Here is a 57671-nt window from a genome sequence, read left to right on the forward strand (position 1 = left end):
GCGCAGACTGCTGATCGCCCAACACACCAGTAATCGGTACGTTGCCGAGATCTCCGCCCGCGCGCACGTTTCCGAAATCGCCAATGCTCGGGCGAATCTCGGGCAGTATCGACAGCGGAACTCCAACTTCCTCGCACAGCTCTTCATCCCACTGCAAAGTGCGAATGTCCATGAGCAAGGTGCGCGAAGCATTAGTGACATCGGTCAGATGAACCGCCTGCTTGCGCTGGCTCTTGCGTGCCCCACCGGTAAGATTCCACAGCAGCCACGTATCAATCGTGCCAGCGAGCAGCTCCCCGTCTTCTGCACGCTTCCGGGCGCCATCGACATTGTCTAAAATCCACGCGATCTTCGGACCTGCGGGATAGGAATTGGCCAATAGGCCGGTGCGGTCTAACCACTTATCATCGGGATTAATAGCGTGTGAGGTGCGGGTATCTTGCCACACGATAGCGTTGTAGATGGGCTTACCGGTATTTTTATCCCAGACCACGGCAGTTTCGCGCTGGTTAGTAATTCCAAACGCCACGAAATCATCCGGGGTGCCGTCCACTTCCACCATTGCGGCAGAAACCGCGCGGCGAGCGTTATACCAAATCTCAGTGGCATCATGCTCCACCCAGCCCTGACGCGGCATGATCTGCTTGTGCTCGAACTGAGCAGAGGCGCAGATCTCACCATCGTGATTCACAATGACGCAACGGGTCGATGTCGTGCCCTGGTCAAGAGCTGCGACTAAGCGTTGTCCTCCCATTAGAACCACCGTTCAAGTACGTGGGCTACACCTGCTTCATCATTAGAAACCGTGACGATATCGGCGGCATCTTTCACCGCTTGAACCGCATTATCCATCGCAACACCAATGCCTGCCCATTCCAGCATCTCAATGTCATTGGGCATATCGCCAAAGGCAATGACATCCTTTTGCGCGATGCCATAATGGCTAGCTAAAAACTCCACGCCCACTTCTTTGGAAATCCCCGGGGCGGCTACTTCCAACATCCCATCTGGAATGGAGAAGGTTACGTGCGCTAACTCTGGATCCACGTGGGGGTTAATCAAATCGAAGAGCTCTTGAGACTGCAGATCCGGATTGCGGATAATTAGCTTGACTGCCGGCTGGGCGACAACGCCTTCCACCGGTGCCACACCGAAGCCTTCATATGGGCCTTGTTCGGCATAGATTTCATCAACGACGTACAACTCATCTAATGGATCTTGGGCAGAAAGACCAGCGCGTTCGACCGCAAACGACGCCCCACCGTGGCGGACCATGATTTCTTGCACGGTGGAGACAATCTCGTCCATAGCTTCCGATTCCATTTCGATAGCTCGCAGGATTCGGTCCTGGTCGGAGTCATAGACCACTGCGCCATTGGACGTCACGCACAAAGGACGCAACGGAATCTGATCCAAAATGGGCTGAATCCAGCGGTGCGGACGGCCCGTAGCCAGCGCGAATTGTGCGCCGGATTGCACGGCACGCGTGACCACATCCCGATTGCGGGAGACAACGCGGTGTTCCGGGTTTAAGAAGGTGCCATCAATATCCGAGGCAATGAACTTCGGAGCATCCATGGCTATTTCTGGTCCTTTCGGGCCCTACTGGCCATCTTCTTCAATTGCTTTTGTGCACGCTTGGCAAGCTTATCTTCTGCCTTGCGCTCATCAATTGCTGCTTGACGCTCGGCTTCTTTGGCTTTTCGCGCAGCGCGTGCGGCACGATCGGCGGCATCCATCCGGTTGGCTTCTTCTAATGAAGGAGCAGTGCCATTCATGGAGGCCGGACGCCAGGCAAGGCCATCTTCGAAGGGGCCAAAGCGGTCATCGTAAAGCTCTCGTGCCTGCTCCATCATGGATTTCATGGCGAAGTACACGGCGTCGATGTCTTTCTCGGCATCCCCGGTGGTAGGAATTGGTTCTCCGACCACCATGATGATGGGGGTCTTGGAACGCCCCAGGTTTTTCTGACCGCCCTTCGGGAAAATCCGCTGCGAACCCCAGCACACCATCGGAATTAGCGGAACATCGGCGGCATTGGCAATGCGTGCCGCACCATTTTTCATGTCCTTGATTTCAAAAGAACGGGAAATAGTAGCCTCTGGGAAAATCCCCACGAGGTTACCGTCGTGCAAAGCTTCCACCGCGATATTGATCGATGACCCACCCGCGGAACGGTCCACGGGGATATGCTTCATCTTCTTGCCCAGCCATGCAATGAAGGCATTGCCGAAGATCTCCTTCTTCGCCATAAACCGCACCATGCGCTTGCCGCGTAAATACGCAGGCACGCCGCCTAAAATGAAGTCATAATAGCCAGTATGGTTCATCGCTAACACCGCGCCACCGTCCGCAGGGATATTTTCTGCGCCCAAAACGGTAATGCGCAGACCCTGCGCCTGCATGATGGTGCGGGCTAGCGAAATAATCCCCGCATAGAGACGTTCTTTCCATTCCCTATGCGTGGGCAGTCGTTCTAAATCCGTGGGCACCCAGAAAATGCGCTCGCGCAGTTCCAGCGCGGTATTCGAATTAACCATGACGTTTCCTGTTTAACTTTCTGTGTGCCCGGAGAAAAAGGTACCTATTTACTTGATTGGCTCAAGAATGTCTTTGCCCATCATTGGACGCAGTGCCTCTGGGATAACGACGGAGCCATCAGCCTGCTGGTTATTTTCCAAAATTGCAACCAACCAACGTGTCGTAGCCAAGGTGCCATTGAGCGTCGCAGCGATTTGGGTCTTGCCGTTTTCATCGCGGTAGCGAGTTTGCAGACGACGCGCCTGGAAAGTGGTGCAATTCGAGGTCGAAGTGAGCTCGCGGTAAGTACCTTGCGTTGGAACCCAGGCCTCCGTGTCGTATTTGCGGGCCGCGGAAGCACCCAAGTCACCACCGGCGACATCGATGACGCGGTAGTGCAGATTCATCGCATCCAGCATCTCACGTTCCATGCTCAACAGCTGCAGGTGCTGCTTTTCCGCGTCTTCCGGCTTGCAGTAGGTAAACATTTCTACCTTGTCGAACTGGTGAACGCGCAGGATACCGCGGGTGTCCTTACCGTGTGAACCAGCTTCACGGCGGAAACAGGATGACCAACCGGCGTATTGGATAGGGCCTTCGGACAAGTCGATGATTTCATCCTTGTGGTAACCCGCAAGCGCTACCTCAGACGTGCCCACGAGGTAGAGGTCATCACGTTCGAGGTAGTAGATTTCATCCGAGTGATCACCTAAGAAACCAGTGCCGGCCATAATCTCTGGACGTACCAGCACCGGTGGAATCATCAAGCTAAAGCCAGCAGCGCGTGCCTTTTGTGCGGCCAAGACCATCATGCTCAGCTGCAGGAAAGCACCGTCACCAGTGAGGTAGTAAAAGCGTGCGCCGCCAATCTTGGCGCCACGCTTGGTATCAATCAGACCTAAAGACTCGCCCAGTTCCAGGTGGTCTTTCGGCTCAAAATCAAACTCTGGCTTTTCGCCGTAGTGCTCTAAGACGATGAAGTCGTCTTCGCCACCGGCTGGTGCGCCTTCTACTACGTTGGAAAGCTTGTATTGCAGGGTTTCTACCTGCTGCTCAGCTTCGCGCTGAGCTTCTTCTGCTTCTTTGACCTTTGTCTTTAACTCATTTGAGCCTTCCAGCAGGGCTGGGCGCTCCTCCGGAGATGCTTGACCAATCTTTTTACCGAAGGCCTTTTGCTCGGCGCGCAGCTCATCAGCAGCCAAGATCGCAGATCGACGCGCGGCGTCAGCTTCCAGCAGCTGGTCCACCAACTGCGGATCCTCACCACGGGTGACCTGGGAGGCACGAACGACATCAGGGGATTCACGGAGGAATTTAAGATCAATCACGGCGCTAATCCTACCGCACCTAGATCCAAGCCACCGTTACAACCACCAGCCCGAAGCCCGATTGTTTCCTTCAGGCACCAAGTGCTTGCAGTGGTCATAACCAGAGGCTTAGGATGGTTCCATGTCCACAGCGCCGATTCTGCCTCAAAGGGAAATAGTTGATGGGCCAACTCCCAAACATGCCCAGCTTCGCGAAATCCTGGCTGAAGTATGTCGCAGCACGCTAAGACCTGGCGATCCCCTGCCTGGTGAACGGCTTTTAGAAGAGTTTTACGGGGTATCCCGAATTACGGTTCGCCGCGCGATTGGTGATCTCGTTGCTGCGGGCAGGCTTCGCCGAGTACGCGGCAAGGGCACGTTCGTTGCGCCCAATCCACTGGTATCTCGGCTTCACTTGGCGTCTTTTTCCGATGAGATGGGCGCGCAGGATGTCTCTGCTAGTTCGCGAATCTTGCTCTCGGGACGCGCCACAGCTCCCGCGGATGTGAATAAGTTTTTTGACACCGATGAGACGGTTCCGCACATTCATCTGCGCCGTTTGCGCTTAGGTGATGGCGAGCCGTATTCCATTGATGACGGTTGGTATAACTCCGAGTTGGCCCCGACGCTGTTAGAAAATGACGTCTATAACTCCGTCTACTCCATTTTGGAAAACGACTTTGACCTGCCAATTTCCGGGGCAGATCAAACCGTGACCGCGGTTTCCGCAGATGAAGAAGTTGCATCGCTTCTCGATGTTGTCGTCGGCGCACCACTTTTGCACATCATTAGGTATTCCAGCTCTGGTGATAAGCCCGTAGAGTGGTGTTCATCTGTATATCGCACTGACCGTTACCGATTGTCCACCCGAATTGGTCGCGCGCTGGAATTCTAGACTGTACCGGATGGTCGGCTAAACTGAGGTTTCTTATGACTAATGCAAGCAAATCGAAGGCCTGGAGATCCGCGGCCGCATCACGCATTGCACTTGTCGCTGCTGCTTGTGCCGCGGCTTTTATGGGCACTTACGATTATGTCAGCGGCAATGCCGCGCAGATTGCTGCCGACTCCGACGTCATCAACACCACCACGTCCACTCCCTCCCCGGGTGACAGCGCCACGCCGTTTACTGAAGCAAGCGCGGGCGATTGCGTCACCTGGGATGTTGGCAGTGATGGCAGCTTCTCCAACTTCAATGTCACTGACTGTAGCGATCAACACCGCTTTGAAGTTGCCACGGTAGAAAATTTGGCTATCTACCCCACCAGTGAGTTCGGCCCCGAAGCCGAGATGCCGAATATGGAACGGCAGGCTCAACTGCGCGAGGAACTTTGCCAGGGTTCGACGTTGAACTACCTCGAGGGCCAATTCGACCCAGCGGGCAAGTACTCGATTGCACCCATCTTGCCGCCTTCCGATGCTTGGGCAAACGGCGACCGCACCATGTTGTGTGGCCTGCAAACCACCAATGAAGACGGTATCCCGCAACGCACCGAGGGACGCGTTTCCGAAGTAGATCAAGCCAACCTTGCCGCACCAGGTGAGTGCCGCGAGATCGGTGAGGACCAGGTACTGCGCACTGTCGACTGTGCAAAGCCCCACCAGATGGAAACCATCTCTGTGGTCAATCTCGGGGAAGAGATGCCACAGGAGACTCCTTCTGTCGAAGAGCAAAATGATTTCTTGGCTTCGCGCTGCGCCGATGATGCCATTGCTTACGTCGGCGATGAAGAAAAGCTCTACCAGTCCACGCTGCAGCCTTATTGGGGCACAATTTCAGAGACTTCCTGGAATGGCGGCACGCGTTCGGTAAACTGCTCGCTGATTCACGCAGGTAAAGATGGCAACTCCTTCTCTGACATCGTGGGCACTGCTACCGACGGTCGCGATGGCCTGACCATCAACGGCAATCCTCCGGAAAAGCAGCCGGAGCGCAATCCCCTGCGTGGTTCGGAAGACGGTGACTCCAATAATCAGCCCGCACCGAACGAACCGGCACCAGCGCCCGCGCAATAAAGCTAGGGAATCCAACAAAGAAAGCATTGGCCGATTCTAAATGGTGCATGTTTCTGAAGAACGCTTCGATGAAATGGTCAATGACGCGCTGGATAAAATCCCCGACCAATTTGTCGCCAAGATGCGCAATCTGGTCATCTTGGTGCGCGACTTTAATGAGGAAAATCCGGGAATCTTAGGTCTTTATGAGGGAGTTTCACTCACAGAACGCACCCATGACCACACGGGATTTTTACCCGATGCCATTTTTATCTACCGCGGCGCTCTGCAAAATATGTGCGCCACGGAAGAGCGATTGGCGCACGAAGTAGAGGTCACCGTCTTTCACGAGCTCGGACACTACTTCGGCATCGAAGAAGAAGACTTGCACCGGCTCGGATGGGGCTAGTTGCACCACAACTTTAAAGTAACTGGCTTCACAAATTGCCGTGATTAGCGCTACACTGATCTCATTAATTGTTCAACAACATTAGGGATGGTGCAGTATGACTTCGGTGCACATTGATCTCAACGCAGATTTAGGTGAAACCACCGCGGGCAACCCAGTTGCCGATGACCAAGCGATGTTGGAAATGGTCTCGTCCGCCAACGTAGCCACCGGTTTCCACGCCGGCGACCCGCACTCGATTGCAGCCACGCTCAAGGCAGCAGCAGCGGCCGGCGTGACCGTGGGCGCGCACCCTGGGTACAACGATCCAGTAGCCTTCGGCCGCCGCTTTATTGACTACGACCCCGCAGAGCTTGTCGATGAAGTCACCTACCAAATTGGTGCTCTCGACGCCCTCGCGCGGGCGAACGGAACCAAGATTTCCTACGTCAAGCCTCACGGCGCAATGTACAACACCATTGTCCACCACGAAGCCCAAGCAGAAGCTGTCATCGCTGGTATCAAGGCTTTCGGAGATCTGCCCGTGATGCTTCTGCCAGGCGGCGTGGCCGTCGATGTCGCGGAAAAGGCTGGGTTGACGGTTATCCGCGAGGCCTTCGCCGACCGCAATTACAATCCGGATGGCACCTTGGTTAGCCGTCGAGAGGCGAATGCGGTTCTCCACGCGCCGGAAGATGTGGTTGCTCGCGTACTGGAAGTAGCCGAGCGCGGCTCTGTTACCGCCGTTGATGGCAGCGTTTTAAGCGTCGATGCGCAATCCGTGTGTACCCATGGTGATTCCCCCGGTTCGGTGAACCTACTGCGCGAAGTCGTCGCGGAATTAGGTCGCCGCGAGATTGCGATCCGGAGCTTTGTCTAATGCAGATTTATCCCGTGGGCACTCGCGCTTTGCTCTTAGAGCTCGAGGATCTCAACCAGGTCATGGATTACCATGCGGCACTGTCGTCGCGGCCGTTAAAAAATCAGGTCGACTGCATCGCTGCAGCCACCACCGTGTTGCTGACCTTCGCCACGCCTGACTCCACCCGAGCAGCTTCGGAGTACTTGCAAGGTTTCACCCCGCCGTCCGCGACGAAGTCGGAAGCACGCACGGTAGATATCGATGTGCTTTATGACGGCGAAGATCTCGACGACGTCGCGCAGTCCCAAGGCATGTCCCGCGAAGCTTTGATTGAGTGGCATACCTCGACGGAATGGACCGCAGCTTTTGGTGGCTTCGCCCCTGGGTTTAGCTACTGTGCCCCCTCTGATCCCGCGCAGGCCTTAGAAATTCCACGCCGCCCTACCCCGCGCACTGCAGTGCCCGCTGGTGCGGTCGCCATCGCTGGTAACTTCTCCGCCGTCTATCCGCGGAAATCACCCGGCGGATGGCAGCTTTTAGGCACCACGAACACCCCGATGTGGGATTCCCTGGCAGAGCCACCGGCGCTGGTACAACCAGGAGATCGCGTTCGCTACCGGGCAGTACAATCTCTGCCCGAGGTATACGACGCCGACTCCACGCCACGGCGCTCCCCGGCGCGTCTGCCACGCATGGAAGTGCTCGACGCCGGGCTTTTGACGTTATTTCAAGACCTAGGACGCCCCGGGTTTGGCGATCTGGGTGTCACCCCGTCGGGCGCTGCTGATCAAGCATCGGCAGCAACTGCCAATATTGCCGTGGGCAATCCCCGCCAATCCACCGTGCTGGAAAATATCGGCGGCATGGAACTTAAAGCACTCAGCGACACCGTCGTTTGCGTCACCGGCGCGGCATCACGGGTCTACCTCGGCCAAATGCGGGTGCAACTCGCCCGGCCCGTACTGGTAACAGCAGGTCAAACCGTCCGCATCGAACCCGCTTCCTATGGCATGCGCAATTACATTGCCGTACGCGGCGGCTTGATCGCCGACTCTGAGCTCGGCTCTTCCGCCACCGATGTCCTCTCCGGTCTCGGCCCCGCCCCAGTGCAAGCCGGAGACATCCTCGGAGTCCTGCCGCGCTCCAGCGGCATGACTGACGGCCGGCTCATCAACCCGTTGCGAGTAAGCCACGATGAATCCGGCACAACCACTGCCACCTTGCGGTGTGTGCTCGGACCCCGCGATGACTGGTTTGGCGAGCACGTACAGCAGTTCTTAGATACGGAATGGACGGTCAGTTCCTCCTCGAACCGCGTCGGTCTGCGCCTGAATTCGGACCTCACCATCGAGCGCGTAGTCACCGGTGAATTGCCGTCTGAAGGCATGGTCGCAGGCTCAGTCCAGATTCCACCCAATGGCGAACCCGTGCTTTTCCTTCGTGATCACGCAGTCACCGGCGGTTACCCCGTCATCGCCACCGTTTTAGAAGAAGATATTGATATTGCCGCTCAGCTGCCACCAGGATCCAGCGTGCGCTTCAAAGTAGAGGGAAAATAGATATGAAGATTAAAACTATTCTCATTGCCAATCGCGGTGAAATCGCCGTCCGCATCGCGCGGGTAGCTCGTGACCTGGGCATTAAGTCCGTTGCCATCTACTCCGAAACGGACGCAGGTGCCCTGCACACCCAAGTCGCCGATGAAGCTTTTGCGCTTCCCGGTAACTCCGCAACCGATACCTACATGAATATCCCCGCGCTCTTAGATATCGCAGTCCGCGCCGGAGCTGATGCTATTCACCCCGGTTACGGCTTCCTGTCGGAAAACGCCGATTTCGCACGCGCGGTCATCGACGCCGGCATGATTTGGGTAGGTCCTCAACCCGAGGCCATCGAGCTCTTGGGAGATAAGATTGCCGCCCGCCGGGTGGCAGAAGAGGTCGGAGCACCGCTGGCACCAGGTACTTCAGATCCTATCGACGATTGGCAGCAAGCCCGCGAGTTCGCCGAAGAACACGGCCTTCCCATCGCGATTAAAGCAGCTTATGGCGGCGGCGGCCGCGGGCTAAAGGTCGTGCACAATATCGATGACATCGAAAGTGCCTTCAATTCCGCCGGCCGTGAAGCCATGGAGGCTTTCGGCCGCGCAGAATGCTACGTCGAAAAATTCCTCACGCACCCACGCCACGTCGAGGCTCAGGTGCTCGCAGATACCCACGGCACAGTAGCCGTGCTTGGCACCCGCGACTGCTCCACGCAGCGCCGTTTCCAAAAGCTGATTGAGGAGGCCCCGGCGCCATCGCTTAGCGATGCCCAACGCGACGGCATCATCGAAGGCGCCCGGTCGATTTGCTCCAAGGTAGGCTACACCGGTGCGGGCACCGTAGAGTTCATCGTTTCCGAAGACGGCACCATCTCCTTCCTGGAGGTCAACACCCGCGTGCAGGTCGAGCACCCAGTCACTGAGGCTGTCACCGGAGTGGATGTTATTGCGGAACAGATTCGCATCGCCGCTGGTGAACCGCTGTCCTTTACCGAAGACCCGGCATCGAATGGCCATGCCTTCGAGTTCCGCATCAACGCCGAAGATATCCTCAATGGTTTTGCCCCGTGCCCAGGCACCATCGTCAGCTTTGAGCCTCCGACAGGCCCTGGCATCCGCGTGGATTCTGCCGTGCGTTCCGGCTCCATTATTCCGCCGTACTACGATTCCTTGATTGCCAAGCTCGTAGTATGGGGGCCTACCCGCGAGGTAGCCATCTCGCGTGCACGTCACGCGCTGCGGGAATTTGAGATCTCCGGTGTGCGTACCGTGCTGCCGTTTCACCGCGACATGCTGGAAGAGCCTGCCCTTATCGGTGATGAGCTGGGCGTGTACACCGACTGGGTCGACCAAAACTACCGCCCAGCTGCGGCCACCCAGGTCGAGAAAGTCGAAGAGGTCTATGCACCCCGTCGCACCATCGCCGTAGAAATCGATGGCAAGTTATTAAATGTTGGCGTGCCGATGGACTTCCTGCGCTCCATTGCACCGTCTGAAGGCTCTGACAACGCCTCCGCGAGAGCTTCCGACAGCGCCAACGATGGGGATGTGTTCTCGAATTTCGAAGCCAACCTCGTGGACTGGAACGTCGCGGATGGCGATGAAGTCAACGAAGGCGACGAGATCGCCACCGTTGAGGCCATGAAGATGGAATCCGCGGTCAAAGCTCCTCGCAGCGGTACCATCAAGCTGGTGGCGCAGGTCGGCGATCGCCTGAGCACGTCCACCGTGATGGCTACTATCTCCTAGCTTTTCGACCGCTGTTGCATTAGTCATTTCCCGGTTGGTTACACTTCTCCTATGCTTTCTCAGTCCGTCGCAGCAGCGCTCCGTGATGCGATCTCCGCCGGAGAGTTCCAACCTGGCCAACAGCTCAGCGAAGTCAAAGCTGCGGAACGCTTCGAGTGCTCCCGAAATACCTTGCGGGAGGCGTTTACGGAACTGGCGTCGGAAAGACTCGTCGAGCGTATTCCGCACCGCGGAGTCTTTATCGCCGTTCCTGATACGGAGTATGTCAAAGACCTCTACCTCGCGCGCATGGCGCTGGAGCACGCCGGTGTGCTGTGGGGAGAATTCCCTGCGGCAGAACGCCTTGTAGAGTTGACCTCATCTGCGCGCCGCTATGCGGATAGTGGTGACCCGCAAGCGGTATCAAATATCAATCAGCGCTTTCACCGCGCGCTCGTTGCCTCGCTGGGTTCTGCAACCCTAGACGAGCAAATGCAAAACCTCCTGGCCCGCATGCGCCTGACCTTCTTGTTGGTTCTGCCCCGCCTGCCGGAGATCCACTATGACTACATTGATAGCAATGTCCGTCTGGCGACGTTAATCGCAGCCGGAGAGCGCGAAGAGGCTGCCACGGTCTCCCGCGACAGCCTCTTGAAAGCGTATAACGCCATTCGGTTCGTGCTCTAGGCGTTAAGGCACCTGATACTGGTTATCCCGTGCATCCGTGACCAGCATTTTCCCGGGCTCATGAGTAATAGCCACACGAGGGCGTGAATCCATCACTGCTGCTTGCGGGGTGACACCGCAGGCCCAAAAGACAGGGATATAGCCTTCGGGAATCTCTACTGCCTCGCCGAAATCCGGCGCGGACAGGTCAGTAATGCCGATCTCCTCTGGGTTACCCACGTGCACCGGCGCGCCATGCACCGAGGGGTAGCGAGAGGTAATGCGCACGGCATCCGCGACTTGGTTCGCGGGCAGCGGACGCATGGAGACCACCATCGGCCCGGAAAATACTCCGGCGGGTGCGCATGGGATAGAAGTCTTATACATCGCCACATTGCGTCCTTGCTCGATGTGCTCGAGCCGGATGCCGTTATCCACCAAGGCGGTTTCAAAGGTAAAGGAACAGCCGATCAAAAACCCGACCATGTCATCGTCCCAATATTCGGTGGCGTCCTCCACCGAGTCCACTAGCTCGCCGTCTTTGAAAATCCGGTAGCTGGGAATATCGGTGCGGATATCGCCTCCTGGTAGAAGCTCTGAGCTGTACTCGCCCGCTTCCAACACGCCCACAATCGGGCAGGACTTCGGATTGCGCTGGGCAAAAAGCAGGAAGTCAAAGGCGTATTCTTGCGAAACCGCCAAGAGGTTAGCCTGCATGTATCCGGCCGCGTAGCCCGAGGTGGTGGTCATATGCTGAGTGCGCGCAAGCTCGCGCACTTCAGCGGCTGTCATCTGTGCTGGTTGCATGTTTATACCCACATATCCACGATCGAAGAGAAAGACTTTACGCCAATATAGATTTCTAGAACCAATGCTAGTGAACCTGCAACAAGCAGCCAGATGGGGTGCTTAACACCCTGCATGAGGTCGCGCCATTTAAACGCCACCCACATCACCATCGCGAAGGCGATAGGCAAGATGATGCCGTTGAAGGCGCCAGCGAAAATCAGCAGCTTTTGAGGTGCCGAGTTCAAGATGACAAAGAGCACCGCACAGATCAAGATGAAGCCCACGGTGAGCATGTTGCGCGTGCGCGGCGCGACCTTCTGCGTGGTCACAAAGGAAATCGAGGTATAGGACGCGCCGATGACCGAGGACAAACCAGCGGCAAAAAGCACGACGCCAAATGCACGTAGACCAAATTCGCCAGCGGCGTGGAAGAAGGCATCGGCAGCGGTGTTATCTTCGGACAGCGTCACACCCGTTGCCACGACACCGAGAACGGCTAAGAAGAGCAAGACGCGCATGACGCCGGTAATGACCACACCGAGCACAGAGGTGGTCGTGATGTCTTTAACGTGCTCAGGCCCAGACAGGCCGGAGTCAATCAGGCGGTGTGCACCAGCGAAGGTGATATAGCCACCCACGGTGCCGCCAATGAGCGTGGTGATGACGAAGAAGTCGATCTGTTCTGGCATCACGGTGTTCTTCAAGGCCTCGCCCAGCGGTGGCTGGGAAACAATGGCCACGTACAGCATGAGCAAGATCATGATGGCACCAAGTACCGCCACAATGCGGTCAAGGGCGACACCAGCGCGCTTGGATAAGAAAATGAAAATCGCGATGGCCGCGGCAATAACGCCACCGATGCGGGCATCAATGCCCAGCATCGCGTTTAGGCCCAGGCCGGTACCTGCAATATTGCCGATGTTAAAGACCATGCCGCCCACGAATACTAAGACGGCGAGGAACCAGCCCAACCCGGGCAGAACGGTATTGCCGAGTTCGTTGGCGCGCATGCCGGAGACACACAGCACGCGCCACACGTTGAGCTGGATAGCGATGTCGACGAGGATGCTCAGCAGGATGGCGAAAGCAAAGGACGCGCCCATCTGGACGGTAAAGACGGAGGTTTGGGTCAAAAAGCCCGGGCCGATGGCGGAGGTAGCCATGAGGAACATGGCGCCCGCCATGGCACCTAAGCCGCGCGGTGGCTTCTTGGCCAATGATTCTGTTTCGGTACTCACGGAATCTCTCTTTCGTGATGGAGGCCGCAGTTAAATGTGATGCGCAACATCCTAATCGTTTGTTGAACAATTCCGAAAGCATGGCGGAAATTCCGCGCAATCTCTACTGGTCACCGCGATAACGCGGGGGTATTGACCCCACCCCCAGACACGAAAAAGCCCCACCGTAGAAACGATGAGGCACCAAGAAAACCGTGGAGAAACTGCTAGTGGTCTACTTCAGTATCTGCCCAACGGGTAATCGTCCACTGGCCAAATTCCTGGCCACGTGGCTCGAGCACCACAAAGCGGCAATTTTGCAGGTAGCCGGTAAAGGCAAAGTCGGCGTCGATACCCGAGGCGTGGGTGGCGACCACGCGAATCGCCGCGCCGTGGGAGACCACCACGACATCTTCATCATCGCCTAGGCCGGCGGCAATATCTTCTACCACCGGCTGGTAGCGGTCTAGGACCTCGACGTAGGATTCGCCGCCTGGGCAGCGCGCTTCCTTATCACCATCAAGCCAGCCGCGCAGTGCGGTGGAATATTCACGGTGCGCGTCTTCGGAATTAGACATCTCATAATCACCGGTAAAGATTTCATGTATTCCGGTGCGCACCTCTACATCGACGGCGCCAGAGGGCAGATCCGCAGATTCTTCCAACGAACGCGCTGCCAACATGGCGGTTTGTTGCGCGCGCAGGGCAATCGAGCTGACAAACCCACGCAGGCTACCCTGCTGGCCATTGGCCGCGCCGGTTAAAAGCGCCAGTTCACGGCCAACATCGGCCGCCTGCTCGCGGCCGCGCTCAGTGAGCTCGGCGCCGGGTGGACGAGTATCCAAAAAGCCTTCCACATTGGAAAAAGTTTGGCCGTGGCGCAATAAGATAATTCGTCCAGTCATAGCCTCCAACCTAGCGACCCTCACGCACCCGCGCTACCCAGGCGGTGGCGTTATCAAATTCGGTGGTATCAAGCTGCGGACCAGTCTGGCCCGCCGCCGGCCAGGAACCAATAAAACGCAGGTCATCAGTGCGCAACCACAGCGCGCGCAGCGCTTCGGCCACCGGGTCATCTTCAATATGGCCAGCCAAGTCCACGAAGAAACGATAGGTTCCAAATTTCTTACGCGTCGGCCGGGATTCAATACGCAACATATCTAGGTTGCGGTAGGCGAATTCTTGCAAGATGCTCGCCAAAGAGCCAGGTTCATGCGGGACGGTAAAGACCACGGAGGTGCGATCCGTGCCCGTGCGCGGAGTGGGCTTGCCCGGCGCGCCAACGAGTACAAACCTTGTCGTCGCACCTTGCACATCCGCTACGGACGACGCCACCACATCCAGGTCAAAAATCTCCGCCGCGCGTTCTGGCGCAGCCGCAGCATCTACTTCCCCGCGCGCTACTAATTCCGCCGCTGCACCATTAGAAGACGCAGGTTGGAACTTTACATCCGGAATATTCTCCGCCAACCAGCCACGGACTTGCTGGTAGGCAACGGGGTGGGTGGCGATCGTGGAGACATCGTCAAGCGAAATGCCCTTTTTGACCATGATGGCAAAAGCTACCTCCAAGTCCACTTCCTGGTAGACCTGCAGCGCCTCGCCCTCGGTAAACGCATCAAAAGTAGTGGTCACCGCGCCATCTACGGAATTTTCAATGGCCACGCACGCAAAATCCGCGCGGCCTTCGCGAACAGCCTGAAAAGCCTCGGACGGGGAATTGACGGGCAGCTGGGTGACATCACTGACAGCGCCCATGTTTTCAAAAGCAACCAACGCTGCCTCGGTAAAAGTTCCTGCTGGCCCTAAGAAAGCTACGGTTGAAGTCATGCCCTCTAATCTAAACCACTAACGTAGTTGGGTATGGATTCAAGGTTTAGCATCGAGCAACTAGCGCGTGATTTAGCAGGGCTCACGCCGCAGGAACATGGCTTTACCTACGTGGATCTCGCACGCACCCCGACTGCCCACGGCCGGTTATCGGGGTGGATATTATCCGCCAAAGATCTCAATGACGTCGCCGGCATGCCCACCTCCAAAGGTGCCAAGCACCGCGCGTATAACGCGGAGACGACAGATGGTTTCCTTCAGGATTTACAAGATGAGGGTGCGCTGATTATCGGCAAGTCCTCCACGCCCGAGCTGGGTTTGCGCGTGGATACAGAGCCGGTTGATATGCCGCACCCGGTCAACCCGCTGCACCCCGGCGCGACTCCAGGTGGCTCTTCCGGTGGGGCCGCGGTGCAGGTGGCGCGTGGTTTGCTGCGTGCTGCCCAAGGTTCCGATGGCGGTGGTTCGCTGCGCGTGCCGGCGGCTGCGTGCGGCGTGGTGGGTTTCAAGCCTTCCGGTACGGACCTAGGCGTTTCGGGGTTTATCACGCGCAGCGTTGCTGATGCCGCCTTTTTGCATGACATCACCCCGCGCTCGACGCCGGCGCGCATTGGTGTGCTCAAGCAGCCACTTTTTGCCAATACCCGCGTGGATCCCCGGCATCTTCGCGCCGTCGATGAGGCAGCGGCGCACTTGTCTGCGGCGGGTTACCCGGTCGAAGCTATTGAGCCTTATCCCATCGCCGATGTGACGTTTGAATCCTTCCGGCATATTTTTACTTCCCGTCTGGCGGGTATGGCAGCCGGTGAGGGGTATTTCGAATGGGTACGCCAGCAGGGTTTAAAGGTCTCGGAGCACATGCTTATCGATGCCCATCGCCACGCCCATGGCCTTCCCCGCCTCCTCGCGGATTGCTGGGGTGTTGATGCCATCGTCACTCCAATGCTGGCTTATACCCCGCCACCGGTTGGTACCTTTTTGGCCTTGGACCACGACGACAACTTTATGGAACAAACCCGCTGGTCGCCGTGGGGTTCGCTGTTTAATGTCGCGCAGTTGCCTGCTATCTCTGTTCCGTGGACGGTCGACTCGCAGGCTCCCGTTGGAGTTCAAGTAGGCTCAATCACGTTAAAGGATGCTGAGCTTCTTCACCTCGCGTCAATACTTCACGTCTAAGGTTTCATGTCCTCATGAGCGTTTTGAATTCCTCGCAGCGCATCCGCGCAGAGATTCTCATTGTCTTGGCCATTACCTTTGGTATTTCCGGCGTGCGCGCTATTTTGCGCTTGGTGGATTCCCTGTTGGATCCTGCACCGTTGAATGAGCAATCCGTCACGCTCAACGCGCCGCAATCGGATTTGGCGTGGCTCGATATTGCCTTACAGCTGTGTTCTGCCGGAGTGCTCTTTGCCTATGGCGCGCTCGCTTTGTTTTTGCTCGCTGGTTCCGGCATTCACCTGCAACGGCCTCGGCTCAAAGACTTGGGTGCGGGTGCGGGCCTCGCGGCGCTGATCGGCATTCCCGGCCTTGTCCTATATCTCTTTGCCGTCCACTTTGGGTTGTCCAAGGAAGTCATTCCCACAGCTTTTGATAATGCCTGGGTCGAAGCCCCTGCCCTGCTGTTATGGTCCGGCGCGAATGCCTTTGGTGAGGAAATCGTAGTGGTGATGTGGCTGATGACCCGCCTCAAGCACCTTCGGTGGTCGCTACCTGCCACCATCGCTGCTTCTTCACTGCTGCGCGGTTCTTATCACCTGTACCAAGGAGTATCCGCCGGGTTTGGCAATATCGTGATGGGAATCGTCTTTTGCTACTTCTATCACCGCACGGGCCGGGTATGGCCGCTGGTAATTGCGCATTTTCTCATTGATGCCGTAGCTTTTGTCGGTTATTCCTTACTTGGAGATCTCTCCATCTTTGGCCTGTAATCTGCCACCTGGACCCAACGTGGTTCAAAATTGCGGCGCGAGCCTTGTAGTCTTAAACCATGAATTCTTCCGACCGCGACCCACACCGCGAATCGCGCCGTGCCGGCGAACGATCGGCAAGCAATAGTTCTTCGGGTGGTGATTCCTCCCGTTATGTCCTCGGATCCGACGGACATCCCCTGCGGGATCGCTATGGTCGCCCGGTCATGCGCCGCGATGCGGGCAACCGGTCACAGCGCCCCTCATCGCAAGGCCGCGCCTCGCAAGGCCCCGCATCACAAGCACCGTCTCCTGGGTCTTTTCGCGCGGTCAACCCCCGTAAGCCGGAACCCACGCGTTTCGATATCGGCCCGCATGTTCAGGCCTCCCGCAACAATCGCGCTGCGGGTACAGCCGGCGCGGCAGGCGCAGCGGGAGCAGCGGGTGCTGCTGGCGCTGGGGCGGCACAGTCACGTCCGCGCCAGCAGATGCCACCTGCTCAAGGTGCTCCTGTGCAACGTCAGTTCCAAGGCGCTGGTCAAGTCGGTGCTCCCGGTCGTCGTGGCACGGGCAGTGCTAACGGCCCTGGTACCCGGCCGCGTCGCGGTGGTGCACGGCGCAAACGTGGCAATCCCGTCAAGCGCTTTTTCGGCTGCGCCGGCTGGATTGTTATTGCCTTAATCATTTCTCTGGTGCTTTTTGTGTTTTGGACAGATTCACGACTTTCGCGCACAGATGCACTTCCCCCGGGCAACGCCTCCAGCGGCTCAGGCACGAACTGGCTCTTGGTCGGCTCTGATTCCCGCCAAGGTTTGAGTGAAGAAGACCAAAATGAGCTAGGCGTCGGCGGCGATGTCGGCGTGGGCCGTACCGACACCATCATGCTGTTGCACATTCCTCGGTCCGGCGATGCCCAGTTGGTCTCTATCCCACGTGATAGCTACGTCAATGTCCCCGGCTTTGGCGAAGATAAAATCAACGCGGCCTTTACCTACGGTGGCCCTCAGTTGCTGGCACAAACCGTGGAACAGGCAACCGGGTTGGGCATTGATCACTATGCGGAAATCGGCATGGGTGGTCTTGCTAATGTCGTCGATTCCGTCGGTGGCGTAGAAATCTGTGTGGAAGAACCCATCACTGACCCACTCGCTGGGATTGATCTTGCTGCCGGTTGCCAGGACTTAGAAGGCCCCGATGCCCTAGGTTATGTCCGCACGCGCGCTACCGCCCAAGGTGATTTGGATCGTGTGCAGCGCCAGCGTGAATTCTTCGCTGCCCTGTTGGATAAGATCACCTCGCCGGCGACCCTGATCAATCCTTTCCGCGCCATTTCCCTGATCAACCACACGTCCCAGTCCTTCATGGTCAACGAAGATGATCACGTGTGGCACCTGGCGCGCGTGGCTTTGGCCATGTCGTCAGGTGTGGAAACCCAAACCATTCCCATTGGTGGGTTCATGGATACCGCGGTGGGCAACGTCGTCTTGTGGGATGAAGCCGGCGCGCAGGAGCTATTTAGCTCCTTGCAGTAAAAGTTCGTGGCTCATCCCAAGAGATCCAGAAGATCTGCGGTTAGTTGAGCAGGTTCATAGCTCCCATGGTGCTGAGTTGGTGTGTGTTGCCCAGTAGTTTTCCGCCTGGGGTAATAAGGCGGACTTTCCCGCGGTGTCGGTGTATTCGTCCGCGTCTTCGTTTTGTCGGGTCGTCGTCGTTGACGCCGTTGTGATAGCGGCACAACATCGTCAGATTCGACGGTGAGGTGTGCCCGCCGTTTTTGTGGGCGTCGATGTGGTGTACCTGGCACCTATCAGCAGGCACGTTGCAGTCTGGCCAGGGGCAGACAAGGTTTTCCGCGGTCGCCATAATCCGCTGTTTCAACGATGCAAACCGGGTCTCGTAGAGGTTGACGGGGCCAGCCGTTGGGTGAAACAGCCCGGCATACAGGTTCTCACCCAGTGCACCGGCAAGCGCAGCATTGATAAGTTCTGCTCCGGTCATGGTGGTGCCATCCGATAAGCCTACGATGACTTCGTCGCCGTTGCCGCACGATACTTTCGCGAAATCATCCAGGCCGATGGCAATCACGGTGCGGTATTCGGGGCGTAGTACTCCGCCGCTGCCGTCGACTCGTTTCCAGAACGCTTCCAGCAGTGCTGTGGAGCGGGGTTGGTCAGAGGTGTCGGTGGCGTCGAGGGTCTTTTCAAAATCGGTGATGCGCCGCTGGGTATCGGTCACCGTGAGGGTGCGCATGCCGTTGACCGCGCGGCCAATGCGAACCCCGGGTTCTTTTGGCGTCTCGCCGGCTTCCTCTTTGACGCGTTGTGCGCCATAGGCATCGACTTCTTCGAAGCTGCCTTGATGCGCGATGAGTTCTGCGCGGAGTTTCCACGCGGCACCGCGCTTTTTGAGTTTCTTAGCGTGTTTGTTGACCATCAACAAATGCTCCACGCTGAGCCCGCGCTGTTCGGCGAGGGCGACGGAGTCGCGCTGGAGGCGTGGGGAGTCGGCGGGGCCGAAAAGGACATCGGCAAGCGTGGCGTATTGCTTGGCCGTCGACAGCGCGATGCCGGAGCTGGCCACATCGTACGGCGAGCGCTCAGCGATAGCTCGCAGGAGACTCACCCCGTGGCTGTTTAAAAGCACGAATGCTTGGAATATGTCCATGCCTTCGACGTTAAACGGCACGGCACAACGGGCGCGAGGGAAGCATCGACAAGCTGTGGATAACCGTGCTGACACGTCAACGACTGCAGCAAGTTATCCACAACTCCTTCGGGGATTAACGCAAGGTGACCTGGCGTGATTTCAGGTTTTCGAGCTGCTTGCGCTCATCAGGGCTCAGCTGAGCGTCGTTTTCAATTTCAGCCTTCAGAGCCTTTTCCACGCGGGCGAGCTCCGCCTCGTAAGAGTCGTAAGCAACGTCGGGCTGCAGGTCAAAGACCGGCGCGATCAAACCGTGGGTGCGGAAAACACCAGCGAACTTGGTGCCTTCGCCGAGGTTCATCTCACCACGGGCGGCAACGCGCGCAATCGCGTTTAGCACGCCAGTTTCATTGTCGATGGGAAATACCCAGCGGATATGTGCCTTGTCTCCGCCGGAGTTAGCCCAAAACAACGTGCCATCGATATCTGCACCAACCTGGTGGGACTCAATAACAGTCTCATTCGCGGCGTTGAGGGTCTGCGCGATCTCCGGAGTCATCTGGGTGCCTTCGGGAATCCACCACGCAAAGTCGGCGTGATCTTCGATGTCCAAAACCGCAGACTCATCGACCAGATCCTTCAAATCTGGTTGCGCGCCATCAGCAGCAGTTGATTCCAAGGTCTCCCCTGGTTGAGCATTCTTTGCCCAGTTCAACGCATACGCCAAATCGCGGCCCGGGTTGTGAGTGTGGGTGCGGACCTGCAAGGCGACAAAAGCTGCGCCGCCAGCTTCCGTATCGCGCACCATAGCTGCCGAAGCACCCGGCAAAATCGTGCACACGTAAACGTCACGGTCAAAGCCTTTAACCGTGAGCTTCGCGGTGGCGGAAGGAACGAATTCCTGCATCGCAATCAGCTGGGTTTCCGCAGCTAGCCCACCATATGGTCGTGGATCCTTTTCCAAAGCCGCACGCTCTGCCGCACGCGCAGCAAGTTTTGCTTGGCGACGAGACATACCCTCAGGTAGATCTTCTTTATTCTTTTTCTTCTTGGCCATGCCCTACACGATACAGTGACGTTTTTAGCCCCTGCATTAAAGACTCCTTTTGAGCCTGCGTTAATTGCCAATTGTCAGATGCGGACGCACCCATCAGAACGAATCTTCCACCGATTTGGCTCACCCTCAATTCGGAATAGCGGCTTTTAACCCGTTCTATAGATCATTCCAATCATTCAGATCGTCATAAATATGTTAAGTACGCACTTAAGGCTACATTCTCGCAAGAGAAGCTTGGCCGATTGACTGATTGGTACTCTCGCAGTCGACTCTAATTAAACATATTGTTCGAAGTTTTTAGTTCCCAGTCCAAATCCCCTTGTCGAGGGCACCTGAATCAGGGGATCTAACGTGCCTACATCGTTTTCAGACGATTGACTCGCTACTATTTCCCCAGCTGAGAACCAACACCAACCTGATGAAATCAGTTGGCGATACTATTTTTGTAAAAGTCAATGGAAAAGCGAAATTCAGCACTTTTGACCAGAATTTCGAAATCCCATGACTTATCGTTCCGGAAATGAAAGTATTCAAACATCCGGGCACATCGCATGTGATGTTATCCAGTGCGATGAGTGATACACGGATTCCAATTTCCAAACTCTATCGAAAGTAAAGATATGCTCCGCAAGTCTCTCATAGCTGCTTTATCTATCGTCTTGGCTACAGGGTTCACCCCTTCAGCCAGCGCAAATGAACATGAAGCCACGCAAGGTATTTACACGCAGAATTCAAACGCAAACACATCCACGGATCTACCCTATTTTGAGTTCAGCAACGAAACAGAGAACTCGGTTGATGCTGAAGTAAAGAATGGCACTCTCGCAATGACCGAAGATGGCTCAGTCAATGTTTTGGACAATGATGGGAGTGTCTCTTATACCCTTAATGTTGATGGGGTAACGCCTAACGGTACCCCAGCGCAATATGAATACCAGATTGATGGAAATCAAGTATCAGTAAACTGGACTGAATCAGCTTCTCAGCAAATTATGTCAGTCCAAGCAAATAGTGCGACAGATCAGTATGGTCTACCAGCAGATCCGGCAGATAAAGCCGCTTGTCTCGCAAGTATTTTGGGCATGGGAATCGCGACTGCGTCATTTATAATTGCTACAGGTGGCACCGGTTTGGCTCTTGCTGGTGCGGGCATCAGCTATCTAACCTCAGCAGCAGGTACGGTACTTGGATGCCAAGTCTAGCTAATACGTAGTATCGAAGGGATCAAATGTCGTTTCAGCAGAAGTTCGGTGTTTTTACCGCTATTGCAGGCGTAATTCTACTGATACTGCAGTTAGTCTTACAAAATTTCACTATTTTCGGCTTACTTGCACCTCTAACCCTTGCCTTGGCTGGTGGTCTAATGTATTACTCTGAGTTGAACCGTGGAAAGCCCAAAAAAAATGGTACGGGGAGAGAAAACTGAGCAGGTTATACCACCAATCCCACTGAGCTATACCCTTAGTAGTTAGTAATTGCGATCCCTACCATTTACTTCCATAGACTACTCACGAGCTCAGAGGAAAGGTCAGATAACATACCAGAGTAGGCTGAAACTGTATTCCCTTATTCTTGAGTTCATTACAGAAATGCCTTCGAGGCTTCAAGAAGTCTTCCGGTCAAGCCCGTTTAAAGTTTTAGCTACGCGATTCTCGAACAGATTCTAGCTTAGCTTTCCGAACCTTAAGGTGAAGCCCTGGAGCCACTGACGCCTTCTAAGAGGAACGAGTAGTCGGGTAGCCCTAGGGAACCGAAACATCCATGCCGATCGATCCGAGTATATCAATTCACATTTGAATGGCGTGGAGCGCGACTTCGGGTTGGTTGGTGGCCAGGATGTCAACACCGTTGGCCCAGGCCCATTTCATGTCTTCGGTTTTGTCGATGGTCCACATGTACGTCGGCAAGCCATGCGCGCCAATCGCATCAGGTTGCAATTTCCCCCGCAACAATGACATCCCTAGCCCTGTCGGTTCGGACAACAATAATTCCGCCTTTTTGAGATGCCGCTGCCAATCACGGCGCAGATAAATCCGATCTAGGTCCGGTGCCAGTGATTTCATGCGGCGGATGGCCCGGTGGGCAAAAGAGATGATGTGAATCCGGGGGTCATCGGCAAGCCCTGCATAACGCAGGCGAAGAACCACCTGCTCCTCAAGGATGTCACCGCCTGCGCCCGGGTGCTTGGTTTCAATATAGATGTGCTGCCCGCTGGGCTCCCACATTTCCAACAGTTCATCCAACAACATTGGGTACTGCTTGGGGTGCTTATCGCTGCCGATGTCGGCGAGCTTAATCTCCGCCCAATCCAACGCTGAAACCTTGCCGTTGCGGTTGGATGTGCGGTCCAATGTGGCGTCATGATTGACCACGACTTTGCCATCGCGCGTCATACGCACATCGCACTCGATGCCATGAATGGGCAGCTCCAGAGCCTTTTCAAAAGCCAAAGGACTAAGCTCCGGATACTTTCCCGAATAGCCCCTGTGCGCAACAATCTTCAACGTCGGACGTCCCTCACGGTCTGCTTTTACCTGCGCGTCCAACTGTAGTTCAACTGACACAGCGTCGCTGGGCTGCTTTTCAAGAAACCGAATCGTTGAACTTTTAGTTCCGAGTTTCCCGAAGCTTTTGTAAAGCCTGGTTTTTCTCGGTACGTGTTCTCAACCAACGAGATACGCCTCAATGCAGGGCTACCTCCGGTTCAACTGCCCGGCATGAATCTTCCTGGTCACGTGGATATTAATACGCTTGGCCACTCCTCGCAGTGAAGTATTAGAGCTCTAAGTCAGGCGAGATCGAAGCCCAGATCGAGTACTCGATTGGAGTGGGTCAACGCGCCAACGGCGATGTAATCAACACCGGTATCGCGATACGCTGCAACGCTGTCGAGCGTGATGCCGCCGCTGGCTTCGGTGCGTATGCCAGCTGGTCGAGTGATTGCGACAGCTTCCCGGACAACGTCGGGTGCCATATTGTCCAGAAGGATCAACTCAGCGCCGACGTTTACGGCTTCGGCGACCTGCTCCAGAGTGTCGCACTCGACTTCCACGGGAAGTTCTGGGAATTTGCTCCGCACAGCGGTAAAGGCTGCGGCTAGAGATCCTGTCGCTGCAATGTGATTGTCCTTAATAAGGGCGCTATCCCCAAGTCCCATGCGGTGGTTTATTCCGCCGCCGCAGCGTACTGCGTATTTTTGCAAAATACGCAGGCCTGGAACGGTCTTGCGGGTATCACGCACAGCAATGCCGGTGCCCTGAAGAGCTTGGGTCCAGGCATGGGTTGCCGTGGCTACGCCCGATAGTTGGGATACATAGTTCAAAGCGGTGCGCTCCGCGGTCAGCAAAGTGCGAACTGCGCCAGTCGCGCGCAGAGTCGGCTGACCAGCATCAACAGTGTCTCCGTCGTTTTTGAGCACTTCGATGTCCAAGTCCACGCCATCCCGCTCCGCAGTGATTTGCAGAGCCAGCGCAGCGATAGGCACGCCCGCCAAACAGCCAGGTTCACGGGAGACAATTTTCGCGGTACCGATGATATCTGCACCAATGGTGGCGTTGGTCGTCGCGTCTGGTCCCCAAGCAAGATCCTCATCGAGGGCAGCTTCGATGTGCGCACGTGTTGTTACGGCATCAAGCCCGGTCGAATCCAGTAATGAGATTGTCATATTATGCTCCTGCGTAGTGGTAGATCTTGGTGTCTGCGGCGATGTCATCGCTTCGGCGGTGACAGCCGAGCGAATGCGTGCGCTCACGTGCGGCGCGGGCGATGGCAAGACCGGCCCAGGCCATATTGGTTGAATCTAAGCTCGCGTCGTTCAGCTCCGTAGCCGTAGAAAGCGAGGAAAGGATGTCTATCGCGGCGTGCAGGCCCGCATCATTGCGGCTGACTCCCACAAATTCATCCATGACATGACGGATGGTTGCAGCACCGTCAACAGGCGCGATGTGTCGGCGAGCGATAGGGGTTTGCCGTGTCATGACGCGCTTAGCAGTTGCCAGGCGTATCCCGCAGCGGTGGCCCGTCACGAGTGCCTCGGTCAAGGAATTCGAAGCGAGCCGGTTCGCACCCTGCACCCCGGTACCAGCAACTTCGCCGATGGCGCTAAGGCCAGCAAGGCTGGTCTGTCCGTCAAGATCCGCCGCGATGCCACCACAGTGGTAGTGCGCGCCAGGACGAACTGGAATGGGTTCGACGGTGGCGTCGATGCCGCGCTTGAGCAGTTCGGCGTGGATCGTTGGAAAGCGCGTTGGGAAATCTTGAATAGATCGAGCATCGAGAAAGACGTGTTCGGTATTGGTGTCCACCAGGTGACTGAAGATTTCAGCAGAAACAACGTCGCGTGGAGCAAGCTCAGCTTGGGGGTGGCGGTGGAGCATGAAGCGGGTGCCGTGGGCATCGGTAAGCACTGCTCCTTCACCGCGAACTGCTTCGGAGATGAGCACATCGCGCCCACCGGTGCGCGGGACAGCCAGCACGGTTGGGTGAAACTGCATGAATTCAGTATCGCGGGTTGCAGCACCCGCTCGCAGCGCCATGGCCAGTCCATCGGCCGTGGCCACAGCCGGGTTAGATGTCAGCGTCCACAGGGCGCCGGATCCGCCGGCGGCGAGCACGACTTCATCGGCAAGCAAACTGCCTACCTGTCCTTTATGCAACACGCGCGCGCCGCAGACGGCGCCGTCAGCGCTGGTCAAAAGGTCAACCGCGCGGGTATGTGACACGATGTGAATGCCGCGATCATAAGCTGCACGCAGGAGAGTTTTCTCTACTTCCCAACCGGATTGGTCCCCGGCGTGCACGATGCGGCGCAGGCTGTGCCCACCCTCAAGGTGCAGGTCATCGGCGAACTGGACGCCGTGGGATATCAGGCGGTCGATGGAGTCTTTGGCCGCGTGCACTAACTCGGTGACGCGGTCGCGGTCGCCGTGGAAGGCACCCGCGGCCAACGTGTCCTCGATGTGCAGGTCAAAAGAATCTTCCGGGGCAATAACTGCCGCGAGGCCGCCTTGTGCCCACGCGGTGGAGCTGTCCGCCGGTTCGCCGCGGGTGATGATGGTGACGGAGCGAGTAGGGTCGGCCTCGGCAATGGTCAGCGCGGCAGTGAGCCCGGCCGCCCCGGAGCCAATGATGAGCACGTCGGTACGCTCGGCAAAGCTCTCAGCAGGAGTGATTAGTTCCGTGGTCATGCTTCTCCTATTCGCCGGAGCCAGGGTTGCCGATGGCAATCATGCGCTCAACTGCAGTGCGCGCGGCATCCGCAGTTCGCTTATCGACGAATACCTCATCCGTTCCCTCACGCAGACACTTAAGTAACTTTTCTGGGGTAATCATCTGCATAAACGGGCACGCCGCCTGGGGATTGACGGGCAGAAACTCAGTTGTCGGGTTGGCTTTGCGCAGCTGGTGCAACATGCCGATCTCCGTGGCAACTAAGACGCGCTCACTGGTGGACTTCTTGGCCTCTTCCAGCATGCCGCCGGTGGAGAGGATGTGCGTATTGTTTCCGGGAATTTCACCGGATTCCGCCATCCACAGTGCACTGGTGGTGCAGCCACATTCTGGGTGGATGTACAGCTCGGCGTCCGTGTTCGCACGAACAGTGTCCACCAAGTCGCTTGGGGAAATATCCGCGTGCACGTGGCACTCACCCGCCCAGACGTGGATGTTGTTGCGTCCGGTTACGCGCCGTACATGCGCGCCGAGGAACTGGTCGGGCAGAAATAAGATCTCCTGCTCGGGGTCGATGGAGCGCACGACATCGGCGGCATTCGAGGAGGTGCAGCAAACATCGGTAAGTGCTTTGACCTCGGCGGTGGTGTTGACGTAGCTGACCACGATCGCCCCGGGGTGTTGTGCTTTCCACTCGCGCAGCTGATCCGCGTTGATGGTGTCTGCCAGGGAACACCCCGCATTTGCATCCGGGATAAACACTCGCTTTTCAGGCGAGAGAATCTTGGCGGTTTCCGCCATAAAATGCACGCCGCAAAAGATCACTTCATCTGCATCGGTTTCTGCCGCGATGCGCGAAAGCCCCAGGGAATCACCAACGTGGTCTGCAATGTCTTGAATCTCTGGCAGCTGGTAATTGTGCGCGAGAATCACCGCATTGCGCTCACGCGCAAGTACGCGGACTTCCTCCGACCAAGTACTACGTGGCGAGGTTCCACTCGCGGCATTAGTGCCATTGACGTTAAGCGTGGTTGCCATAATCACTTCAACTTTCAGGCTTCGAGGAGTTTTTGCCTTGCAGGCCATAACCCCGGCAACGCTATCAAAGCGACTTGGAAACTCAAAAGTGACCCAACACACGGCCGGAAGGCGTGCGTTACGAAGAATGCTCTCCACGCTGGGATAATCGAGATTTAGACCCTAGGGCCAGAACTGAATTTATATCCATTCTGCAAGCGGCGCGTGCGCGTAGTTCTCGCCTAAAATTTGTTGATTAAAAGCTTGCCGGCACCTGCTAATGTTCCGCGCGGGCTCCATCCATCACTGCTGGTAAAAGGTTTTCCAAGGCGCAGCATCACGGCGAATGGCCAGTTTGGACGCGGAGAGTCCTTGACGCAGCTATTTAGCGCCCCCTAGTTTGAGCGTGGCCAATCCGACAATGAAAGGCACGCGATAATGATTGCGAACATCATCTTTTCCGTACTCAATTTAGTGATTATGATTGCTATCCCACTGCTCCTGCTGTGGATAGCATTGACGCTGCGGGGAATTAGCAAAAAGCTTGAGGGACAGGCGACAGTCAAGGCAGCAGAAGCTAGGCCACAGGCAATCGCTTCTCAGACCCACCCAGTCCCTGAGAACGAAACTACGACAACTATTAAGACAGTCAGTCCAAAGGCGCAAGAATCTAGCTGAAAATCTGGTTCTTAATCTCCAGCAAGGTGTTGACCGAAGCGTCAAGGCGCTCTTTCTCGTGGTCATCGAGGTCTAGTTCCAGCACTCGCGCCACGCCGTTGCGGTTGATAATGGCCGGGGTGCCGAAATAGATGTCGTTGTAGCCATAGTGGCCATCGATATAGGCCGAAACGGGCAAGGCAACATCTTGGTTTTGGATGATGGCGCGGGTAATGCGTGCCAGCGCCATGCCGATGCCATAACTCGTGGAGCCTTTGGCATCAATGATGTGATAGGCCGCGTCACGGGTTTGTTCAAAGATTTCTTCGATGCGTTCATTAAATCCCGGTTCCTTCTCCGCTTGGCGCGCGAGTGGAACACCGCCAATATTCGCCGAGGACACAACGGGAAGTTCCGAATCGCCGTGCTCACCGATGATGTAGGCGTGCACGGAGGTTGGGGCGATATTGGCCATCTCGCCGAGCATGTAGCGGTAGCGCGCGGAATCTAGCACCGTGCCCGAGCCCATAACCCGCGAGGTGGGCAAACCAGAGGCTTTCCACACGGCATACGTAAGCAAGTCCACCGGGTTAGTCGCGACGACGAAAAGCCCATCAAAGCCGGCTTCCATCGCTGAGCCAACGATGGAATTCATGATGGCAACATTTTTATCTACCAAATCCAGGCGCGTCTCCCCTGGCTTTTGCGCGGCGCCAGCGCAGATAACAACAATCGCTGCGTCCTTGCAATCCTCATAACTGCCCTGGGTAACGCGTGTGCGCGACGGCGCCCACACCACGCCATGGTTTAAGTCCATGACGTTGCCTTCCAGTTTCTTTTCATCAATATCGATGATGGCCAGATGATCCACGGTTCCTTGGTTTACCAGTGCATATGCGTAGGCAACACCAACATCACCCGCGCCGACGAGGACAACTTTATTTCCCGCGTAAGTGCTCATACCTCTCATTATGCGTCGGCTAGACCGACTTTGCTTCCCAATGTTGCAAGAAAGTTTTGGTATGCAGAATATTTCGCATTCTGGGACAATGGTGCGCATGACTAACAGCGCGCGCAGACCCCGGATCGGTGGGCTTGCGCGCTTCGTTCGGGCAAAATTTTCCCCTACTGCGCCACCCGCGCCACAAACGGACAACCAGCCGCTGGAGGTGGCCAAGTCGCTGCCGCGCCCGCTGCGTCGATTAGCGTTTAGCGCCGCTTCGTCTTCACTGAAGGTGGCATCGAAAGCCCTGCATATTTCCATCATCGGGTTGGAAGTGCTCAGTGATATCACGCCCGCGGTGCGCATGGCGCGCCGGAACCGTTTACCGCGCAACATGGCGGCCGGAATTTTAGGTGCGGAAGTTGCCACGTGGGCTGCGATCTGGCCGTCTTTGCTGCCACGGCCCTGGTGGGTGACCGCGCTTAATGTCGCAATCGGCCAGGCCATCGGGCACTTTTCTGCATCCTCTGCTGCCTTCGGCCTAAAAAATGCCCTGCGTGCTGCCGGCAAACGTCCCCAAGATCACCTCACCCCACGTCTTAAGCGCAATGCGCACTGGGTGCTGGGTTCTATCACGGTGGTTGCCATGGCCAAATCCGTACGGAACCAGGGTATTCAGGCTGATTTGGTGAGAAAATCTTATGACCGCGGTCCGCTACAAGCCGCGATTGGCGTTTCCCTGGGCACGCTTGGATATGGCGCGCTGTTGATACTGGGTGAGATTGTGCAATTTACGGTCTCGCGCCTATCGCGGCAGCTGGGACGTGCCGTCCCCATGCTGGTGGCATGGCCATTGGCGGTGGCAACCTTTATTTTTGTCATCGTTGCGCTATCGGACCGCGTGGTCTTGCGGCGTTTTATCCGTTCGGCGTCGGTGCGCGCGCAAAAAATCAATCGCTCGGTCTTTCCTGGCTCGGTCATGCCCTGGGAACCGGAACGCTCCGGCAGCCCCTGGTCTTATGAGCGCTGGACTGCCGTCGGGGCTCATGGTCGCCGCTTTTTATCCGGTGGCCCGCGGGCACAAGATATCGCCGAAGTCATGGAATTTTCTCGGGCCCGCGAACCCATCCGCATTTATGCTGGCTTGATGTCTGGGCGAACCGTCCGCGGGCAGGTTCGTCGCGTCATGTTAGAGATGGAAAGAACCGGGGCATTTCACCGCGATACCATCGTGATTCAAATGCCTGCCGGTTCCGGCTGGGTCAGTGAATGGACCGCTGCTGCCCCAGAGTTTCTGACCAAAGGCAATTGCGCCTCAGTCACGTTGCAGTATTCGATCCTGCCATCGGCGATATCTTATGTCGTCGATAAGCAAGCGCCCATTGAAGCGGCGCATTTGCTCACTAGTGCTATTAGAAATCGTCTCGACTCCATGCCGGAAGATAACCGCCCCAAGCTGTATCTCTCCGGTGAATCTTTAGGCGCTTATGCACACCTCGATGGCTACGAGGACCTAGACGATCTGCTTGCTTCCTGCGACGGTGCGGTGTTTACCGGCCCGCCCAGCATGACCAAGCTTATTTCTGACTTAGACCCTGATGCCGGGTCCTTGGAACGCGTTCCGATCATCGACGGTGGACGTCACGTGCGTTTTGCGGCTGCACCCGCGCACACCCGCCATGATCCCTTCGGGCGCAGTTATAGCCAGCGGTGGCAACGCCCGCGCATAGTAATAGCGCAGCATGCCTCCGACCCCATTGTGTGGTGGTCGGGCAGGCTCATCTATAGCCGCCCAAATTGGATGCATGAGCCAACGCCATCAACCCTGTACGCAGATACTTTTCATGCTTTGGGGTGGGCGCCACTAATTAGCTTTTGGCAAATTGGGCTCGACCAAATTAACTCATTGAATGTTCCCGGCGGCCACGGACACAACTACCACCAAGAAACCTTCTGGTACTGGGACTCAGTTCTCGGTTCCCAGTCCCGGGTGCCACTTACTCCGCGGCTAGCACAGCGCGCAGAGAAGTGGGTTCGAGAGCACCCAAGCTAGTCGATGCCTTCCTAATCGCACTTCACGCCAGTGGAGTGGTGTGGGCAGTAACCATTTGGAACCTTGTACAGGTACTGCTGGTGCTCGTCTTCCGCGAGGTAGTACTCACCGGAATCAGTATCGCTGAGTAGCTTGACCTCAGTAGTCATAGCGCCAAAACCATTCTCGGCGAGCTTTTTGTCGTAGCTATCCACCAGCTCCTGAATGAGCTCCAGCTCTTCTTGGGTGCGTGGATAAAACGCGGAGCGATACTGCGTGCCCACGTCATTGCCCTGCCTAAAGCCCTGGGTAGGATCGTGTGCTTCCAGTGCCATAACCACCAATTCGCGCAAGCTAATCTTTTCTGGGTCGTAGGTAATTTCAACGACCTCAGCGTGGTTGGTTTGACCACGGCAGACTTCAAAATAGGTGGGATTTGGGGTTGTGCCACCGGCATAACCGACCGAGGTGGATTCCACACCGTCGGTTTCCCAGTACATTTTCTCATGTCCCCAGAAACAGCCCAGCCCGACAATGAGCGAGCGCTGGCCTTCCTTCCAGGGCCCAGTAATTGGGGTGCCCAAAACTGCGTGCGGCTGAGGATCCAAAATAGGTTCTGAGCGGCCGGGCAGAGCATCTTCTTTAGCAACTAGTTGTGGTGCGGGAGCAAATAAGAACGACATAGAAATCGTCTCCTTTCTGTTTTTACTCAACTTACACCACGGGCAAAATATTCCACGACCAGCAAGTTCACAGTATTCGGTCACAATATCGTTGCCAAAATAATCTTTCGACATATCATGGGGAACGTACCCCTAACGAAAGGAATGACTATGGCTGTTTATGAACTACCAGAACTCGACTACGCATATGATGCACTCGAGCCACACATCTCCGCAGAGATCATGGAGCTGCACCACTCCAAGCACCACGCAACTTACGTGGCTGGCGCAAACGCAGCACTTGAGGCTCTCGAAGCAGAGCGCAACGGTGACGCAAACGCTGATAAGATTCGCGCACTGTCCAAGAACCTTGCTTTCAACTTAGGTGGACACACCAACCACTCCGTATTCTGGAAGAACCTTTCTCCAAACGGTGGCGGCGAGCCAACCGGTGAGCTAGCAGAAGCTATCAACCGCGACTTCGGTTCCTTTGACAAGTTCAAGGCTCACTTCTCCGCAGCAGCAACCGGCCTGCAGGGCTCCGGCTGGGCAGTGCTGGGCTACGACTCCGTTGCTGGCCGTCTAGTTATCGAGCAGCTGACCGACCAGCAGGGTAACACCTCCATTGGTCTGACCCCGCTGCTGATGCTGGATATGTGGGAGCATGCTTTCTACCTGCAGTACAAGAACGTTAAGGCTGACTACGTTAAGGCAGTCTGGAACGTCTTCAACTGGGATGACGTAGCAGAGCGCTTCGCAGCTGCAACCAAGTAAATAAGCTTTTGTCGCGCAGCCTTTAGTGCGCACAAGTTCCTAGGCTCTCGCCAAGCTTTTCGATGAATCGGGAAGCCCGCGAGAGCCTTTGGCATTTCAGCCCCTGCTTTTGCGTTAGCTTCTATGATGGGCACCATGACGGAATCTATGTCGGACCTTAAAAATGCGCTCGAGAATCTTTCCCCAGCCCAACATGGGTTTTCTTACCTCGATCTGGAACGAGCACCGGTCGCGGAAGGAGATTTGTCAGGATGGATTATCCCGGCGAAAGATCTCTACGATGTCGCAGGAATGCCCACTACCTTCGGTTCCAAAGCCCGCACCCGCATGGCCACCGAAACAGATCCTTTCATCGCGGCCTATGAAGCACGCGGGGCACTGATTCCCGGCAAGTCGGTTTCTTCCGAGCTAGGTTTAACTGTCGATGCCGAACCGCGCGACCTGCCCGCGGTGGATAACCCGATCTGGCCAGGACGAACCCCCGGTGGCTCTTCAGGTGGTGCCGCCGCGATGGTCGCGCGCGGATTGGTGCGCGCCGCCCACGGTTCCGATGGCGGTGGATCCATCCGAATTCCCGCCGCCGCATGTGGCATCGTCGGCTTTAAACCGTCGGCCACCACGCTCGCTGTCCACGGTTACCTCACCACCTCTGTTGAGGATCAGGCATTCCTGCACCAACTTGAGCCGGCCCTTGATCGCCCCTTGCGCATCGGCGTGCTCACCACCCCGATTATCGCCGACACGGAAGTCCAATCCGAATACCTCACCGCAGTGGCCGAAGCCGCAGAAAAGCTCGCCGCAGCCGGCCACGAGGTCATCGAGGTCGGAGGATGGCCAGAGGCAGAAACCACGTTCGATCACTTCACCAACCTTTTCTCGTACCGCCTGGCCGAGTTAGAACACTATGACTACATCGCCGAATGGCTCAGAGAAAAAGGCTTGCATGTCACCGCCGAGCAGGTGCGCGAATCCGAAACTTACGCCCGCACGCTGCAAGCTCGCCTCGCGGAGCACTGGGGAGTCGACGTGATTCTCAATCCCACTATTGCCTCCGATCCGCCGGCAACTGGCGCGTTTACTTCCCTGCCGCCGGCAGAAAATTTTGCCGCCCAAGCTCGCTGGGTGCCGTGGACATCGTTGTTTAATATCGCTGGTAGCTGCGCTATTTCCCTACCTTGGCCGGTGCCCGGTCGCCCGCAGCCAGCGGCGGTGCATTTGGGTTCGCTCACGCTAGACGATGCCGAGCTGCTCGCCCTAGCACGCCAACTACACGTCTAGACCCGCTGTAAAGCCCCCTTGACATGTAAAGGTCACTTTACTTAAGGTGAAGGTAGTTCACACCCGTCGTCAACCCAGGGATATTTTCATGAACACCAACGCCACCGCTCGCACAACCAACCGCGCACAGAAATCCCGTTTCGGGCGCAGCAAATATGGCGGAACGTCTGCCACGTTGATGGCAGGCTCCGTCATCATTGGGCTCCTCGTATCCTTTGCTATCAGCGCAATAATTTGGGCGCTCAAACGCCCCGCAGGATCAACCGCGCTATTTCTGGGCGTCTTTACGCTGTGCCTATTTCCCGTGGCGTTTGTTGCCGCGTGGGCATTTTTGGTCGACCGCGACACCATCCGGGGTGCTACCCCAAACCCGGATGATTCCATCGAATCCACCTGGTATGACAATGCCGCGCAATCAACATTTCACATCCTGTTATTTGCCCTCGGCGCACTAGGCGTCGCCAGTGTGTTCACGGATGCCCGCGTTTCTTTAGGCACGGTCGCCATTAGCGCTTACCTTTTTATCATCGTGGTCTTTGCCGCCTGCTACCTACTAAATAAGCGCCGCGACGCCTAGGCCATGGACAATAATCTCAAGGCTTTTCGGGACAAAGCTGGACTATCGCAACAAAAGCTTGCCGATGCCCTCGGCGTATCCCGCCAGACCATCATCAGCATTGAAAAAGGCCGCTACGACCCCTCGCTGCCGCTGGCCTTTCAACTAGCTGCGAAATTTGAGTGCTTAATCGAAGACCTTTTCATTCCTGAGCTTCCTACGGCTGACGAGGACGGCGAATAAAATCCCGAAATTGCAGAACCGGCGGAGCATCATCCCCCACGCGCCACACCACCCCGAGCTCACGGTAGCGAACAGGTTCTAGCGGGATGAGATTCGTGGCATTTAAATACGGATCATCCAGGGGCAACAGTGCACAGCCCAGCCCTGCGGCCACCAGGCCAGAGACCGTGGTCAGCTCCATGGATTCAAAGACAAAGCGCGGGCTAAAACCCGCGTCTTGCGCCAAAGAATCCAGCAACATGCGGGTGCCATAGCCGGGCAGCATCCCGATAAAGGGTTCATCGACAAGCTCATGCATAGCGATGCTGTCGCGTGACGATGCCCAATGCCCCTCCGGCACCGCTATCGCCAGCCGCTGTAACTCCAATTGATGCCACGCCAATTCCACCTGCCCGGGCGCTACAAGATCCCCGGGCTTGGGTCCGACCAAAGCAATATCACTGAGCCCGGCGCGCACGCGGTCGACTAGATGTTGGGCTGCGCCCTGATGCAGCACAAAATCCACCTGAGGATGGTTGTGCCGATACGAGCGCAGCAAATCCGGAACCATCCAGGTGCCCAAAGAATGCATGAAATCTAAGCGCACCTGCCCGCGTTCGGGATCCATCAACCGCGCCACCTGCTGGATTCCTTGACTACGCGCCTCCAACATAGTGTGGGCATGCGGCACAAATGCCCGCCCGCGGGTGTTGAGCACAAGCTTGCGGCCGTGGCGTTCAAATAAGGTGGTGCCTAATTCCTCTTCCAACCGCTGCACCCGTCGCGTCAGCGCGGACTGGGATAAGTGCAGGTCATCAGCAGCATCGGACAGGTTCTCCCCGGCCTCCCCGGCGCGAACAACGGCGAGAAAGCCTTCAATATCAGGAAAATTCACGCTTCCACCCTTTTCTTCCGCGCATACATGCACGCTACGCATTGAATACCGCTGTTTCCTGCATTTTACTCATATGCAGCGATGAGAGACCATAGCTACATGCAAAGAAATACGCGCGCGATGGTGGCCATGCTCTTTTTGGGCCTGGCTATTTTCTCCGGTCTCTACTCCACGCAGGCAATCTTGCCGACGTTCGTCAAAGAGCTGGGATTTACCCCGACCGAAGCCGCGCTGACCGTTTCTGCCGCCACCGGCGCTTTAGCGCTGTGCATCGTGCCGCTGTCTATTTTGTCGGAGCGCTTTGGCCGCGGGCGTCTGTTGCTGATCTCCGCAGCACTGGCCACAGTCTTATCGTTTCTCGTGCCGATTGTGGGCTCTAATGTCATCGCCATCATCGCCATCCGTGCTCTGCAAGGCGCAGTCCTTGCCGGCGCGCCTGCGGTGGCCATGGCGTGGTTATCGGAGGAACTCGATGAAAACGTGCTTCCCCGCGCGATGGGTCTGTACATCGCCGGCAATACCCTCGGTGGGTTAACCGGCCGGCTCGTCCCCACCGGGCTATTGGAATTTACCGGCTGGCGTGGCGCTTTGATTGGTGCGGCGGTTGTCTCCGCCTTCTTTGCCGTGCTGTTTATGGTCTTGTTGCCCAAACAGCGCAACTTCCAACCCAAGCAGCTGCATTTCAAATCTGAAATCCGCGCGATGGTCAATCACTGGCGCACCTTAGAAATCGGCCTGCTCTTCGTCTTCGCGTTCTTAGGCATGGGCGCTTTTGTTTCCATGTATAACTTCATCACTTTCCGGCTTATTGATCGCTTTGGCTTGCCCATCTCGCTCGCCGGGCTGGTGTTTTTGATGTATCTGGCCGGCACATGGTCTTCGGCACGCGTCGGTGATGCAATCAATAAATTCGGCCACGGCAAAACCTTCATCGTCTCCGGCCTGCTCTTTGCCATCGGCGTGGTTCTCACCCTCGGCCCCTTGCCCGTGCTGTTGGTGGGCATGTTTATTTTCACCGCAGGCTTTTTCGCCGCGCACTCCACGGCATCGGGCTGGGTCGGCCAAGTCGCCGCGACCAACCGCGCTGAAGCCTCCAGCATGTACCTGTTTTGCTACTACGCCGGCTCTTCTGCCATCGGCGCACTGTCCGGGCTGGTCTTCGAATTTACCTCGTGGGCTGGGTTTATCGTCTATATCTCGTGCTTTACCGTCGCGGTCATTCTCATCGGCCTCTGGCTATTCAAAGCCACCGCCAAAAAGAAAGAAACCGTCGCCGCCTAATAACTACAGCCGCAGACGGCTATAGCCGTGGCACATTCGGCGCATTATTGCTCATCCACTCACGCACCGCCGCAGTAGCTTGCACATCATCCGCGTTATAGGTCAGCAGCATCTCACGCGCGCGCAGCGCTTCATCGTCATGGCCGATGGCCACCCGGCGCGCATTAACGGATTCCTCGCCGTCAAAATCGCCTTGCTCCCAATGAAAGCCAGCCTGCGGGGCCACGGTCTTCAGGCTTAGACCATAGGGACCTACAAAATTCGCCTTCACGTGGGCAAAAAGATCCACCCACTCGGCAGAATTGATAAACGCATCTACTTCCTCCACCGACGGCACGCCCGGGGTGTGCCCGGCAAACCGCTGTGCGGACATACGCATCCAGTGATTTTCACCGTGTGCGGAATAGCAGTAGGCCGCAAAAGTCTTGCCCGCCGCATGCGCCTGGTCCCGCTGCTGCATCAACCACGTCCACATCCGAGCAAAGTTGTGGGCTTCCGCTTTTGGCCCCAGCGCTTCCCAAGTCACAAAATCATAGTAGGTGCCATCCAACCACGCACCCCACAGGTAGGCTCCTTGGTCGAGGTAGGCTTCCATATCCAGGTCAATTTCCACATCCGCCCGGGGCACAGTCACATCCCCGCGCGCTAATAGCACCGTGCCATCGCGCCACGCCGCGGCAAGCTGGGAGGGAAGGCCTAAGGAGGCATCGATAAGCCCTTGCACCGTGTCAATGCCGCGCTCGCGGTACGGTCGTGCCCTATCACCGGGCAAAAAGAGGCTAATATCATCCATCGCTTCCAGCTCCGGCTGGCACAACGGCCAAAAGCGGCAACTCGCGCACTCTTTGACTCGGCGCGGCTGGGTGGGCAGGTTGTGCAGCTCCACCGCTTCCAAAGCCTTGTCCAAGGTGTCTTGGTAGCTGGCGGTATCGGAGAAAAAGGTGAGGTTTCTATCTTGGCCCACCAGCCCACCTCGGCCGGAGTTGAGCCCCAGATCGTCCAAAGCGCGCGCTGCCATTGCTAAGTGGTAGCCGTCTAAGACGTGATGTCGGGCTTTATACCCCAGCTCCAAAGGCTTACTTAGCCCCAGCCGGTGCGTGGGCACACCCGGTGTTGTGGCCTTGTCATGTTTGCGCGCCACCCGGTGGCTGGAGACCATCACGGGGGTATACGCCGCATCGCTTGTCGATGCCCCCGCGCGCACCAACATATCCACGCCCACGATCCACTGCTCATTCGCAAACACAGCGCCAGTGATGTGCGTTGCGCCGGTGGCGAGGGCTTCTAAGGTCTCTAACGAGCGCAGCCAGGGATCTGGTGCTGGCAATGGGCCGAGATCGATACGCCGAAAAGGGGTGCGGCGGGAATCAGATTTGCGGGGGAATTTCTCCCACACGGCTTCGCGTGCGGCGTCATAGCGCTCGGCGCGGGCTTGGGCGGCGTCTGTGCGCGGGGCTTCGGGGTGGTTGCGGCGCTGGACGAGCCGATACCGGCAGCCCACGAGATCTGACGCACGTACCTGTTTTTCCACTCTCATGAGCTTAACCCACCCATCAAGGTAATGTTGAATACAGTAAATACTGCACTTGATGAACAAAAGAAATGAACGGAACTAGTCCATGAGCATTCTGAAGAAATTCCGCAAGTCACGCCGTGCCGCCAAAGCAGAGTTCAAGGCTGCGAAAACCAAGGCGAAAGCTGAGGTCAAGTCCGCAGACAAGGCGCGCAAGCGCCAACAGAAGCTTTTGGCGAACCAGGAAAAGCAATTGGTCAAGGCGGAAGAAAAAGGCTTGAAGCAACGCCGCAAGCAAGAACTGAAGCTGGCGAAGACCGAGCTGGAAAAAATGCGCGCAGGCCGCTTGAACACCGCCAATGTCAAGCGCTACGCTGGCGCAGCGCGCACGGCGGCTCCACTGCTGCTGCCCTTGCTCTACCGCGCGATTGTCACCGGCCGCCAGCAGGTTGAGCAGCGCCGCGCGAAAAAGGCCGGTGTCACCACTGACCAGCTCGCATCTTTCGCCGGCCACGGCGCCTCCATCAAAGCGCGCACCCAGGGCATTCGTAACACCATGGATGACAACCAGTCCCTGCCAGCGGGCTTCAAGCGCGATATTAAAGAACGCCTCGATGACTTAGATGCCGCCATCGATAATGCGGAGATGATGACCCCGCAGCAGCGTCGCCGCGCGCACTCGTCCATCAACCGCGAAATCGATATGGTCACCCAGGAAATCCAAGACCGCATCACCCGCGGCTAAACGCGCACACAACTAGAAATGACCTTGGGAAGTATTTCCCAAGGTCATCTTTTGCTACAAAACACCCTGCTCGCGGGCTGCGGCGACAGCCGAAGTACGCGAGCGCACCCCGAGCTTGTCGTAGATGTGCACCAGGTGCGATTTCACCGTGGCCTCAGACAACATGAGTTCTTGCCCGATTTCACGGTTGGACGAACCTCCCGCGACCAACTGCAGCACTTCGAGCTCACGCGGAGTCAGCGAGGAGCGCGGGGTGCGCACGCGCGTCATCAACCTATCAGCGACCATCGACGATAATGCCGAGTCACCCTCAGCAGCCGAGCGCACCGCGCTGGTCAACTCCACGGGCGGGGCGTCTTTGAGCAAGTAGCCCACGGCGCCGGCTTCAATCGCGCCTAAGATATCAGCATCAGTGTCATAGTTGGTGACCACGAGAACCTTCGGCGGATTATCCATCGCGTCGCGAATGCGCTTGGTTGCTTCCGCGCCACCCATCACGCGTGTTCCTTCAATCCCCGCGCCAAAGCGCAGGTCCATCAAGATGACGTCGATTCCGCCTGCTTGGGCCGCTGAGATAGCAGCTTCTGCCGTGGCTACCTCGCCGACCACTTCAATGTCTTGGGCTTCTTCCAAAATTGCGCGAAGGCCAAGACGAACGATTTCGTGGTCATCAGCTAGCAAGACACGAATCACTTCATCACTCCTTTTTGCTATACCCTGTCCACCAAAAGTTTAATGGGAACTAGATATTAAGGGTACACTAACGCTGACTGCAGTTCCGTGTCCTGGCGTGGATTCAATAATGACCTCACCAGAAACTTCCTCCGCGCGGCGTTTCATCGCGGCGAGGCCAATATGCCCCAGCCCAGCAGGCCGCGATTGCACGGCGTCGACATCAAAGCCCTCGCCATTATCGACGATATCCACGCGCACGCCCTCATCGTTATATGTCACTGTAATCCGCGCGCGGGTGGCGTGGGCGTGTTTGACCACATTGCCAACTGCTCCTTGAGCGATGCGCAGCAATACTGCCTCGAGTTTCATCGGCAGCTGATGCACCGCCCCATCGGATTCCACCGCGATATCTAGCTCGCCGGTTGCCGCAAAACCATCCGCCATGCGCTCTAATGCTCCCACCAGGGAGGTCTGCGACAGCGCGACCGGTTGCAGCGCGGCAATCATCGCGCGAGCCTCCTGGAGGTTATCGGCAGCGGTATGCCGCGCCAAGTCGATGCGCTCGCGCGCCTTGTCCACATTCACCTCGCCCTCGAGATCCCGGTTCGCGGCGTGCAAAAGCATTTGAATAGACGACAGCCCCTGGGCGAGCGTGTCATGGATTTCATGCGCGATGCGCTGGCGCTCGCCCGCGACACCTGCCGCGCGCTCAGTTTCTGCCAGCTGTTGCCGGGTGTCGACTAATTCGCGAATCAACGCCGTGCGCTCGGTGTTGATTTCATGCAAGCTCTTAAAAGCATAAAAGATAGCGACGGTCACCAGCGCGGAGACGACCGGTCCCATCACCCCGCCAAAGCTCAAGCCCTGTGGAAATTGAATGCCCACGGAGACCGCGGTACCGAAAATCACCGCGATGCTTCCCCACACCATGCCAAGTATGCGCAGGTAGAGGAAAAAGAGGACAAAGAGCAAGTAGATTCCGGCGGACGCTATTAAAATATCGGCTATCCACACCACGGTCAGCGCGACCAGCCACGCGAGTTTCCACGCAACGTTCATGCGCTCCAGGTAAAAACTGCCCACGAAATACAGCGCCGCAAACACCGACAGCAATAATAAGTTGAGCACGGCTAAAGGTAGGCTCATCTGCACCGACATTAAAATTGCGACCACCAAGATGGTGGCGGTGAGAATATGTACTCCGTTGCGCATGATCTCTGCGCCCTCGGAAGATTCAAAGGTTTCTAGCTCGCCCTGCTCTAGACTATTGCTCATGTCTTTGAGCCTACTTCCCCGCGCAATCGCGCTGGTAGTTGCAGCTGGAGTCCTCACCGCATGCACTACATCGCCCGAGCCCGTGGCAGATGACACCACGGCCACTGGCAGCCCTGCCGCTGGCAACTCTGCCGCTGGCAACTCTGCCGCTCCTTCTGACGGCCTTGCTGTCGACGCCGTGTCCGCAGTCGAGCGCGGGCAGCAGGAGCCTTGTCCTTATCTGGACGCGGGGTTTGTCGCTGACACCAACGGCCAGCGCATCACCGATTCCGGGGTCGATGCCAGCTTTGCCACCCCAGCGTGCGTGTTTTATTCCTACCCGGAACAACCACAGCTAGTGGTCATGGTTAGGCAGCAGGAAAGTTTCGACAAAGCCATGGAGGTCGTCGATTTCGCAGCGCCTATCGATGCCACCTCGCCCGCCCAACTCCCCACCCAAGACCCCGCTGGCGCGCAAACGTGGGAAGGTGGACGCGGCCCTATTGCTGATGGCCCCACTGGCCCAGGCAGTGTCTATGCGGTTGCCAAAGACACCACGGCAGTCGTGGTGTGGAGCAACCAGGAACAATCGGTCAAGGCAGAGGCTATCGCCGAGCGCGCCATCGCCAATCTCGGGCTGTAACTAGTCTGGCAACTCCCGTTCCTCCCGCTACACCGAGACGTCGTTATAGGGCATCATCGGCGAGATATACGGGAAAACAACTTCCATGAGTAGGAAAAATACGCCGACTACTACCGCGATGGCCACTACGACCTTCAGCGGGGTCGGGCCGGGCAGAAGATTCCACAAAAAGCGATGCATATCTACTTCTCACCTATTTCATCTAAGGCTGCGGGACGCCCCTGGTCTGCGCGAGCGTCAACGGCGCTCCCGGTTTTCGGAAGGGTTTCAACTTCCATAGCGTGGACAATCATGCGCTCAGCATTAGAAAATTGCGGATGGCACGTCGTCAGGGTCAAGATGGCTTCGGTCGCGGGGGCATCGCTAAGCGATGGCACCGGCTCCAACACTCCGATGTCTCCTGGCACCGTAATGTGCCTGCCATAAGCCTGTGCGTACTCACCCTGCAACTTATCCTGCTGCTCAGCGCTGAAACAGTCCAGCTCCTGGGGCTGCTGGCCTGCCATGGGCAAGACGCGGTAGGTCACCCACTGCGACGCAGTTTCCACGACGATGGCATCGCAAGCCTGAAGCGCTCCCAAATCATTAAAGGGTGCACCTTTGCCCACCCGATGTCCTGCCACCGCAAAATTTCCCACCTCACCGGGCATTTGCGTCTCGGTATAGTGGCCCGGCCCGCGCAGCAAAGCCTCATCCTCAGTGCCTTCGACGATGGCGAACTCAAAATCCGCGCCGAAGGACGGGATGTACATCCGGGCAAAAGCTTCCCCGAGCTCTGGGTTAAGCTGCTGACGGGGATTGCGCCAGGTGTCATCGAGCTCTGCCCGTGCCTGGCCTTGTAATTTCCCAGACTCCACGTTTGTCCAATACGCTTCATAAAACGCAAAGAGCAATAACAAGACACCAGCTGTTAACAGCAGCTCGCCGACAATCTGGCGTATGCTAAAGCGGGATTTTTTCATACTTGAAATTATAGTGAGCGTTAACGCCCACGTAGAAAGGCATAAGTGCTCGATATATTTGTCTACCCGGTCTCGGGAATTATGAAGCTGTGGCATCTGCTCACGCATAATTTCTTCGAAGAACAAACTGCGTGGCTTGTATCCATTGTGCTGCTGGTTCTCACTGTGCGCAGCCTCATTGCACCGCTAACGTGGATGTCGGTCAAAAACGGGCGCATCTCGGCGTTGTTGCGTCCGACCAAGGCTGCCATGCCCGCCGTGACTACCCCCGAAGAGTTTGAAGCCAATAAAGAAGCCGTCGATGCTTTGCACAAAGAGCACAACTTTAACCCGGCGGTTGGCTGTCTGCCCCTGCTGATTATGCTGCCGGTCTTTCTGGGCCTCTACCAAGTAGTTTTGCGCATGGCGCGGCCGTCTTTTGAAGGCAGCATCGGTTTTATCACGGCAGACGAAGTCGAATCCTTCCGCCAAACCACCCTTAATGGCATTCGCATCCCGGCGTTTATGTCCATGCCCGAATCCTGGGCCGTTGACCTGGCGGTCGATCCGGCAATGGTCCGCGAAAAAGCCATGCCGTGGTTGATTCTGGCCATCTCTTTTACCGTCATCAACATGTGCATCTCCACCACGCGCACATTCTGGACCACGAATTTCAACACCAAGCTCTCGCGCCGCGTATTCATTTTCTCGCTCGCGCTGATCGTGTTTATACCGTTGCTGCTGTGGAATATTGCCACCAATGGCCCGATTCCACTGGCGGTTATTTTCTATTGGTTCTGCACCAATCTTTATACCTTGACGCTGACGATCATTTGCCAGATCGTCTTGGCAGTGAAGTACCCGCTGTCTCCAGAACTCCATGAGATGCGCCGCGAGTCGATTACCGAGTACAAGGCCTACCGCAAATTAAGCTCTGCCGAAAAGCGGGATTTAAAGGCTGCGGCCAAAGATGAAAAGAAGAAAGCCGCGGAGATTCGCCGGGAAGTTAATAAGCGCCGCGCTGAAAAGCGCAGGGCGGAAACTCAAGCCAAAAAGGATGCGAAGAATGCCGCATCTACGTCCGAAGCATCCGATGAAGCGAACGAATCAGCTGAGACGCCCGAGACTGCTAAACCTCAGAACGACAAGCCGACTACCGACTAAATGGAGTAATCCGCTGGCGGTTCAGACAGCATCTGTACCGCCAGATCGCGTGCGGTGTGCAGTGGGTTAATCGCACGCATCAACCGCGCGCCGGACATCCCGCCATCGAGGAAAATCAGCAGCTGGTCGGCCTGGCTTTCGGATGGGTAGCCGTTAATCTCATTGAGCAGCTCCGTCATCGTCGTGTGCATCCAGCGGCGGTGCTCCAAGCAGGCATCGACGATGCCGCGCTCCGCATCCGTATCCGGACGCGGATATTCTCCAGCGGCATTTAAAAAGTGCGAGCCGCGAAATTCCTTACCAGGTTCTTCGTCAATGGCCATGTCGAAAAAAGCCAAAATCTTGCCCTGCGGGTCAGCGGTATCCGCAGTGCGCTCGGCCCACGCTTCCCGATATTGCTCATCTAAAGATTCCACATAAGCAATCACGAGCGCGTCTTTGGACCCAAACAAGGAATACAGGGAGGCTTTGGCGACATCAGCTTCACGCAAGATGCGGTCAATACCGATAACGCGAATACCCTCGGTGGTAAAAAGGTTCGTTGCTGATGCCAACAGCCGGTGACGTGGACTCGGGCGATTACGGCGCGACTTCTTTTGGGTCACTGCGACATCCTTTCCTGGGGGCAGACACAACTAAACCGGTTCATCTATACAATATAGACAAACCGGTTTGTTTGCTACCTATTGGGTGGGTTTCTATTCACCCAGAAAGGCTTCTATCTGCACTTTGTTCTACTAGTTCGCGGACTTCGAGCGAATTGCTCCGACAATCCACAGCAGCAGACAAGCACCAATTACTGCAGTGACCAGCGTCCAGATCCAGCCGCCGCCACCTAGGCCGACGAGCGAAAGTAGCCAGCCACCAAGTACACCGCCGATGATACCGACGATGATGTTAGTCAAAAGTCCGTGGTCGCGCTTCATAATCTTTTCTGCCAAGAAGCCGGCAATTGCGCCAATGATAATCCAGCCGATAATACCCATGAGTTTTTCCTCCTCGCGGGCTGAAACAGCCACATCAGGCTTATGTGAGACTACAGTTTCAGCTCTAATTAATTGTGTAAATCTCTTTCTAGCTTGGGTTCGGCCTCAGAGCTTCAAATATCGAAGTCAAAGAGGCTCTACTAACAATGGTGCCACTACTTTGTACTGCCGTAAACGTTTTATACTGCATTGTTTGCGAAATGTAATAAAAAGGATAGGCTCCATATTCCGCAAATGGGAACCTGGAGCCTATTTCTAACAGGGGTTTAGTGCAGTTTACTTGTCTTCATTCTCGTGCTCACCGATGTAGGATTCTGGACGAACCACCATCACTGGGCATGGCGACGACTGCAGCAGAGCGCGGGAAGTAGAGCCCAGCAGCATGCCGCGGAAGCCTCCCCGGCCGTGCGAACCAACGACCACGAGCTGCGCGCCCGCCGCGGCATCGGAAAGCGCGCGCACTGGACGGTCACGCGCGATGATGCGGGTTACCTTCACATCTGGGTAGTCATTTTCAAACGGCTCGAGGCGCTCGGACAATAGCTCGCCCTGCTCACGCTCGATCTCGCCCCATTCCGCCTGGGCTGCAGCCAGACCTGCCAACGAGGTCTGGGCCTGCATGTCCATCCACGTGTGGATAGCCACCAGCTCAGCGCCACGTGCCTGCGCTTCACGGAATGCGTAGGAGGTAGCCTTCTCAGAAATCTCCGAACCATCCACGCCGACCACGACTGGGCCGTACTTGTTATCTGGGGTGACGGCATTATCATCACGAACCACCACAACTGGGCAGTGCGCGTGGGATACGACGTTAGCCGATACCGAACCCATGACCATGCCAGATAGCCCGCCCATGCCGCGGGAGCCCATGACAATCATGGTGACGTCATGCGACATCTCCAGCAACATATCAATTGGGGAGCCTTCAGCAATGGTGTGGCCGATTTTCAGGTCCGGGAAGGCTTCATGTGCAATGACGCGAGCTTCCTCAATGCGGGTTGCGGTTTCGTTCTGGAGATCCTCATAGAGCTCCTTGGGCGGAACCATTCCCTCCGCGTAGAGGAATTGCGGCATCGTATAACTTGATGCGATTCGCAGTGGGATTCCACGCTTGGTTGCGGTATTCGCGGCCCACAGGACGGCGTTCTTGGAGGCCTCAGACCCGTCTACTGCTACTACAACGATGTCTTCTTGTGCCATGATGTTCCCTTCCTCATTTTCAGCCAGTTAACGGCAATCCCGCACTGGTCGGGTGAAATTCTACGGGGATGAAATGATTTCATTTCCTACACTTAAGTATAGCTGTTTATTACCACTTGGATAGGTTGTTATACCCTAATCAGTGGGCAGCCCGAGAAAACTTTCGGAATTATAGGTTCTCCACCGCTGTTTGAATCGCAGCAGATGGGTCGACCTGAGGAAGTATTGTCGCGGGGTCCGCATTTGATGGGTACAAGATGGTGTAGAAGAATTCAGCGACTTTGAGCATGACAGCGCCGATACCATCAGATGAGAATTCAACAGCAGATTCGAGGAGTGCTTGATAGTCCATGGCAAGTAGATTACCGCATCAGCGCAAGGGCTATAGCCCACTTGCTATTAAAGATGGGCTCAATCCCACCCGAGTGCGCGTTCCTGCGGATGTCGCCCCCATTCGGGCGTTTGATTTTCTGACCGAGGTCATCCAGACCCAACGCCACCGGCATCCTGATGATAATGAGGCGGCATTGAAAGAACGTTTCGCACAACGCGAGGTAGTGCTTTTCGATGCCACCCCCATTTCTGCCGACACTGTCCTATCGGCGGACCAGGATGTTTTCTTCTATCGCACCCCGGCACCAGAACAGCCGGTTCCCTATGACATACCGATTGTCTATGAAGACGCAGACATCCTCGTTGCGGATAAACCGCCCTTTATGGCGACCATGCCGCGCGCACGACACATCGTGGAAACCGCAACGGTAAAACTTCGACGCTCTACTGGTATTGACGATCTCGCGCCAGCGCATCGTTTAGACCGTCTGACGTCCGGGTTGTTGTTGTTTACCAAACACCGTGAGGTACGCGGTGCCTATCAAACGCTGTTTGCTCGTCGGGAAGTACACAAGACTTATAGCGCTATCGCCGACTACGCCGACTTTTCCACACCCTTGACATGGCAGTCACGGATGGAAAAGACTCCCGGTGAGATTCAAGGAAGAATCGAAGAAGGCGAGATTAATGCCATCACCACACTGGTGGGCGTAGTTCCCTTAACCGGCGAAGAGCAGAAGGCGTTGGAAAAGATTCACGGAGAACAATCTGCCCTGGCTCGATACACCCTGGCTCCGGAGACCGGGAAGACCCACCAATTGCGTTTGCACATGTGGGCTGCAGGAGTACCTATTCTCGGAGACCCTGTCTATCCCATCATTTACCCAGTAGATGCCGAAGATATGAATATTCCGATGCACCTTACTGCCGCTGGTTTGGAGTTTATCGACCCGCTCAGTGGGAAACCACGAGAGTTTCACACCACCTTAAGTTTCTAAGAATTCAGCGGGGCCTTCCTTCGGGAGGACCCCGCAACTTTGAGGTAAAACGTGGAAAAGACCCGAGATGAGCACTGTGGCCTATCTCGGGTCTTCTCCATCATTAATATGTAGTTGTTGTTTGTTTTAATGTCGGCGGTAACTTACTCTCCCACACCCTCCCGGGTGCAGTACCATCAGCGCGGGCAGGCTTAGCTTCCGGGTTCGGAATGGGTAACCGGGCGTTTCCCTGCCGCTATTTCCACCGACAAACATGCGGAACACCAAGTCACTGGTGCTACGGGTGTTATGTCAGATACTGCATAGTGGACGCGTTACACACACATACGTGGGTGTCTTATTTTGTTACTGTGCGGAACAAGTATTTTCTCGTTACATGGCGTTAACCAAACCAAATAGTGTTTGGTGTGTTAGTTTGTCGGTGCATTAGTACCAGTAGCCTTAACATCTCACAATGCTTACAGGTCTGGCCTATCAACCCTATAGTCTGTAGGGAACCTCAACAGAAACCTCATCTCAAAACAGGCTTCCCGCTTAGATGCTTTCAGCGGTTATCCCTTCCGTACGTAGCCAACCAGCCCTGCTCCTGGCGGAACAACTGGCACACCAGAGGTACGTCCGTCCCGGTCCTCTCGTACTAGGGACAGCCTTCTTCAAGTTTCAACGCGCGCGGCGGATAGAGACCGAACTGTCTCACGACGTTCTGAACCCAGCTCGCGTGCCGCTTTAATGGGCGAACAGCCCAACCCTTGGGACCTACTCCAGCCCCAGGATGCGACGAGCCGACATCGAGGTGCCAAACCATCCCGTCGATATGGACTCTTGGGGAAGATCAGCCTGTTATCCCCGGGGTACCTTTTATCCGTTGAGCGACACCACATCCACAAGTAGGTGCCGGATCACTAGTCCCGACTTTCGTCCCTGCTCGACTAGTCAGTCTCACAGTCAAGCTCCCTTGTGCACTTACACTCACCACCTGATTGCCAACCAGGCTGAGGGAACCTTTGGGCGCCTCCGTTACATTTTAGGAGGCAACCGCCCCAGTTAAACTACCCACCAGGCACTGTCCCCAACCCAGATCATGGGCCAAGGTTCAGGTATCCAATCCGATCAGAGTGGTATTTCAACAACGACTCCACCACAACTAGCGTTGCAGCTTCACAGTCTCCCACCTATCCTACACAAACCGAACCGAACACCAATACCAAGCTATAGTGAAGGTCCCGGGGTCTTTTCGTCCTGCCGCGCGTAACGAGCATCTTTACTCGTAGTGCAATTTCACCGGGCCTGTGGTTGAGACAGCAGAGAAGTCGTTACGCCATTCGTGCAGGTCGGAACTTACCCGACAAGGAATTTCGCTACCTTAGGATGGTTATAGTTACCACCGCCGTTTACTGGGGCTTAAATTCTCAGCTTCGAACACCAAAAGTGTCCTAACCGGTCCTCTTAACCTTCCAGCACCGGGCAGGCGTCAGTCCATATACCTCAACTTCACGTCTTCGCATGGACCTGTGTTTTTGATAAACAGTCGCTTCCCTCTATTCTCTGCGACCCACCACAGCTCACATAGTAAATATGATCACCATAGTGGGTCCCCCTTCTTCCGAAGTTACGGGGGCAATTTGCCGAATTCCTTAACCACAGTTATCCCGAACGCCTTAGTATTTTCAACCTGACTACCTGTGTCGGTTTAGGGTACGGGCCATATACACACATCGCTAGAGGCTTTTCTCGACAGTACAGGATCACCAACTTCACCAAAAAGGCTCCGCATCACGCCTTAACCATATGAGCAACGGATTTACCTATCACTCGGCTTACACGCTTACACCAACAATCCAATAAGTGGCATGGCTACCTCCCTGTGTCACCCCATCGCTTGGACCACATTTCAGGCCCCACGCACGCACACAACACTCTTGCCCGAAGGCGCAAGTACCATGCTTGTGGGTGGTTAGTATCAATGCTTTACCACGGGCGCGCATATACGGGTACCAGAATATCAACTGGTTATCCATCGACTACGCCTGTCGGCCTCGCCTTAGGTCCCGACTCACCCTGGGAAGACGAACTTGACCCAGGAACCCTTAGTCATCCGGCGGGACAGATTCTCACTGTCCAATTCGTTACTCATGCCTGCATTCTCACTCGCACACAGTCCACGACTCCTTACAGTACCGCTTCATACCATGCACGACGCTCCCCTACCCAATACATACAAAATGCATTGCCGCGGCTTCGGCGGTGTGCTTGAGCCCCACTACATTGTCGGCGCAAAACCACTCGACCAGTGAGCTATTACGCACTCTTTCAAGGATGGCTGCTTCTAAGCCAACCTCCTGGCTGTCTTCGCGATCTTACATCCTTTTCCACTTAGCACACCCTTAGGGGCCTTAACCGGCGATCTGGGCTGTTTCCCTCTCGACTATGAAGCTTATCCCCCACAGTCTCACTGCCGTAGAACACAATTGATGGCATTCGGAGTTTGGCTGATGTTGCTAAGATGATAGTCCCGCTCAACCAACCAGTAGCTCTACCTCCACCAAGCTACTACGACGCTGCACCTAAATGCATTTCGGGGAGAACCAGCTATCACGGAGTTTGATTGGCCTTTCACCCCTACCCACAACTCATCCCCGCAGTTTTCAACCTACGTGGGTTCGCGCCTCCACGACGTCTTACCATCGCTTCACACTGGCCATGGGTAGATCACCCCGCTTCGGGTCCAGGACATGCCACTACCACCCTCGTTAGGATTCGGTTTCCCTACGGCTACCCCACACGGGTTAACCTCGCGACATGCCGCTGACTCGCAGGCTCATTCTTCAAAAGGCACGCCATCACCCACACAACAAGGGGCTCTGACGGATTGTAGACACATGGTTTCAGGAACTATTTCACTCCCCTCCCGGGGTACTTTTCACCATTCCCTCACGGTACTCATACACTATCGGTCACACTGAGTATTTAGGCTTACCGGGTGGTCCCGGCAGATTCACAGCAGATTCCACGAGCCCGCTGCTACTCGGGCACCACAACACACACACCATGCTATCTTCACCTACAGGGCTCTCACCTTCTACGGCCGGGCATTCCAACCCACTTCACCTAACAACACAATGCGCGCTCTGTCCTGGTAGAAACAGAAAATCATGGCCCCACAACACCGCATGCACAACCTCTACCAAGTATCACATACACACGGTTTAGCCTCATCCACGTTCGCTCGCCGCTACTAGCAGAATCATTATTTATTTTCTCCTCCTGCAGGTACTAAGATGTTTCACTTCCCCACGTATAACCCCCACACTGACTATGAATTCATCAGCAGGTACCTACCCATAACGGCAGGCGGGTTTCCCCATTCGGACATCCTCGGATCAACGCTCAATTGACAACTCCCCGAGGCTTAACGCAGCCTTACACGTCCTTCATCGGCCCAGCATACCAAGGCATCCACCATGCGCCCTTAAATAACAAACACACACCCCACAACCAACACACAATCAGCTGTGGGGGTGAACAACCATAACTAAAAAACACTAAACCACACACCAACCAACAAAGACTGGCATGTGACGTTCTCACAGAAAAAATAAGAAAAATTACACACACCACACAAACACACACAAAGCATATTCATGTGGTGGATGCTCGCGTCCACTATACAGTTCTCACACAACACCCCACACCACCAACCACACACCCACTCAACAAAGAGTCTTTAGTATGTGTTTCGTGATGCAAGCACCAGGACCAACCCACATAACGTGAATTGCTGTCCCAGACACCCAACAGTGCACCAATGCAATATCTAGATTTAAATATTGTCCATGACTATGTGTTTCAAGAATTTGTGTTAGCAGCCCATCATGGCTGCCGGTGTGTTTCCACTCCGATTCAAACTCGGTGGCATGACCACACTCGGGTCATCAACCACCAACACCCGCGCCACACAACCGTGTGACAGCAAAGATGTTTAATTTAAAAGCTCCTTAGAAAGGAGGTGATCCAGCCGCACCTTCCGGTACGGCTACCTTGTTACGACTTCGTCCCAATCGCCGATCCCACCTTCGACAGCTCCCTAACAAGTTTAGGCCACTGGCTTCGGGTGTTACCAACTTTCATGACGTGACGGGCGGTGTGTACAAGGCCCGGGAACGTATTCACCGCAGCATTGCTGATCTGCGATTACTAGCGACTCCGACTTCATGGGGTCGAGTTGCAGACCCCAATCCGAACTAAGGCCGACTTTCAGGGATTCGCTCCACCTCACGATGTCGCTGCCCATTGTATCGACCATTGTAGCATGTGTGAAGCCCTGGACATAAGGGGCATGATGATTTGACGTCATCCCCACCTTCCTCCGAGTTAACCCCGGCAGTTTCTCATGAGTCCCCACCATCACGTGCTGGCAACATAAGACAAGGGTTGCGCTCGTTGCGGGACTTAACCCAACATCTCACGACACGAGCTGACGACAACCATGCACCACCTGTATACAGACCACAAGGGACGAACTATCTCTAGCCCAATCCTGTATATGTCAAGCCCAGGTAAGGTTCTTCGCGTTGCATCGAATTAATCCACATGCTCCGCCGCTTGTGCGGGCCCCCGTCAATTCCTTTGAGTTTTAGCCTTGCGGCCGTACTCCCCAGGCGGGGCGCTTAATGCGTTAGCTACGGCACAGAAGACGTGGAAGCCCCCTACACCTAGCGCCCACCGTTTACGGCATGGACTACCAGGGTATCTAATCCTGTTCGCTACCCATGCTTTCGCTCCTCAGCGTCAGTTACTGCCCAGAGACCTGCCTTCGCCATCGGTGTTCCTCCTGATATCTGCGCATTTCACCGCTACACCAGGAATTCCAGTCTCCCCTACAGCACTCAAGTTATGCCCGTATCGCCTGCACGCCCGAAGTTAAGCCCCGGGATTTCACAGACGACGCGACAAACCACCTACGAGCTCTTTACGCCCAGTAATTCCGGACAACGCTTGCACCCTACGTATTACCGCGGCTGCTGGCACGTAGTTAGCCGGTGCTTCTTATCTACCTACCGTCACCACAAGTGGCTTCGTCGATAGCGAAAGGAGTTTACAACCCGAAGGCCGTCATCCCCCACGCGGCGTCGCTGCATCAGGCTTGCGCCCATTGTGCAATATTCCCCACTGCTGCCTCCCGTAGGAGTCTGGGCCGTATCTCAGTCCCAATGTGTCCGTACACCCTCTCAGGCCGGATACCCGTCGCCGCCTTGGTAGGCCATTACCCCACCAACAAGCTGATAGGCCGCAGGCTCATCCCACACCGCAAAAGCTTTCCACCACAACATCCAAGAAGTGGTCCTATATGGTATTAGACCCAGTTTCCCAAGCTTATCCCATAGTGCAGGGCAGATCACCCACGTGTTACTCACCCGTTCGCCACTCGAGTACCTGTACAAGTACAGGCCTTTCCGTTCGACTTGCATGTGTTAAGCACGCCGCCAGCGTTCATCCTGAGCCAGGATCAAACTCTCCACAAAAAAGGCTGTGAAAAGCCCAAAACCTAACCAAAAAAGACAAACAACACACAAGACATCACTGCAATGTGTGAAGCTGACCAAAAATTACTACATAAAGAAATCAACAAACCCAACCAACCAAAGTTAGCCAGGTAAGGTAAAAGTGTTTCACTGCATCAGCAGACAACAATTACATTCAATATGCACCGTTACAGTATTTAACTATTTTCAATGCCACCCATAACGACAAGTGACATCCGGTACACACCAACAACCAAACAAACCAAAAAAGCCTATTCAGTCCAACATAATTCTCATCCACACAACACAGACAAAAATATAAAATCTAGTACATTGGCACACTATTGAGTTCTCAGACAACAACCACACCACCACAACCAACCCGTACCACATACGAGGCAGAAGATAAGTGAATGGAAAGTCACAAATAAATTTTGCTTGTCAACGGCTGTTTTCCTACCGCCATACTCACCAGAACCCTTGGCTCTGTGCGGGGCGTTGTCGGTCTCGCTGACTCACATAAAGTTACACACCAACCAGAAACAACACAAATCCCCAGCACAAACCACATTTTCGTTGATCTTGATTGAACTTGGTTTCAGCTCATCGCGACACTGGTGCCATTCCGAACCAACGCGCGAGCCCACCGGAGTAGATATTGGTCTTACGAGCCATACTCGGAAGCAACAATGCCCCGACTATGTATCCACCAAGCGCGGCCAATACTGGAAGCAGGAAGCTCCCCTGGGCAATACCGATCGCAACATAGACTTCGAGTGCTGCTGCGACAGCGATTACGGGGATGGTTACGGTCCAGCTCGAACGGGTGGTTAGTCCAAGTGAGATGATGGCTAGCAGTAGGACAAGGTAGGCAGCACCGAGGGCACTGAGGTAGTTCCACCCCGGTACGACGACGCCTAGGACCACGAGTAGTCCGGGGACAACTGAGTTGATTGACATCGTTAGTTGCGCCCAAGTTTTGCGCGTTCCGCCAAAAGCTACATATTCACGCAACGACGTCGCTAGCGTGTCTTCATAAACAATGAAGACGATGACTGAGGCAATAACCGGTATGAAGGAATAGCCTGAAGCCCAGTGGTTATTAAACAGGGCGCTGATTATCCAATAGAGCAGGGAGACTAGCGCGGCTACGCTGACGATATACGCCCAACCTTTGACTTGGGGTCTCATGACGAGCTGGCCTTCGATGGTCACCGGGAAGTGGCCGTCATCGGTTCTACCGCTTGTTCCTGCCAAAAGGTCGCCCTTCCTAGAGCGATCACTCCTTGGTATACGGGGATTGCGTACTAAGACAATGCCCGCGATAACTAGGTAGCCGACGATAAAACCCCAATGAAGATCGGTGGTCAGTACAGTAATGACGACGAGTAGGGCGGCCGAGACGGCGATTTCTACTCGGCGTTGCAGATTGTAATCTCGCCTGGTCAATCCCAGAACCCAAAAAGGATCACCGGCGGGTGCCGTCAACGAGATGCCGGCCAAGACAAGGAGGTAGAGGTACTGCAAATTACTTCCCGTGGACAGGCCAGCTGCCAAGACCGCAAAGAAGACGAGCCGAATTGCCCACCGGGGTTTATCAACGAGTTCCCACATTAGCTGCGGATTCATGCCAGTCCTTCCTCACCGAGCGCCAGGACTGCTCTTTCCAAGTTAACTTCGCTAGCGCGAAGGTCGAGGGCACTCGCGGTATCAAAGACGTTGTCTGCTCCGAGCGCAATGGCATCTACTATGACGCGGTCACCTAAGGCGGTTGATTCCCGCAACAGGGGTGTTATCTGCAATCGGTTGAGCAGCCGGTCAATGTTTTCTGGGTGGCCGGTGACCTCCAAGATTCCATCGATAAGCTCTGCTACCGCACCGTGCTTCATGCCATTGAGCATCAGCACGGTATCGAGGTGCCCGGATAATTCGTTGAGGTGGTGGGTGGAGATAACTATGGTTCGGCCGTGCTCTTCACGCAGCACGTCATAGAAGACTTGGCGCTTTTCTACGTCCAGGCCGAGATAGGGTTCATCGAGAAGCATGAGCTCACAACCTGAAGCTACTGCCATGATGATGCCCATAGCGGACTTTTGCCCCCGTGATAGAGCAGAGTAGTTCTTGGACGGTAGCTCGAATCTCTGCTGCAGCTCCTCGGCGCGTGCCGTATTCCACGTTGACCAGCGAGCACTGCCCAGACGCATGAGCTTGGAGATATTCCACCCATCTACCAGGGGATTATCAATGCCCATCAAGATGGTGCGATCGGTAACGGCACGATTATCAAAAGGTCTTTGACCAAAGACCTGCAGGCGCCCTGACTGGTGCTGCCCAGCGATTTGGCGCAACAAGGTAGTTTTACCACTGCCATTTGGCCCCACCACGCCGTGAGTTAAGCCGGGCTGCAGCGCGAAATCCGGGGAGGTAACGATTGCGTCCATGAAGATGTTCCGTTCGTGGTTGTTCCTTGGCGTTGTCATTTATAAAGACCGCGACTTTCTGCAACCCTTTCAATGAGGTCAGTCAACGCAGCGCGGGAGTAGTTCAACCTCACCGCTTCATCCACCAGCGGTGCAACATAATCCGCGGCGAACTCCCTGCGGCGCCTTTCGCGGATATTGTCCGTCGCGCCGCTGGCAACAAACATGCCAATCCCGCGACGCTTATCGAGCACTCCCACATCAACTAAAAGGTTCAGCCCTTTGCGGGCAGTCGCAGGATTAATGGAATGGAAATCAGCGAGCTCATTCGTCGACGGCGCCTGGGCCCCTTCGGTCAAGATGCCATCGACGATCGAATCTTCCACCAAAGACGCAATCTGCCGAAACAGCGGTTGGGTTGAGTTATCCATTGCCATGTTCATATGCCTGTCTTTACTCCAGTGTGAGCAACCAACCTGATTGGTTCGCTACTCATGTAACTAACCATATAACTAGCGTGGGAACTGCGCAAGGTTTTTCCTATTTGCCGACATTCATTCAAAATCCGCAGGCCGAATGTTCTCAGCCCACATGGAATTAACCAGCAGATTCAGGCCAGGATATCGACGTACTGTGACAGATGAGGCAAACTAGAAGAATAGAAACAAAAATTAGAATCAAATGAACGGAATTTAGGAGCCATGCTTGAACGCACAGTTGTCTTTGTGGACACCTCTTATTTATTGGCCAGCTTTTACAACTCATGGGAAATTGGAGCCCGCGGACAGTTAGAAATTGATTTACCCGAGGTCGTAGCCACTTTGCGGTCTATGATCGAAAACCAGATTGGTCACCCCGTTCACCGCCAAAACTGGTATGACGGCATTCCAGATACCGGCCCTCACCGCTACCAGCGTGCCCTTCGCACCTGTGACGGCGTGCAGCTTCGCACCGGGCAATTAATTGAATGGGGTGAGCGCCGCACGCAAAAGGCCGTGGATACCCGCCTGGTCGCTGACATGGTGGTAACCGCGATGAATCAGCATTTTACGGACTTTGTGCTGGTCTCCGGCGACGCCGACATGATCCCCGGGGTCAGTGAAGCCACCAATAACGGCATGCGCGTGCACCTTTATGGCTTCGGCTGGGATTCCATGTCGTCTGCGCTGCGTCACGCTTGTGATACCACCACTATTTTAGATCCGCGCGAAGATTTCCATGACTGCATGGAAATCCAGGTACTTGAGGGCCCCATCGCGCCCGTGGTCCCACAAGCAACTGAGGAAGAGACCACACCGTCCGACGAGCTTCCCGCACGCGATGAATGCGACGAGCCGTCCGAGGTCGAAGCAGCCTTTTCTTCCACCCCAAACTTGGACACCGAAGAAGATGCCTCCGATGAAGAGCAGCTTGTCGATGCCCCCACGCCGCACCCAACTCCGGGTCCCAAGCCCGGAGCGACCCCAAGCGCTACGCCAAACCCAACGCCGAGCCCAACGCCCGGACCTGTGCCTTCGGCGACTCCGAATCCCGATCCACAGGTTCCCGAAACACCCTCTGAACCGGCAGAAGCGCCAAAAGCCTCAGAGTCTCCAGCAGAACCCGACGAGACCGAGCAGCAAAATGCCGCTGAGGACAACAGCTCTGCGGACAACGCCACGACAGAGGGTTCTGAAGCACCGAAGCCTTCGGCTATCCCTAAGCCCTCGATGATGGCGCCACGACGGAAGCTGCGCTCACGTTATGTGCCACTTCCGGAGGAAGTGTGGTCGTCTTCCGGTTTCCAAACCCCGTTTGATGTCGGGCAACAATACGCCAGCTGGTGGTTTGAAAATGCCGCATCAGCAGATCAACGCGACCAGGCACATGTCCTCTCTGGCGGTGGACTACCGCCAGAGATCGATCGCCCACTTTTGCAATTTGCCTGCGAGACCCTGCACGAATACACACTCAGCGAAGCCCAACGGGTGAATTTGCGCGACGGCTTCCACTCCGGAATCCGCGGCGTACTCATTAACATCACCCGCAATAACTAAGCACCAAACACAAGCAGCGAGAGCCTAGTTCATCACTGGCTCTCGCTGCTTTTCGTATCACGGGGCATTGCCCTTGGACTGTTGTCCCCTGGGCTGTTGATTACTTCTTGTCGTCGACAGCTTTCTTTGCTTCATCGAGGACCTGCTCGATTTCCGCATCGTGGACATCGCCGGATGCCTTATTATCGGCGGAGTCACCAGCAACTTCCGGTTCGACAACGTCGTTGTTGCCGCCCGAGCTTTGCGATGTTTTCTCCTCCCCCGAAGTCAACTGCTTATCCTGCGACATAGATGCACGGATCTCATCTAAGCGAGACTTCGCGCGTACATCTTCTGTGGATTCCAGTGCTTCTTGGATGCGGCTGCCACCGGATGCCTGGTACAGCTCCTGGGCGCCGAGTGCATTGGAATAACGCTTTTCAATCTTCGCGCGCACGGAATCCAACGTTGGGGAATTGCCATCAGGCGTGAGGTTATCCATGGAGCTGAGCGTCTCCGCGTTCATCTCCTGCATCGTTGCCTGATCGGCTTGAGCCATGAGCTGATCTACCTCGGCAAGCTGCTCACGCAAACGGGCCTCAGACTGCTTCTGCTGTTCCTGCGCCTGCTGCGCGGCCTGCGTCGCAGATTCATGCTGAGTCTTGACCTGCTCAATTTCTTGATCCGTGGAGACTAATTGGGCCGCAACTACCTCGGCAGCATTGTTATATTCCTGCGCCTTGCCGGAATCGCCATCCGCTTCCGCCTGGTCAGCTAGTTGCAGTGCGCGACGCACCTGCGTCTGCAGGTCTTCCTGCGACTTCAACAGACGGTTCAGTCGTAATTCCAGCTGGCGCTGGTTGCCAATAATCTCCGAAGCTGACTCCGTGATCTCGTGATGGCGCTTCTTCGCAATCTCTACCGCCTGCTTAATCTGAACCTTGGGGTCAGCTTTTTCATCAATTTTTTGATCGAAGGAAGCCATCAAGTGCTTCCAGCCCTTAGAAAATGGGTTAGCCATAGCCCGCTTCACTCCTTGTAAATTTTTTCCACAATTAAAAAGACGCTTTCTAGCGAGTGTAGCGGTACTCACAAGAAAGCGTCGAGCAAAAGGGGCGATTAACCCTAGTGATTAACCCTGGTTCTTCTGCTGTTCCACCTGTTCGCGGACAGCGTCCATGTCCAAATCGCGAACCTGCTTAATCAGGTCCTCGAAAGCTGCTGGTGGCAGGGCACCTGCTTGGTTAAAGACCTGGATACCGTCGCGAAAGACCATCAAGGTAGGAATAGCCTGAATCTGCAATGCGCCCGCTAGTTCCTGGTT

53 protein-coding genes and 3 rRNA genes (2 of these 56 running past the window's edge) are annotated in these 57671 nt (G+C 55.8%); 22 read left to right on the forward strand and 34 right to left on the reverse strand.

Features of this window, described 5'->3' with window-relative positions:
• The 4 genes in view from glpK to serS are tightly spaced (at most 48 nt apart) and all read right to left on the reverse strand, a layout consistent with a single transcriptional unit that may run on beyond the window.
• A protein-coding gene (glpK, locus tag CAMM_RS11825) for a glycerol kinase GlpK (protein WP_003847924.1) crosses the window boundary here: on the reverse strand, window positions 1–754 show its 5' portion. The gene continues 746 nt to the left of window position 1, outside the view; 754 of the gene's 1500 nt are visible here — the first part of the coding sequence; its start codon is at window positions 752–754; the stop codon falls past the left edge of the window.
• Complete coding sequence (locus CAMM_RS11830; RefSeq protein WP_003847925.1) at window positions 754–1578, reverse strand: Cof-type HAD-IIB family hydrolase; 825 nt, start codon at window positions 1576–1578, stop codon at window positions 754–756. Before CAMM_RS11830 ends, glpK begins: the two co-directional genes overlap by 1 nt.
• A 2-nt stretch (window positions 1579–1580) precedes the next feature.
• Complete coding sequence (locus tag CAMM_RS11835; protein ID WP_003847927.1) at window positions 1581–2540, reverse strand: lysophospholipid acyltransferase family protein; 960 nt, start codon at window positions 2538–2540, stop codon at window positions 1581–1583.
• 48 nt (window positions 2541–2588) lie between these two features.
• A complete protein-coding gene (serS, locus tag CAMM_RS11840) occupies window positions 2589–3848 on the reverse strand; it encodes a serine--tRNA ligase (RefSeq protein ID WP_003847929.1) in 1260 nt (419 codons plus the stop codon).
• A gap of 121 nt (window positions 3849–3969) precedes the next feature.
• On the opposite strand from serS, the gene CAMM_RS11845 reads away from it, so the two are divergent.
• The 7 genes from CAMM_RS11845 to CAMM_RS11875 all read left to right on the forward strand — a co-directional run bounded on the left by CAMM_RS11845 (window position 3970) and on the right by CAMM_RS11875 (window position 11030).
• On the forward strand, window positions 3970–4722 hold the full coding sequence (locus tag CAMM_RS11845; RefSeq protein ID WP_003847931.1) for a GntR family transcriptional regulator: 753 nt from the start codon (window positions 3970–3972) through the stop codon (window positions 4720–4722).
• 35 nt (window positions 4723–4757) lie between these two features.
• Entirely contained in the window at window positions 4758–5843 is a 1086-nt protein-coding gene (locus CAMM_RS11850; RefSeq protein ID WP_003847932.1) for a septum formation family protein, read from the forward strand.
• A 40-nt stretch (window positions 5844–5883) separates the two neighbouring features.
• Window positions 5884–6231 carry a metallopeptidase family protein gene (locus CAMM_RS11855; protein ID WP_003847933.1) on the forward strand — a complete coding sequence of 116 codons (348 nt, stop codon included), beginning with the start codon at window positions 5884–5886 and terminating at the stop codon, window positions 6229–6231.
• A 97-nt stretch (window positions 6232–6328) separates the two neighbouring features.
• Window positions 6329–7090 (forward strand): 5-oxoprolinase subunit PxpA, encoded by a 762-nt coding sequence (locus CAMM_RS11860; protein WP_003847935.1) that lies wholly within the window; start codon window positions 6329–6331, stop codon window positions 7088–7090.
• On the forward strand, window positions 7090–8631 hold the full coding sequence (locus CAMM_RS11865; RefSeq protein ID WP_003847936.1) for a 5-oxoprolinase subunit B/C family protein: 1542 nt from the start codon (window positions 7090–7092) through the stop codon (window positions 8629–8631). The genes CAMM_RS11860 and CAMM_RS11865 overlap by 1 nt, the downstream gene beginning before the upstream one ends.
• 2 nt (window positions 8632–8633) lie before the next feature.
• On the forward strand, window positions 8634–10364 hold the full coding sequence (locus CAMM_RS11870; protein ID WP_003847937.1) for an acetyl/propionyl/methylcrotonyl-CoA carboxylase subunit alpha: 1731 nt from the start codon (window positions 8634–8636) through the stop codon (window positions 10362–10364).
• Between the two features lie 51 nt (window positions 10365–10415).
• Window positions 10416–11030, forward strand: a complete 615-nt coding sequence (locus CAMM_RS11875) for a GntR family transcriptional regulator (protein ID WP_003847938.1) — start codon at window positions 10416–10418, stop codon at window positions 11028–11030.
• Window positions 11031–11033: 3 nt separating this feature from the next.
• On the opposite strand, the gene CAMM_RS11880 is transcribed toward CAMM_RS11875, so the two are convergent.
• From CAMM_RS11880 to pheA, 4 genes are all read right to left on the reverse strand, one after another.
• Entirely contained in the window at window positions 11034–11801 is a 768-nt protein-coding gene (locus CAMM_RS11880; protein ID WP_040355725.1) for a putative hydro-lyase, read from the reverse strand.
• A 17-nt stretch (window positions 11802–11818) separates the two neighbouring features.
• A complete protein-coding gene (locus tag CAMM_RS11885) occupies window positions 11819–12982 on the reverse strand; it encodes an NRAMP family divalent metal transporter (protein WP_003847940.1) in 1164 nt (387 codons plus the stop codon).
• Window positions 12983–13242: 260 nt separating this feature from the next.
• Window positions 13243–13920: a histidine phosphatase family protein gene (locus CAMM_RS11890; RefSeq protein ID WP_040355620.1), complete on the reverse strand. Its 678-nt coding sequence runs from the start codon at window positions 13918–13920 to the stop codon at window positions 13243–13245.
• Window positions 13921–13930: 10 nt separating this feature from the next.
• Window positions 13931–14845 carry a prephenate dehydratase gene (gene pheA / locus CAMM_RS11895; protein WP_003847942.1) on the reverse strand — a complete coding sequence of 305 codons (915 nt, stop codon included), beginning with the start codon at window positions 14843–14845 and terminating at the stop codon, window positions 13931–13933.
• A gap of 33 nt (window positions 14846–14878) precedes the next feature.
• On the opposite strand from pheA, the gene CAMM_RS11900 reads away from it, so the two are divergent.
• The 3 genes from CAMM_RS11900 to CAMM_RS11910 are packed head-to-tail and all read left to right on the forward strand — an operon-like array spanning window position 14879 to window position 18284.
• Window positions 14879–16021 (forward strand): amidase, encoded by a 1143-nt coding sequence (locus tag CAMM_RS11900; protein ID WP_003847943.1) that lies wholly within the window; start codon window positions 14879–14881, stop codon window positions 16019–16021.
• Between the two features lie 14 nt (window positions 16022–16035).
• Window positions 16036–16773 carry a CPBP family intramembrane glutamic endopeptidase gene (locus tag CAMM_RS11905; protein WP_003847944.1) on the forward strand — a complete coding sequence of 246 codons (738 nt, stop codon included), beginning with the start codon at window positions 16036–16038 and terminating at the stop codon, window positions 16771–16773.
• Window positions 16774–16832: 59 nt separating this feature from the next.
• The gene (locus tag CAMM_RS11910) at window positions 16833–18284 is read left to right on the forward strand and encodes an LCP family protein (protein ID WP_040355622.1); all 1452 of its coding nucleotides are present in this window, start codon (window positions 16833–16835) and stop codon (window positions 18282–18284) included.
• A gap of 40 nt (window positions 18285–18324) precedes the next feature.
• On the opposite strand, the gene CAMM_RS11915 is transcribed toward CAMM_RS11910, so the two are convergent.
• Both CAMM_RS11915 and CAMM_RS11920 read right to left on the reverse strand, forming a co-directional pair.
• On the reverse strand, window positions 18325–19416 hold the full coding sequence (locus CAMM_RS11915; protein WP_075761561.1) for an HNH endonuclease signature motif containing protein: 1092 nt from the start codon (window positions 19414–19416) through the stop codon (window positions 18325–18327).
• A 115-nt stretch (window positions 19417–19531) separates the two neighbouring features.
• On the reverse strand, window positions 19532–20452 hold the full coding sequence (locus CAMM_RS11920; RefSeq protein WP_003848161.1) for a DUF5926 family protein: 921 nt from the start codon (window positions 20450–20452) through the stop codon (window positions 19532–19534).
• A gap of 620 nt (window positions 20453–21072) precedes the next feature.
• Between CAMM_RS11920 and CAMM_RS11925 the strand changes: the two genes are divergently transcribed.
• Entirely contained in the window at window positions 21073–21654 is a 582-nt protein-coding gene (locus CAMM_RS11925) for a hypothetical protein (RefSeq protein WP_003848158.1), read from the forward strand.
• A 585-nt stretch (window positions 21655–22239) separates the two neighbouring features.
• Here the strand turns inward: CAMM_RS11925 and CAMM_RS11935 are convergent.
• The 5 genes from CAMM_RS11935 to CAMM_RS11960 form a co-directional block, all read right to left on the reverse strand.
• Complete coding sequence (locus CAMM_RS11935) at window positions 22240–22956, reverse strand: glycerophosphodiester phosphodiesterase family protein (protein ID WP_040355878.1); 717 nt, start codon at window positions 22954–22956, stop codon at window positions 22240–22242.
• A gap of 284 nt (window positions 22957–23240) precedes the next feature.
• On the reverse strand, window positions 23241–24116 hold the full coding sequence (gene nadC / locus CAMM_RS11940) for a carboxylating nicotinate-nucleotide diphosphorylase (RefSeq protein ID WP_003848153.1): 876 nt from the start codon (window positions 24114–24116) through the stop codon (window positions 23241–23243).
• A 1-nt stretch (window position 24117) separates the two neighbouring features.
• Window positions 24118–25638 carry an L-aspartate oxidase gene (nadB, locus tag CAMM_RS11945; protein ID WP_003848150.1) on the reverse strand — a complete coding sequence of 507 codons (1521 nt, stop codon included), beginning with the start codon at window positions 25636–25638 and terminating at the stop codon, window positions 24118–24120.
• Between the two features lie 7 nt (window positions 25639–25645).
• Window positions 25646–26659, reverse strand: a complete 1014-nt coding sequence (gene nadA / locus CAMM_RS11950) for a quinolinate synthase NadA (RefSeq protein ID WP_147581089.1) — start codon at window positions 26657–26659, stop codon at window positions 25646–25648.
• A 649-nt stretch (window positions 26660–27308) separates the two neighbouring features.
• Window positions 27309–28256, reverse strand: a complete 948-nt coding sequence (locus CAMM_RS11960) for an L-lactate dehydrogenase (protein ID WP_003848143.1) — start codon at window positions 28254–28256, stop codon at window positions 27309–27311.
• A gap of 97 nt (window positions 28257–28353) precedes the next feature.
• On the opposite strand from CAMM_RS11960, the gene CAMM_RS11965 reads away from it, so the two are divergent.
• Entirely contained in the window at window positions 28354–30291 is a 1938-nt protein-coding gene (locus CAMM_RS11965) for an alpha/beta-hydrolase family protein (protein WP_171974896.1), read from the forward strand.
• Between the two features lie 11 nt (window positions 30292–30302).
• Here the strand turns inward: CAMM_RS11965 and msrA are convergent, their stop codons facing one another.
• Window positions 30303–30953: a peptide-methionine (S)-S-oxide reductase MsrA gene (gene msrA, locus CAMM_RS11970; RefSeq protein WP_040355845.1), complete on the reverse strand. Its 651-nt coding sequence runs from the start codon at window positions 30951–30953 to the stop codon at window positions 30303–30305.
• A 150-nt stretch (window positions 30954–31103) separates the two neighbouring features.
• Here msrA and CAMM_RS11975 point away from each other — a divergent pair, with 150 nt between their 5' ends.
• The 4 genes from CAMM_RS11975 to CAMM_RS11990 all read left to right on the forward strand — a co-directional run bounded on the left by CAMM_RS11975 (window position 31104) and on the right by CAMM_RS11990 (window position 33783).
• A complete protein-coding gene (locus CAMM_RS11975) occupies window positions 31104–31706 on the forward strand; it encodes a superoxide dismutase (RefSeq protein WP_040355843.1) in 603 nt (200 codons plus the stop codon).
• Between the two features lie 135 nt (window positions 31707–31841).
• Complete coding sequence (locus tag CAMM_RS11980) at window positions 31842–32984, forward strand: amidase (RefSeq protein ID WP_077715843.1); 1143 nt, start codon at window positions 31842–31844, stop codon at window positions 32982–32984.
• An 88-nt stretch (window positions 32985–33072) separates the two neighbouring features.
• A complete protein-coding gene (locus CAMM_RS11985) occupies window positions 33073–33561 on the forward strand; it encodes a hypothetical protein (protein WP_003848133.1) in 489 nt (162 codons plus the stop codon).
• A gap of 3 nt (window positions 33562–33564) precedes the next feature.
• Window positions 33565–33783 (forward strand): helix-turn-helix transcriptional regulator, encoded by a 219-nt coding sequence (locus tag CAMM_RS11990; RefSeq protein ID WP_003848132.1) that lies wholly within the window; start codon window positions 33565–33567, stop codon window positions 33781–33783.
• On the opposite strand, the gene CAMM_RS11995 is transcribed toward CAMM_RS11990, so the two are convergent.
• Window positions 33758–34657, reverse strand: a complete 900-nt coding sequence (locus CAMM_RS11995) for a LysR family transcriptional regulator (protein ID WP_040355866.1) — start codon at window positions 34655–34657, stop codon at window positions 33758–33760. The genes CAMM_RS11990 and CAMM_RS11995 overlap by 26 nt on opposite strands.
• 99 nt (window positions 34658–34756) lie before the next feature.
• On the opposite strand from CAMM_RS11995, the gene CAMM_RS12000 reads away from it, so the two are divergent.
• Window positions 34757–35938 carry an MFS transporter gene (locus CAMM_RS12000; RefSeq protein WP_040355840.1) on the forward strand — a complete coding sequence of 394 codons (1182 nt, stop codon included), beginning with the start codon at window positions 34757–34759 and terminating at the stop codon, window positions 35936–35938.
• A gap of 19 nt (window positions 35939–35957) precedes the next feature.
• Here CAMM_RS12000 and CAMM_RS12005 read toward each other — a convergent pair whose 3' ends face one another.
• Window positions 35958–37475, reverse strand: coding sequence for a TM0106 family RecB-like putative nuclease (locus CAMM_RS12005; RefSeq protein ID WP_003848129.1), 1518 nt, complete (start codon window positions 37473–37475; stop codon window positions 35958–35960).
• Window positions 37476–37557: 82 nt separating this feature from the next.
• Here CAMM_RS12005 and CAMM_RS12010 point away from each other — a divergent pair, with 82 nt between their 5' ends.
• Window positions 37558–38196, forward strand: a complete 639-nt coding sequence (locus CAMM_RS12010) for a DUF6474 family protein (protein ID WP_003848126.1) — start codon at window positions 37558–37560, stop codon at window positions 38194–38196.
• Window positions 38197–38250: 54 nt separating this feature from the next.
• On the opposite strand, the gene CAMM_RS12015 is transcribed toward CAMM_RS12010, so the two are convergent.
• Complete coding sequence (locus CAMM_RS12015; protein WP_003848123.1) at window positions 38251–38889, reverse strand: response regulator; 639 nt, start codon at window positions 38887–38889, stop codon at window positions 38251–38253.
• A 39-nt stretch (window positions 38890–38928) separates the two neighbouring features.
• On the reverse strand, window positions 38929–40146 hold the full coding sequence (locus CAMM_RS12020) for a sensor histidine kinase (protein WP_003848122.1): 1218 nt from the start codon (window positions 40144–40146) through the stop codon (window positions 38929–38931).
• Between CAMM_RS12020 and CAMM_RS12025 the strand changes: the two genes are divergently transcribed.
• The gene (locus tag CAMM_RS12025; RefSeq protein ID WP_003848119.1) at window positions 40145–40768 is read left to right on the forward strand and encodes a DUF2020 domain-containing protein; all 624 of its coding nucleotides are present in this window, start codon (window positions 40145–40147) and stop codon (window positions 40766–40768) included. The genes CAMM_RS12020 and CAMM_RS12025 overlap by 2 nt on opposite strands.
• Window positions 40769–40795: 27 nt before the next feature.
• On the opposite strand, the gene CAMM_RS12970 is transcribed toward CAMM_RS12025, so the two are convergent.
• Window positions 40796–40948 (reverse strand): hypothetical protein, encoded by a 153-nt coding sequence (locus tag CAMM_RS12970; protein WP_003848118.1) that lies wholly within the window; start codon window positions 40946–40948, stop codon window positions 40796–40798.
• 2 nt (window positions 40949–40950) lie between these two features.
• On the reverse strand, window positions 40951–41730 hold the full coding sequence (locus CAMM_RS12030) for a class E sortase (protein ID WP_003848116.1): 780 nt from the start codon (window positions 41728–41730) through the stop codon (window positions 40951–40953).
• 45 nt (window positions 41731–41775) lie between these two features.
• On the opposite strand from CAMM_RS12030, the gene yidC reads away from it, so the two are divergent.
• Window positions 41776–42873 carry a membrane protein insertase YidC gene (yidC, locus tag CAMM_RS12035; RefSeq protein ID WP_147581090.1) on the forward strand — a complete coding sequence of 366 codons (1098 nt, stop codon included), beginning with the start codon at window positions 41776–41778 and terminating at the stop codon, window positions 42871–42873.
• Here the strand turns inward: yidC and CAMM_RS12040 are convergent.
• From CAMM_RS12040 to CAMM_RS12055, 4 genes are all read right to left on the reverse strand, one after another.
• Window positions 42870–43478, reverse strand: coding sequence for a TetR/AcrR family transcriptional regulator (locus CAMM_RS12040; protein WP_040355837.1), 609 nt, complete (start codon window positions 43476–43478; stop codon window positions 42870–42872). The two genes, yidC and CAMM_RS12040, sit on opposite strands and share 4 nt — an antisense overlap.
• Before the next feature lie 132 nt (window positions 43479–43610).
• A complete protein-coding gene (locus CAMM_RS12045; protein ID WP_040355834.1) occupies window positions 43611–43859 on the reverse strand; it encodes a GlsB/YeaQ/YmgE family stress response membrane protein in 249 nt (82 codons plus the stop codon).
• A gap of 276 nt (window positions 43860–44135) precedes the next feature.
• Window positions 44136–45059 (reverse strand): universal stress protein, encoded by a 924-nt coding sequence (locus tag CAMM_RS12050; protein WP_003848108.1) that lies wholly within the window; start codon window positions 45057–45059, stop codon window positions 44136–44138.
• Between the two features lie 169 nt (window positions 45060–45228).
• Complete coding sequence (locus CAMM_RS12055) at window positions 45229–45411, reverse strand: hypothetical protein (protein WP_003848107.1); 183 nt, start codon at window positions 45409–45411, stop codon at window positions 45229–45231.
• On the opposite strand from CAMM_RS12055, the gene CAMM_RS12060 reads away from it, so the two are divergent.
• The gene (locus tag CAMM_RS12060) at window positions 45410–46390 is read left to right on the forward strand and encodes a pseudouridine synthase (RefSeq protein ID WP_003848106.1); all 981 of its coding nucleotides are present in this window, start codon (window positions 45410–45412) and stop codon (window positions 46388–46390) included. The genes CAMM_RS12055 and CAMM_RS12060 overlap by 2 nt on opposite strands.
• A 130-nt stretch (window positions 46391–46520) precedes the next feature.
• On the opposite strand, the gene rrf is transcribed toward CAMM_RS12060, so the two are convergent.
• From rrf to CAMM_RS12090, 6 genes are all read right to left on the reverse strand, one after another.
• Window positions 46521–46639: ribosomal RNA gene (gene rrf / locus CAMM_RS12065) — 5S ribosomal RNA — on the reverse strand.
• Between the two features lie 156 nt (window positions 46640–46795).
• Window positions 46796–49874, reverse strand: a 23S ribosomal RNA gene (locus CAMM_RS12070).
• 515 nt (window positions 49875–50389) lie between these two features.
• A 16S ribosomal RNA gene (locus CAMM_RS12075) occupies window positions 50390–51912 on the reverse strand.
• Together the 16S, 23S and 5S rRNA genes form the textbook arrangement of a ribosomal RNA operon.
• Window positions 51913–52515: 603 nt before the next feature.
• Complete coding sequence (locus CAMM_RS12080) at window positions 52516–53541, reverse strand: hypothetical protein (protein ID WP_003846808.1); 1026 nt, start codon at window positions 53539–53541, stop codon at window positions 52516–52518.
• A complete protein-coding gene (locus CAMM_RS12085) occupies window positions 53538–54353 on the reverse strand; it encodes an ATP-binding cassette domain-containing protein (RefSeq protein WP_232051070.1) in 816 nt (271 codons plus the stop codon). The genes CAMM_RS12080 and CAMM_RS12085 overlap by 4 nt, the downstream gene beginning before the upstream one ends.
• A 35-nt stretch (window positions 54354–54388) precedes the next feature.
• A complete protein-coding gene (locus tag CAMM_RS12090) occupies window positions 54389–54763 on the reverse strand; it encodes a GntR family transcriptional regulator (RefSeq protein ID WP_040355251.1) in 375 nt (124 codons plus the stop codon).
• Window positions 54764–55033: 270 nt separating this feature from the next.
• Here CAMM_RS12090 and CAMM_RS12095 point away from each other — a divergent pair, with 270 nt between their 5' ends.
• Complete coding sequence (locus CAMM_RS12095; protein ID WP_003846813.1) at window positions 55034–56368, forward strand: NYN domain-containing protein; 1335 nt, start codon at window positions 55034–55036, stop codon at window positions 56366–56368.
• Between the two features lie 100 nt (window positions 56369–56468).
• Here the strand turns inward: CAMM_RS12095 and CAMM_RS12100 are convergent, their stop codons facing one another.
• Both CAMM_RS12100 and trxA read right to left on the reverse strand, forming a co-directional pair.
• The gene (locus tag CAMM_RS12100) at window positions 56469–57368 is read right to left on the reverse strand and encodes a PspA/IM30 family protein (protein ID WP_003846815.1); all 900 of its coding nucleotides are present in this window, start codon (window positions 57366–57368) and stop codon (window positions 56469–56471) included.
• Window positions 57369–57479: 111 nt separating this feature from the next.
• Window positions 57480–57671 carry the 3' portion of a thioredoxin gene (gene trxA / locus CAMM_RS12105; RefSeq protein WP_003846817.1) on the reverse strand. It continues 177 nt past the right edge of the window, so only the last 192 of its 369 coding nucleotides appear in the window; the start codon falls outside the window, past its right edge; it ends in the stop codon at window positions 57480–57482.

The organism is Corynebacterium ammoniagenes DSM 20306, assembly GCF_001941425.1.
Taxonomy (GTDB): Bacteria; Actinomycetota; Actinomycetes; order Mycobacteriales; family Mycobacteriaceae; genus Corynebacterium; species Corynebacterium ammoniagenes.

Coding starts and splice junctions, on each gene's coding strand:
- CAMM_RS11915 (WP_075761561.1), bottom strand. CDS start 19,416: ATGGACATATTCCAAGCATTCGTGCTTTTAAACAGCCACGGGGTGAGT.
- CAMM_RS11980 (WP_077715843.1), top strand. CDS start 31,842: ATGACGGAATCTATGTCGGACCTTAAAAATGCGCTCGAGAATCTTTCC.
- msrA (WP_040355845.1), bottom strand. CDS start 30,953: ATGTCGTTCTTATTTGCTCCCGCACCACAACTAGTTGCTAAAGAAGAT.
- CAMM_RS11925 (WP_003848158.1), top strand. CDS start 21,073: ATGCTCCGCAAGTCTCTCATAGCTGCTTTATCTATCGTCTTGGCTACA.
- CAMM_RS12050 (WP_003848108.1), bottom strand. CDS start 45,059: ATGGCACAAGAAGACATCGTTGTAGTAGCAGTAGACGGGTCTGAGGCC.
- CAMM_RS11860 (WP_003847935.1), top strand. CDS start 6,329: ATGACTTCGGTGCACATTGATCTCAACGCAGATTTAGGTGAAACCACC.
- CAMM_RS12095 (WP_003846813.1), top strand. CDS start 55,034: ATGCTTGAACGCACAGTTGTCTTTGTGGACACCTCTTATTTATTGGCC.
- CAMM_RS11905 (WP_003847944.1), top strand. CDS start 16,036: ATGAGCGTTTTGAATTCCTCGCAGCGCATCCGCGCAGAGATTCTCATT.
- CAMM_RS11835 (WP_003847927.1), bottom strand. CDS start 2,540: ATGGTTAATTCGAATACCGCGCTGGAACTGCGCGAGCGCATTTTCTGG.
- CAMM_RS11900 (WP_003847943.1), top strand. CDS start 14,879: ATGGATTCAAGGTTTAGCATCGAGCAACTAGCGCGTGATTTAGCAGGG.
- CAMM_RS12055 (WP_003848107.1), bottom strand. CDS start 45,411: ATGGACTATCAAGCACTCCTCGAATCTGCTGTTGAATTCTCATCTGAT.
- CAMM_RS12045 (WP_040355834.1), bottom strand. CDS start 43,859: ATGGGTATTATCGGCTGGATTATCATTGGCGCAATTGCCGGCTTCTTG.
- CAMM_RS12100 (WP_003846815.1), bottom strand. CDS start 57,368: ATGGCTAACCCATTTTCTAAGGGCTGGAAGCACTTGATGGCTTCCTTC.
- pheA (WP_003847942.1), bottom strand. CDS start 14,845: ATGACTTCAACCGTAGCTTTCTTAGGGCCAGCAGGAACTTTTACCGAG.
- CAMM_RS11875 (WP_003847938.1), top strand. CDS start 10,416: ATGCTTTCTCAGTCCGTCGCAGCAGCGCTCCGTGATGCGATCTCCGCC.
- CAMM_RS12005 (WP_003848129.1), bottom strand. CDS start 37,475: ATGAGAGTGGAAAAACAGGTACGTGCGTCAGATCTCGTGGGCTGCCGG.
- CAMM_RS12020 (WP_003848122.1), bottom strand. CDS start 40,146: ATGAGCAATAGTCTAGAGCAGGGCGAGCTAGAAACCTTTGAATCTTCC.
- CAMM_RS11845 (WP_003847931.1), top strand. CDS start 3,970: ATGTCCACAGCGCCGATTCTGCCTCAAAGGGAAATAGTTGATGGGCCA.
- CAMM_RS11920 (WP_003848161.1), bottom strand. CDS start 20,452: ATGGCCAAGAAGAAAAAGAATAAAGAAGATCTACCTGAGGGTATGTCT.
- CAMM_RS12080 (WP_003846808.1), bottom strand. CDS start 53,541: ATGAATCCGCAGCTAATGTGGGAACTCGTTGATAAACCCCGGTGGGCA.
- CAMM_RS11885 (WP_003847940.1), bottom strand. CDS start 12,982: ATGGCGGGCGCCATGTTCCTCATGGCTACCTCCGCCATCGGCCCGGGC.
- CAMM_RS11985 (WP_003848133.1), top strand. CDS start 33,073: ATGAACACCAACGCCACCGCTCGCACAACCAACCGCGCACAGAAATCC.
- CAMM_RS12060 (WP_003848106.1), top strand. CDS start 45,410: ATGGCAAGTAGATTACCGCATCAGCGCAAGGGCTATAGCCCACTTGCT.
- nadC (WP_003848153.1), bottom strand. CDS start 24,116: ATGACAATCTCATTACTGGATTCGACCGGGCTTGATGCCGTAACAACA.
- CAMM_RS12030 (WP_003848116.1), bottom strand. CDS start 41,730: ATGAAAAAATCCCGCTTTAGCATACGCCAGATTGTCGGCGAGCTGCTG.
- CAMM_RS12000 (WP_040355840.1), top strand. CDS start 34,757: ATGCAAAGAAATACGCGCGCGATGGTGGCCATGCTCTTTTTGGGCCTG.
- CAMM_RS11910 (WP_040355622.1), top strand. CDS start 16,833: ATGAATTCTTCCGACCGCGACCCACACCGCGAATCGCGCCGTGCCGGC.
- CAMM_RS11850 (WP_003847932.1), top strand. CDS start 4,758: ATGACTAATGCAAGCAAATCGAAGGCCTGGAGATCCGCGGCCGCATCA.
- CAMM_RS11865 (WP_003847936.1), top strand. CDS start 7,090: ATGCAGATTTATCCCGTGGGCACTCGCGCTTTGCTCTTAGAGCTCGAG.
- CAMM_RS11890 (WP_040355620.1), bottom strand. CDS start 13,920: ATGACTGGACGAATTATCTTATTGCGCCACGGCCAAACTTTTTCCAAT.
- CAMM_RS11965 (WP_171974896.1), top strand. CDS start 28,354: ATGACTAACAGCGCGCGCAGACCCCGGATCGGTGGGCTTGCGCGCTTC.
- CAMM_RS11990 (WP_003848132.1), top strand. CDS start 33,565: ATGGACAATAATCTCAAGGCTTTTCGGGACAAAGCTGGACTATCGCAA.
- CAMM_RS12970 (WP_003848118.1), bottom strand. CDS start 40,948: ATGCATCGCTTTTTGTGGAATCTTCTGCCCGGCCCGACCCCGCTGAAG.
- CAMM_RS11960 (WP_003848143.1), bottom strand. CDS start 28,256: ATGAGCACTTACGCGGGAAATAAAGTTGTCCTCGTCGGCGCGGGTGAT.
- CAMM_RS12010 (WP_003848126.1), top strand. CDS start 37,558: ATGAGCATTCTGAAGAAATTCCGCAAGTCACGCCGTGCCGCCAAAGCA.
- CAMM_RS12025 (WP_003848119.1), top strand. CDS start 40,145: ATGTCTTTGAGCCTACTTCCCCGCGCAATCGCGCTGGTAGTTGCAGCT.
- CAMM_RS12090 (WP_040355251.1), bottom strand. CDS start 54,763: ATGGATAACTCAACCCAACCGCTGTTTCGGCAGATTGCGTCTTTGGTG.
- CAMM_RS11830 (WP_003847925.1), bottom strand. CDS start 1,578: ATGGATGCTCCGAAGTTCATTGCCTCGGATATTGATGGCACCTTCTTA.
- CAMM_RS11870 (WP_003847937.1), top strand. CDS start 8,634: ATGAAGATTAAAACTATTCTCATTGCCAATCGCGGTGAAATCGCCGTC.
- nadA (WP_147581089.1), bottom strand. CDS start 26,659: ATGGCAACCACGCTTAACGTCAATGGCACTAATGCCGCGAGTGGAACC.
- CAMM_RS11855 (WP_003847933.1), top strand. CDS start 5,884: ATGGTGCATGTTTCTGAAGAACGCTTCGATGAAATGGTCAATGACGCG.
- CAMM_RS11975 (WP_040355843.1), top strand. CDS start 31,104: ATGGCTGTTTATGAACTACCAGAACTCGACTACGCATATGATGCACTC.
- nadB (WP_003848150.1), bottom strand. CDS start 25,638: ATGACCACGGAACTAATCACTCCTGCTGAGAGCTTTGCCGAGCGTACC.
- CAMM_RS11880 (WP_040355725.1), bottom strand. CDS start 11,801: ATGACAGCCGCTGAAGTGCGCGAGCTTGCGCGCACTCAGCATATGACC.
- CAMM_RS12085 (WP_232051070.1), bottom strand. CDS start 54,353: ATGGACGCAATCGTTACCTCCCCGGATTTCGCGCTGCAGCCCGGCTTA.